Raw genomic sequence first — 57,671 nt, 5'->3', positions numbered from 1 at the left:
GCCAGTACACGCCCGAACAGGTCTATACGAGCAAGCGCGGCTTTCTGGAATCCATCGTCGTCAGCAGCCTGACCAATGTCGAGGATCGCTACGTGATCGTTGACGACGTGCTCGTCAGGAGCGTCGAACTGCCGCCGGCGGTCCGGCTGGCCGTGGAGCGCAAGCTCACCCTGTCGGAAGAGGAAAAGGCCTACAAGTACCGCATCGGCATCGAGCACAAGGAGGCGGAGCGCAAGAAGATCGAGGCCGAGGGCATCCGGAAGTACCAGGACATCATCAAGCAGAGCCTGACGGAGGATCTGCTGCGCTGGCAGGGTGTCCAGGCGACGAAGGATCTGGCCACGTCGCCCAATTCGAAGACCGTCGTCATCGGGTCCGGCAAGGACGGATTGCCGCTGATCCTTGGAAGCGACAGATAGCGCGATGGCCGGGGAAGAACCGATTATTCCGGAAGACGAAGCGAAACGGCGCCCATGGCGGAAAGGCTTGATTGCCGGACTGCTCCTGCTCGCCTGCGGTCTGGTGGTGTTCACCGTCTCCGAGGTGAGCGGCAGAAGCACGATCGTCTCGGGTCTGGCCGGAAGCATTTCGGCCCTTTTCGGACCGGAGAAGGACGACAGCCTGAGACTTGTTGCCGTCTATTCGAAGGATGTCACCGAAAGCACCTTCATCAACGGGGCCCGGATGGCAATTTCCGAGGTCAATGCACATGGCGGGGTACTGGGCCGGGAGGTGAAACTGGAACTCGTGCCGGAATCGGGCTTTACCGAAGAAACGGCTCTGGAAACGACCGTGGCCAAGACCCTCAAGCTTTCGGGAAAGGTGGCTGACACGAAAAACCTGCTTGGGGTCATCGGCCACGAGTGGTCTGATACCGCGGTGACGGCAAGTTCCATCTACGGACGCAACGATATTGTCTATGTGGCGACCCATGCGACGGCCCAATCCCTGACCAACCACGGTTTCCAAACCGTCTTCGCCTTGCAGCCGGATAATTCCTCCAATGCGCAGATGATGGCCAATTATGCCCTGAGGCAGGGCATGAAGCGGTTCATCGTCCTGTCGGACAAGTCGGACTACGGCAAGGAATGCGCGAGTTTCTTTTCCGCCGCCGTCACCAGCAACGGTGCCGATCTGGTGTATCGCGGCTATCTGTCGAGCGGTACCAAGTCGATGGACCAGCTGCTGATGTTCATTCTCGACAACAGTCTCTTCAAGCGAACGGACTTCGACGCATTTTTCGTTGTTTCCTCGTCCATTCCCGAGACGGTCGAATTTATCAAGCGGGCACGCTATCTCGGGCTGGACGGCCCGATCCTGGGAATGGAGTACATGTTTTCCGCCTCCATCGAAAAGGATGTGGGCAAGAAGGACATGAGGGGCGTGACCGGAGTGTCGCTTTATGATCGCGACGCCCTTTCCGAACGCGCCCTCAAGTTCGTCGGGGACTTTCGGGAAACCTATCAGCACGTGCCGGATCTCGATGCGGCGCTTGGATATGATGCGGTGACGCTCATGCGCGATGCGACCGAGCGTGCCGGGACACTGGATCCGCAAAAACGGTCCGATACGATGAAGGTTGCCCGCTACAAGAACCCCTTTGTCGGGGTGACCGGGCCGATCGCCTTCGACCGCAACGGCCTCATCACCGACACCGAGATCTTTATCGTCCGCCATGACGGCGAGGAATTCCGCACGGTCGGCACCTATGAGATCCCGGCAAGTTGGGATAATGTTGGCAGTGACGATCAGCCGAACGCGACTGACGACATGAATTCGCCCCCCGACCCAAGCCCTCCGGTACAGGAGAAGACTGGCCAATGACCCTATTCGTGAACCCTTGGATATTCCTGATCTGGGTGGTTGCAAGCTGGATAATCGGAATGCTCGGCCGGGATACCCGGTTCGGCTTTGCGGGAAACTTTCTGGTCGCGTTTCTGTTCAGCCCGCTGGTCGGGATCATCGTGCTGCTCGCAGCCGACCGCTGGCGCCGCCCGCCGCGCCGGAGGACCCGCCCCTGAGGTGCCAACGCTGACGGCGTTGGCCGAGTTCCGGAAATAAAAATACCGCCTGCGCATGTGCGAGGCGGTATTTGTTTTTGATTGAATGGCCGCCGGCTTTTTCAGCAGGCGGCGTTCAGGGCAGCGGCCGTGATCAGGACGTCACTTCTTCCGCGACGGTTTCGGCTTCCGACTTGGCCTTGTCCTTGACCTTGCGGGCCAGTTCCTTGCCCTTTTCGAACTGTTCCTTGTAGAACGCCCGCATCTTGCCGGCGTTGAAGTCCATCAGCGTGCCGCCGTCTTCGTAATGCGCGACGATCGACCGGCCGACCGCAAACGTGGAGGCGCCAGCCACCACCGGAAGCGAGACCATTCCGACCATCCAGCCGATGCCCGGGATCATCTTCGTCGCGCTTGCGGCAACCACATAGCCTGCGCCGAAGCCGAGCACGCCGCCGGCGAGCGCATAAATCACCTTGCGGCCGAGGCGTTCGGAGAACGGCTTGCCGTAAAGCTGCGACAGCTTCTGGATCATCCGCAGCTGGATTGCCACGACCGCGGCAATGTCGAAGAACGCGACCGGCACGATGCTGGCTGCGACCGACGCGATCACGTAGTCCTTGATGAGATTGTCAGCCGTGAGATCACGGGTGACATCGAATTCCGCATCTTCCTCGACGCCTGCAGCTTCCGTTTCCGGTTCCGTCGGCTCATCCGCCTTGCTTGCGGTAGTCCTGGTTGCCATCGAAAATCTCCTGGGTTTCCTGAGGACCCCACGATGGGTGTCCGGTCGGATTGAGGGTGGCCTAAATTCCTCAACGGCACATAGCTCAGGAAGGACGGTACTATTTCAAATGGTAAATGAAAAGGGTTAGCGGCGGCGAAACATCATTTTTTACTGGAATGCCAAGTATTTCCGCCTCGGACAAAGAACTGGGCCCGGCCGTTGAAGCGTTCCGTATTTCAATGAAAAGGCAGGTCTTCCGCGGACTATTCCGTGCCGAAACCCTCAGGCCGGAACGGCTTCCGCGCCATCGATGCCGGCTTGCAGGCGTGTCAGGTAAACATCGCCGATCACGCGGATGAAGATCACGGCTGAGGCGGACGTGATCGCCATGTTCAGAATTTGCGAGCCCGGCGCCATCCTGAGCACCGCCGTCGTCGTGATGCTTGCCAGGCCCGGCGCCGCCAGACCGGTCAGCATCGCCAGCGCCAGCCGTTTGCCCTGGTCCTCAGACAGGGAGCGGCCATAGAGGCGGGTCAGTTTGCGCAGCATGCGTTCGGCGATCACAGCGATGGCAGCCAGATCGACAAAGGGCATGGGCACCAGTCCGGCAAGGGCTGCGAAATTGGCATGCCGTTCGATGATCAGCCGCCCCGTGGCTTCGCGGAAGGAGGATTTGCTCGGGATTGAACTTTGAACCATGAGAGGGGATCCGGCCGGTTCCTGTTTCGGTGGCGTCGAGGCGGCCGGCTCGGGCTTCTTCTCCGGTTTCGCGGCCGTATCGGACGCAGGCGCGGACCCGGAAGGGGCTTCCGATGGCGCCGGATCGACCCGCCGGGCGCTGGGCCGCCGTTTCGGCTGTTCGGCCTCCAGAGCCTGGCTCGCCGCCTTGCGAAGATCGTCAAGGGTTCTGTTGGATGTTCTCGGCAGTCGCTTGCTCATGCGGTGAGCGCCTTTTTGGTGGCAAGCAGGGCTTCGGCTTCCGTGGCGATTGCGGAAATATCCTGCGAAGCGGGGCTATCGGGCATGGTCATGCTCGGCGTTGCCCCGAACAATCCGGCCTCCGCATAGGCAACACGGTTCGGCATGTCATTGGCAAGCAGGGGAAAGCCGCCTTCTTCAAGTTCCGCACGCACGTGGCGGGAAATCACGCTGCCGCGAATGGTCTGGGTCAGCACGCAGCGGAAGGTCGGCGCCCAGCCCTTCACGCCGCTCATCAGCGTCTTGACCGTGTCCATCATGCGGTCGACATCGAGAGGGGAAGCCTTGACCGGGATTAGCACCAGGTCGGCAACCGCTAGGGCTGCCACCGTGATGTCACTGTCGAACCCCGGCGTGTCGACCACGGTCACACCGTGTGCGCCGCTTTGCTGCTTGATGGTGTTCCAGACATTCGGATCCGCCTGCTCGAGGAGTTCCACGCCGCCGAGCGCCTGATCGCGGTCGGCAAGCCTCATGACGGACTTTTGCGGGTCGGCGTCGATCAGCAACGGCTTGTAGCCCTTGAGGTGCCAATGGACCGCAAGGCAGCAGGCCAAGGTGGTCTTGCCGCTGCCGCCCTTCAGGGATGCAATCGTGACAACAGATCCGCTCATTTGCCGCAACCCCCGCTGATTCCAGGCTCCGAGGGTGAAATGTTAACAAAATTGATACGGAAAGCCACGGGTTTGCATCACGGGGCGGACTTACGCACCTTTATCCGCCCGGATGCTGCGGGTTTTCGAGCCTAGCGGGGCTTGGTCAGATAGGCCTCGATCCGCTGTGCGGCGTTGGCCCGGATGTTCTCGAAGAACAGCGAATAGTCATAACTGTGATAGACCCCGGCCGGGAAAAACGGGCTCTCGACCAGGCTCGGATCCTTCGGCGTGACCACCAGTCCGCCGTCGGCAATTTGAGCCGATGTGAAATGGGGCAGGGTCTTTGAGGTGTCGTCCTTGTTGAAGAAGGTCGAGCCGCGATTGAGGCTGGCCGGTGCCAGGGCGTCGTCCCGCGTCCAGGTCAGCGGATTGACGACGATGGCTCCGGGCAGGATCATCGGAGCGTCTTTCTGGTGCCCGGCGGCGACGGAATTGTAGCTGATGAAACAGCCGGTCTGATGCGCCTCGGCACAGATGGTGATCTTCGGATTGGTCTTCAGGTCTTCGTCCGTGATCGACCAGCCGATTGCATAGGCGGCGATCATGCGGTCCTCGTGGCCGATCTTGCCCCAGTGGTCCAGGGCCAGCTGGGTCAGCACATAAGAGCCCTGGCTGTGGGCGGCGACGATGAACGGGCGTCCCTTGTTGTAGTGGTCCAGATAATATTTCAGCGCCCTTCGGACATCTTCCTCGCCATAGGCGACGATCGCGTCCCGCTGTTCGTCGGGCAGGTTGAAGCCGGAAAGGTTCATCTGCCGGTAGAACGGCGCATAAAGATTGGCGAGCCCCGAAAAGGCGTGGGCTTCGGTCTCCACGGTTTCCTCCGCACCAGCGATGAGGTCCTTGCGGGTGATGTCCATCAGCCAGGCGGAATTATCGTAGAGGACGGTCGGATAGATCCAGATGATGTCGACGGCATATTTGTCGGGATCGTCCGGCCTTGCCAGCCAGCTGGAGTCTTTGTCGTAATCCGGCGCCGGCGGCACATCGGCCGTGGTGAATGGCGGCAACTCCGCGGTGCCGGCAATCGCAGCGGTGTTATCTGAAACCGGCAAGGCGGCAAACGCCAGTCCGGTTATCAGAAGGAGTGCCGGACGCGAAAGTTCAAGCAGACGCAGACGGTTCCAGACGACAAGACTCATGGCTTTTCCCCAAAAGACGCGATCCCACACATCGAGGTCCGCTACTGCGGTCGCATGTTGCTCGATACGTTTCCTGCTTTAATCGCATTATCGAAAGATACGATTAATGAGGGCGGTGGCCGTTTCGGGCCTGATACTGGCGATTGGCGTCAGGTGGCCCGATCGTCGATCAGGGGATTCGGCTTGGCAAGCTTCGTAAGTGCTGGGATGTCTTTCAGGTGGATGGTGCCGCCGTCGACTTCCACGCCATAGGGCTTCAGGGTTTTGAAGGCCCGCGACAGGTTTTCCGGGGTCATGGCCAGCATGGACGCGAGCCTGCGCTTGTCATGCGGCAGTTCGAGCTGGCCCTTGGCGCCCTGGTCGTCGTGATACCTGAGAAGCCGGTTGGCGAGCCGTTCCACGGCGGATCTGAGTTTCAGGCCCTTGTGCTCCTTCACGACGCCGCGGTAGCAACTGGCGAGTTCCACGATGATGGCGCGGGCGAAGGCGGCATCATTTTCGAAGGCGGATCGCACGTTCTCTGCAGGGATGAGCAGGATCTTGGACTTGTCGCAGGTGCGCGCGGACATGAGGTAAACCGCGTCCTTCAGCACCGCCGCCAGGATGAAGGTGCCGACCGGGCGGACGATTCCCATCGTTGCCGAACGGCCGTTGGATTGCGCATAAAGCTCGACACAGCCTTCGATCACCACATAGAGGAAGTCCGCGGGGTCACCCTCTGTGATCAAGTCGAGCTGGTTCGGAAAGGTCTGGAGATAGGCCGCCTGCATCATGGAGGCGAAATTGGCGTCGGACATGGTGCTGAACAGTCGAAGGTCCCTGACCTCCGGCAAATCGCTTGGTCGCATCCGCTTCTCCCTTCCCTCCAAGGCTTGATAAATATCAAGGTTGCGCTTGTCGGTTTTAGCAATCCGGTTTCGGTTTCGCAAACGGCCTTTTGACCTGACGTTTCTCGCATCTTGATGGCCCACGGAGAAACACTTGTTTGTGCATCGAAGGCCTTTCCATTTGATCGAAGTCAATCATGTCCGCGGTTGTGAGCGCATGCTCCCCTCACCTGAAACAGGCTCGGCACGGGGTTGCCGCCTTATCGAAGGGGTAGATAAATGCATTCGCTGGAAGGAGTCACGCGCTCGGACCAAAACAGGGCGCTCGGACTTAGCACCTTTGCCTTCACGGTGTGCTTCGCTGTCTGGACAATCTTTTCAATCATAGGCGTGAAGATCAAAGGCGAGCTCGGCCTGAGCGATACCCAGTTCGGCCTGCTTGTCGCCACGCCGGTTCTGACCGGTTCGGTCAGCCGCATCTTCCTGGGTGTCTGGACCGAGCAGTTCGGCGGCCGGATCATGTTTCCGCTGCAGATGCTCGTAACGGCGGTGTGCGTCTGGCTGCTGACGTCGGTCCGTACCTATGAAATCTTCCTCGTCGCGGCCCTGGGACTGGGCCTGGCCGGCGGGTCCTTCATCATCGGCATCGCCTATGTGTCCCAGTGGTTCGAAAAGGAACGGCAGGGAACGGCACTCGGCATTTTCGGCGCCGGGAACGTCGGTGCGGCCGTGACCAACTTCGCTGCCCCCTTCCTGGTGGTGGCGATGGGCTGGCAGGGGACGGCCCGTGTTTACGCCATCGTCCTGGCGCTGACCGCCATCCTGTTCTACCTGCTGAGCAAGGACGACCCGGCACAGGCCGCGCGCAAAAAGACCGGGTCGCGGGCCGTTTCGGCAGCCGAACAGCTCGCCCCGCTGAAGAATATCCAGGTCTGGCGCTTCGCCACCTACTATTTCTTCGTCTTCGGCGGCTTCGTCGCGCTGGCTTCCTTCCTGCCGCGCTACTACGTCGGCGCCTACGGGCTGGAACTGACGACAGCCGGTGTCTTCGCCGGGCTCTATTCCCTGCCGGGATCGGTGTTCCGCGCGCTGGGCGGCTGGATGTCGGACAAGTGGGGCGCGCGCTTCGTCATGTACTTGACGTTCATCGTCTCGCTCGCCTGCCTGTTCGTCATGAGCTACCCGCAGACCCACTACACGGTTAAGGGCATTACCGACACGATCACCTTCGACTTCGGTGTCAGCGTGACCCTGTTCGTCGCCCTGACGGTGATCCTCGGCTTCGTCATGAGCCTCGGCAAGGCGGCCGTCTACAAGCACATCCCGGTCTATTACCCGCATCACGTCGGCGCTGTCGGCGGCCTGGTGGGCATGATCGGTGGCCTGGGCGGTTTCTTCCTGCCGATCGCCTTCGGCATCCTGCTGGATGCGACGGGCGTGTGGACCGCTCCTTACATGCTGATGTTCGTGCTGGTCGGTGTCTCGACCATCTGGATGCACGTCGCCATCCGCCGGATGGAACGCCAGCGCCATCCGGCCCTGGCAGAGGAAAAATACCTCTCCGACGTGCCGGAACAGCCGGTCGGCAAACCGCAAAAGACTGTTGGTCAGGCCAACGCGGCCGAGCGCCCCAGCCTGGCCCGATGACCTGACCCGGCAGGCCGCTTCGCGCGGCCTGCCACCCAAAGTTCCAACTCAAGGAATACGAAAATGGCAATCGCAACAGCGCAGCCCGGCCAGAAAGGGCATGTATTGATCGACTGGCGCCCGGAAGATCCCCAGTTCTGGGAAAGCCGTGGCAAGGCGGTCGCAACCCGCAACCTATGGATTTCCATCCCCTGCCTGCTTCTGGCCTTCTCGGTCTGGATGGTCTGGTCGGTCGTGGTGGCCAAGATGCCGGCAATCGGCTTCAATTTCTCCGTCGGCGAACGGTTCTGGCTGGCGGCCCTGCCCGGCTTGTCCGGCGCAACTTTGCGCATTTTCTACAGCTTCATGATCCCGATCTTCGGCGGCCGGAAATGGACCGCCATCTCGACCGCGTCTCTGCTCCTGCCGGCGATCGGCATCGGCTTTGCGGTCCAGAATCCCGACACGTCTTACATGACCTTCCTGATCCTGGCGCTCCTGTGCGGCTTCGGCGGCGGCAACTTCGCCTCCTCCATGGCGAATATCGCCTACTTCTACCCGAAGAAGACCAAGGGCAATGCGCTGGCCCTCAATGCCGGTCTCGGCAATGCCGGCGTGTCGGTCATGCAGTTCGTGGTTCCTCTGGTGATTACCGCCGGTGTCTTCGGATCCTTTGGCGGCGAACCTCAGACCCTGAGCGACGGAGGGCAGCTGTGGCTGCAGAACGCGGGCTTCATCTGGGTGCCGTTCATCGCGCTTTCGACGATCGCCGCCTGGTTCGGCATGAATGACATCGCCGATGCCCGCGCGAGCTTCAAGGACCAGTCGATCATCTTTTCCCGCAAGCACAACTGGATCATGTGCATCCTCTACACGGGCACCTTCGGCTCGTTCATCGGCTATTCCGCCGGCTTCCCGCTCCTGATGAAGACCCAGTTCCCGGACGTGGACGTGCTGCAATACGCCTTCCTCGGTCCGCTTGTCGGCGCGCTGAGCCGGGCGGCGACAGGCTGGATCTCCGACAAGTTCGGCGGTGGCCGGGTGACCTTCTGGACGTTCCTGGGCATGATCATCGCCGTCGGCGGCGTGCTCTTCTTCCTCGGCATCAAGGAACAGCCGGGCGCATTCTGGGGCTTCTTCTCGTGCTTCATGGCCCTGTTCTTCCTGACCGGTGTCGGCAATGCCTCCACCTTCCAGATGATCCCCTCGATCATGCGCCAGGAAGTGCCGCGGCTGATGCCGCATCTCAAGGAAGCAGAACTTCTGAAGCAGTCCGAACTGGAAAGCTCCGCGATCATTGCCTTCACCTCGGCGATTGCCGCCTACGGCGCCTTCTTCATCCCGAAAGCCTACGGCACCTCGATCGCCATGACCGGTGGTCCCGAAGCCGCCCTGTGGGTCTTCGGCATCTTCTACGCGGTCTGCGTGGTGATCACCTGGGCCTTCTACAGCCGGAAGAACGCCGAAGTTCCCTGCTGAACCGGACCTTCGAACGGGAGAGGTATTGAAATGTCACACTTGCTCGACCGCCTGAACTTCCTGTCGGAGAAGAAGGAAACCTTCTCCGGCGGGCACGGGGTCACCACCAACGAGAGCAGAGCCTGGGAAGACGCCTACCGCAAGCGCTGGCAGCACGACAAGATCGTGCGGTCCACCCACGGGGCGAACTGCACGGGCTCCTGCTCCTGGAAGATCTACGTCAAGGGCGGGATCGTCACCTGGGAAACCCAGCAGACGGACTATCCGCGCACGCGGCCGGACCTTCCCAACCATGAGCCGCGCGGCTGTTCGCGCGGCGCCAGCTACTCCTGGTACATGTATTCGGCAAACCGGGTGAAATTCCCGCTGATCCGCTCGCGCCTGTTGAAGCTGTGGCGCAAGGAACGGGCGGTGAAAACGCCGATCGGCGCCTGGACTGCGATCCAGGAGGATCCGGCCAAGCGGTCCGACTATATCAAGGTGCGCGGCCACGGCGGCTTCGTCCGGGCAACCTGGGACGAGGTCAACGAGATCATCGCAGCTGCCAACGCCTATACGGCGAAGAAGTGGGGCCCGGACCGGGTGATCGGCTTCTCGCCGATCCCGGCCATGTCCATGGTCTCCTATGCAGCGGGCTCCCGTTACCTGTCGCTGCTCGGCGGCACCTGCATGTCCTTCTACGACTGGTACTGCGACCTGCCGCCGGCCTCGCCCATGACATGGGGCGAGCAGACCGACGTGCCGGAATCCGCCGACTGGTACAACTCCGGCTTCCTCATGCTCTGGGGCTCCAACGTGCCGCAGACCCGCACGCCCGACGCGCATTTCTATACGGAGGTCCGCTACAAGGGCACCAAGTCCGTGGTCGTGTCGCCGGATTATTCGGAAGCGGCCAAGTTCTCCGATCTCTGGCTGCACCCGAAACAGGGCACAGATGCGGCGCTCGCCATGGCCATGGGCCACGTGATCCTGCGCGAATTCCACCTCGACCGGCAGGCCGATTATTTCGAGGATTACTGCAAGCGCTACACGGACATGCCCATGCTGGTCCGGCTGGTCGCCAAGGACGGCCACCTGGTTCCCGAGCGTCTGGTCAGGGCGTCGGAATTCGCCCGCTCGCTCGGTGAGAAGAACAACCCGGACTGGAAGACGGTCGCCGTCGATTCCGCCACCGGCGAGGTGGTCGCGCCCGCGGGCTCGATCGGTTTCCGCTGGGGCGAACAGGGCAAGTGGAACCTGGAAGCCAAGGACGGCAAGGGCAAGGACGTTGATCTGAAGATGAGCCTCGTCCTCGACGACGATCACGACGAGGTCGTGCCCGTCGCCTTCCCCTATTTCGGCAATCGCGAGCATGACTACTTCGAAGGCACGGACCATGACAGCGTGATCGTCCGCTCCGTTCCGGCGAAGAAGGTCAAGATGAAGGACGGCGAGGCTTTCGTGGCCACCGTCTTCGACCTGTTCGTGGCCAACTATGGTCTGGAACGCGGGTTCAAGGACCCGAATGCGGCCGAATCCTACGACGAAAATCTGCCCTACACCCCTGCCTGGGCGGAAAAGATCACCGGCGTGCCGCGCGATCACATCATCACGGTCGCCCGCGAGTTCGCCTCCAACGCGGAAAAGACCAACGGCCGTTCCATGGTCATCCTCGGTGCCGGCCTGAACCACTGGTACCACATGGACATGAACTACCGGGGGATCATGAATCTCCTGATCATGTGCGGCTGCATCGGTCAGTCCGGCGGCGGCTGGAGCCACTATGTGGGCCAGGAGAAACTGCGTCCGCAGACCGGCTGGCTGCCGCTGGCCTTCAGCCTCGACTGGGGCCGTCCGCCGCGCCACATGAATTCCACCTCCTTCTTCTACGCCCACACCGACCAGTGGCGTTACGAGACCCTGAAGGTGGACGAGATCCTGTCCCCGACCGCCCCGGAAGGCTCCTGGGACGGCGCACTGATCGACTACAACATCCGCGCCGAACGGATGGGCTGGCTGCCCTCGGCGCCCCAGCTCAGGACCAACCCGCTGGAGGTTGCGAAGGCGGCGGAAAAGGCCGGCGTGGAGGCAAAGGACTATGTTGCCGAAGCACTCAAGGCCGGCACGCTTGAGATGTCCTGCGAGGATCCGGACGACGAGCACAACTGGCCGCGCAACATGTTCGTCTGGCGCTCCAACCTGCTCGGCTCCTCGGGCAAGGGGCATGAGTATTTCCTCAAGCACCTGCTCGGCACGTCCCACGGGGTGCTCGGCAAGGACCTCGGCGCGGAAGGCGTTGAGCAGTCCAGGGAAGTGAAGTGGCACGACACCGCGCCGGAAGGAAAGCTCGACCTGCTGGTCACCCTCGACTTCCGCATGTCGACCACCTGCGTCTATTCCGACATCGTTCTGCCGACGGCCACCTGGTACGAGAAGAACGACCTCAACACCTCCGACATGCATCCCTTCATCCATCCGCTGACGAGTGCGGCCGACCCGGCCTGGGAAGCCCGCAGCGACTGGGAGATCTTCAAGGGCATCGCCCGGAAATTCTCCGAAGTCGCCCCGGAAATCCTCGGTGTCGAAAAGGATGTGGTCATGGTGCCGATCCTTCACGACACGGCGGGCGAGCTCGCCCAGCCTTTCGACGTGAAGGAATGGAAGAAGGGCGAGACCGATCCGCTTCCCGGCAAGACCATGCCGACGGTCGCGGTCGTGGAACGCGACTATCCGAACCTCTACAAGCGCTTCACTTCGCTCGGGCCGCTCATGGACAAGCTCGGCAACGGCGGCAAGGGGATTTCCTGGAAGACCGAGCACGAGGTCGAACTCCTCGGCAAGCTCAACGGAACTGTTGCTGAAGAAGGCCCGACCAAAGGCCGGCCGAAGATCGACAGCGACATAGACGCGACCGAAGTCATCCTGTCACTGGCCCCTGAGACCAATGGCGAGGTCGCGGTCAAGGCCTGGCAGGCCTTGTCCGATGTCACGGGGCGCGATCACACCCATCTCGCGATACCCAAGGAAGACGAGAAGATCCGCTTCCGTGACATCGTCGCCCAGCCGCGCAAGATCATCTCGTCGCCGACCTGGTCGGGACTGGAATCGGAGCAGGTCTGCTACAACGCCTGCTACACCAACGTCCACGAACTGATCCCGTGGCGCACGCTGACCGGCCGTCAGCAGCTCTATCAGGATCATCTGTGGATGCGGGCGTTCGGCGAAGCCTTCTGTGTCTACCGGCCGCCGATCGACACCAAGTCGGTCAACCCGGCGATCGAGGCCAGGACCGACGGCAAGAAGCACGTGGTGCTGAACTTCATCACGCCGCACCAGAAGTGGGGCATCCACTCCACCTACACCGACAACCTCTTGATGCTGACGCTGAACAGGGGCGGGCCGGTGGTCTGGATCTCCGAAGTCGACGCTGCGCGCGCCGGTCTGGTCGATAACGACTGGGTCGAGGTCTACAACGTCAACGGTGCCCTGACCGCACGTGCGGTCGTCTCCCAGCGCATGAAGGAAGGCACGATCTTCATGTATCACGCGCAGGAGAAGATCGTGAACACGCCGGGCTCGCAGATCACCGGCCAGCGCGGCGGTATCCATAACTCCGTGACCCGGGCGATCACCAAGCCGACCCACATGATCGGCGGCTACGCCCAGCAATCCTACGGCTTCAACTACTACGGCACGGTCGGCTCCAACCGCGATGAATTCGTGGTCGTGCGCAAGCTCGAAAAGGTCGACTGGCTGGAAGACCCGTATCAGGAACCGGTCGCTCACACCAAGGAGGCGGCAGAATGAAGATCCGTGCACAAATCGGCATGGTGCTGAACCTCGACAAATGCATCGGGTGCCACACCTGCTCCGTAACCTGTAAGAACGTCTGGACCAACCGGGAAGGCGTCGAATACGCCTGGTTCAACAACGTCGAGACCAAGCCCGGCATCGGTTATCCCAAGGAGTGGGAGAACCAGAAGAAGTGGAACGGCGGCTGGGTGCGCAAGAAGAACGGCAAGATCCAGCCCAAGGCCGGCGCCAAGTGGCGCATCCTGGCCAACATCTTCGCCAACCCGGACCTGCCGGAAATCGACGACTACTACGAGCCGTTCGATTTCGATTACAGCCATCTGCAGACGGCCAAGGAAAGCCAGGCCATGCCGACGGCCCGTCCGCGCTCCGTCATCTCCGGCGAGCGGATGGAAAAGATCGAGTGGGGACCGAACTGGGAGGAAATCCTGGGCGGCGAATTCTCCAAGCGGTCGAAGGACGTCAACTTCGAAGGGGTCGAGAAGGAAATCTACGGCCAGTTCGAAAACACCTTCATGATGTACCTGCCGAGGCTGTGCGAGCACTGCCTCAACCCGACCTGCGTCGCCTCCTGTCCTTCTGGCGCCATCTACAAGCGCGAGGACGACGGCATCGTCCTGATCGATCAGGAAAAATGCCGTGGCTGGCGCATGTGCGTCTCCGGCTGTCCCTACAAGAAGATCTATTACAACTGGTCTTCGGGAAAGTCCGAGAAATGCGTGTTCTGTTATCCGCGCATCGAGGCCGGCCAGCCGACCGTGTGTTCGGAAACCTGCGTCGGCCGCATCCGCTATCTCGGGGTGATCCTCTACGACGCCGATCGGATCTCCGAAGCGGCGTCCTCCTATGACGAGAAGGATCTCTACGAGGAACAGCTCAAGATCTTCCTCGATCCGAACGATCCGAAGGTGATCGAACAGGCGCGCAAGGACGGCGTTCCGGAAGCCTGGCTGGACGCGGCGAAGAAGTCGCCGGTCTACAAGATGGCCATGGAATGGAAGGTCGCCTTCCCGCTGCATCCGGAATACCGGACGCTGCCGATGGTCTGGTACATCCCGCCGCTGTCGCCGCTTCAGTCAGCAGCCGAAGCCGGCAAGATCGGCATGGAAGGCGGAATGCCGGATGTCCGCTCCCTGCGCATCCCGGTTCGCTACCTCGCCAACCTGCTGACGGCAGGCAACGAACAGCCGGTCGTGCACGCCCTGGAACGCATGCTGGCCATGCGCGCCTATATGCGGGCGAAGACGGTGGACGGGGTCATCGACGAGGTGGTTGCCGAAAAGGTCGGCATGACCGGGCAGATGATCGAGGACATGTACCACGTGATGGCGATCGCCAATTACGAGGACCGCTTCGTCATCCCGACGTCGCACCGGGAAGTCAGCGAGGACGCCTATGACGTGCGCGGCTCCTGCGGCTTCTCCTTCGGCAACGGCTGTTCCGGCGGCTCGTCGTCGGACCAGAACCTGTTCGGCGCCAAGCGGACCAAGACCGTCCATACCCCGACGGATATCTTCAAGGAGCGCGTGTGATGCAAAAGACGCTGAAAATCCTCTCCCTGCTTCTGAGCTATCCGACCCGGGAGCTGCAGGATGCGGCGCAGGACCTGCGCCAGGTCCTGCGCGACGAGCCCTGCCTGAGCGAGCGCCAGGAGCGGTTGCTGCGGGCCCTGATCGAGGACATCGCGGGTCTCGATCTCTATGACGCTCAGGAACGCTACGTGTTCCTGTTCGACCGGACCCGGTCCCTGTCCCTGCATCTGTTCGAGCATGTCCACGGCGAGAGCCGGGACCGGGGACAGGCCATGGTCGACCTGATGGCGACCTACGAGGCAAATGGTTTTGCGATCGATGCCCGGGAACTGCCGGACTATCTGCCGCTGTTCCTGGAATATCTCTCGCTCCGGCCGGAGGCCGAAGCCCGCGAGTTCCTCGGCCAGACGTCCCACATCCTGTCGGTCCTGAAGACCCGCCTGAAGAAGCGCGGATCGATCTACCGCAATGCCTTCACCGTTCTGGAGGCCCTGGCGGAGGGAAAGCCTGACCGGTCGCTGGTCAGGGACCTGCTCGGCCTTGGCGAGGACGATCCGAACGATCTGAAGGCGCTGGACGAGATCTGGGAAGAGGAAGCAGTGACCTTCGGCGGCAATGCCGGAGAAAACGCCTGCGGTCCCGACCGGCTGCAACGGCAGATCCGCGCGGCGGCCCGCAAGCCTTCCGATCCCCCGGCCCAGACATCCCTTTAGGAGGAAACACCATGTCCGGTTACCTCAACACGTTCCTGTTCGGGATCTATCCCTATATCGCGCTGGTGGTGCTCGCGCTGGGCACAGTCATCCGCTACGACCGCGAGCCCTACACCTGGCGCTCCGGTTCCAGCCAGCTCCTGCGCCGCAAGCAGCTTGTCTGGGGCTCGGTCCTGTTCCATGTGGGCGTGCTGGTGATCTTCTTCGGTCACCTCATTGGCCTGCTGACGCCGATCGCCGTCTTCGACGCGCTGGGCATCAGCCACGAGGCGAAACAGATACTCGCCATCGTCGCCGGCGGTGTCGCCGGCATCATGGCGATCGTCGGCGCTACCCTTCTGGTTCATCGCAGGCTCTACGATCCGAGGGTGCGCGCGGCGTCGAGCACGTCCGACACGCTGATCATCATCCTGCTGTGGATCCAGCTCGCGCTCGGCCTGTTCACGATCCCTGTGTCGCTGCAGCATCTGGACGGCCACGAGATGGTCAGGTTCATGAGCTGGGCGCAAGGGATCTTCACCTTCAGGGCCGGTGCGTCCGCCTTCGTCCTCGATGCGCCGATCGTATTCAAGCTGCATCTGGTGCTAGGGCTGACCATCCTGCTCCTGTTCCCGTTCACCCGCCTGGTGCACATGCTGAGCGCGCCGGTCCGCTACCTGTGGCGTCCGGGGTACCAGGTGGTCCGCGCCCGTGAACCGCGCCCGTCCACCGTGCGCATGCCCGCGGAGTAGGATGATGGCGACGATCTATCAGAACCCGACGCTGAAGACCCACCCGGAGACACCGGGTGGGCAGCAGCGAAGCTACGACGGCTACGTTGAGCCCGACACCAGGATCCCACCGAAGGCCCGTCCGGTCTTCGAGGAGGTCAGTGTCAACGGCGTGACCATTGCGGAGGCGGATATTCTCGCCGAAGCGCAGAACCATCCCGCCGCAAATCCCGGCGAAGCAGTCCGGGCCGCCGCCCGCGCGCTCGTCATCCGCGAACTCCTGCTTCAGGAGGCGCGGCGCCAGGGGATCGGCGACGTCGATCTCGAAGAAGAGGACGGCCGCCTGGAAACCGCGGACGATGCGCGCATCCGCGTGCTGATGGAGCGCGAAGTTCGGGCGCCGTCCGCGTCCGAGGACGAATGCCGGAGGTTCTACAAGCACAATCGCGAGAAGTTCCGATCAGCCCCGCTTTATGAGGTCCGGCACATTCTGCTGGCCGCCCATGAAGACGATGCAAACGCCCGCGAAGCGGCACGGAAGACCGCACAGGGACTGTGTGAAGCCTTGAACCAGGATCCGTCCGGCTTTGCCAATGCGGCCGCGGAATATTCGGCCTGCATGTCGAGCGGGGAGGGCGGGCGTCTCGGTCAGGTGAGCCGCGGTGAAACCGTCGCGGAATTCGAAGCAGCCCTTGAGGAGATGGCGGAGGGGGAAATCTCCAAGGCGCCGGTCGCCACCCGTTTCGGATTTCATGTCATCGCCCTTGATCGGGCAATCCCGGGCAAGGACCTGCCGTTCGATCATGTTCATGAGCGCATCGCGGCCTGGCTGGAGGCGGCAAGCTGGTCAAAAGCCGTATCCCAGTACATCGGCATCCTCGCCTCGCAAGCGAAGATTTCGGGTGTGTCGTTCGAACAGACGGAAGGTCCCCTGGTGCAATAGGAGGGGAGGAGATGGAGCGGTCACAGGAAGAAAGACGACTGGCATTGGAGGCTCTGAACCACCCTCCGCCACCGGCTCTGTTTGCCGAACCACTCAACTATTTCTTCGCGGAGCATTTCCGCCAGCGGACCTTGTGCAGCCTGCTCGACGACCTGGCAGAACACGCCCCGCCCGATCCCGAAATCGTAGAGGTGGTCATGAACTTCCTGCGTGGCGATTTCGGATTGCATGTCCGCGACGAGGAAGAGGATCTGTTTCCGCTCCTGCGCCGGCGGGCCAAACCGGAAGACCGGATCGGGGACGTTCTGGGTGAGCTCAGTCACGACCATGCGCTCGATGCCTTCGACGCCGAAACCATTCTGGAAGCCTTCGGGAGCCACGAACCGTTCCCGGCCTGCGACGTGGAAACCCGCAATCTTCTGCTGCGGTTTTCCAAAAACGAGCGGCGGCATCTGACCTGCGAAAACGCCATCATCCTGCCGCTGGCCCGGGCGCGGCTGTTGCCTGAAGACCTGCTCAATCTCGGACGCCGCATGGCGGCCCGGCACGGCGAACCCTATCCGGAACCGGAAAATGCTCACTGACCTTCTTAAACACAATCGCCGCTGGGCAACCGGGAAACGCCTGGAGGACCCGGACTATTTCAAGCGACTGTCAGCCCTGCAACGGCCGGAATACCTCTGGATCGGGTGTTCCGACAGCCGGGTTCCGGCCAATGTGATCACCGGGCTGGAACCGGGCGAGGTCTTCGTCCACCGCAATGTTGCCAATCTCGTTCACCGCGCAGATCTCAACCTCCTGTCGGTTCTGGAATTCGCGGTGGAAACGCTGGGCGTGCGCCACATCATCGTCTGCGGCCACTACGGCTGCGGCGGTGTCCGGGCGGCAACCGACGGCCATCGTCACGGGATCATCGATCACTGGCTGCAGCCGATCCGCGACGTGGCCGATGACAGATGCTGCGAACTTGAAGGCATTACCGATCCCGACAGCCGTCTCGACCGCCTGTGCGAACTGAATATCGAAGCCCAGGTTGCCAGCCTGTCGCGGACGCCGATCATCCAGTCCGCCTGGAAGCGCGGCAAGCAGCTTTCCATCCACGGATGGGTCTATGGCCTGAACGACGGCCTGATCAGGGATCTGGAATGCGGGCGAACCGATTGCGGCTGCGCCCACGAAGGCGAGGGGGCGGGGGATTGCGAACAATCCCGCCGCCGCGACGAAGACGACCGGTCCGCCTGACCGGCGTCCCCCCAGTAGGGCGGGGCAACCGGCCGGCCGTCTCGAAAATTACAGCTTCATCTGGCTTTTGAACGGGAAGAACTGCAGCCCGGAACCCGGCTCCACCGAGCCGCAGGTGCTGTCGACCGCGCCGAGCCCGTCGGCCTCGATCAGCGGCATCAGCCGGGCAGAGCCGGCCCGCCCGATCTTTTCAATCACTGGCAACCCTTCGTCGGAGACGCCCACGACCGTTGCCGGAAAGAACTCACGCCGGCCGGGGCGCCGTTCCCACGAGAAACCGGCCCTGGCATTGCGGGCGGACGGAAAGGCGGTCGGCCGTCCTTCCAGGCTGTCCATGAGCGGCCTGCCGACCAGCAGGAAGTCGACGAAACAGGCAAGCGGATTTCCCGGAAGGCCCAGGAAAACGGCCTTATCCAATCGGCCGAGGGTAATCGGCTTGCCCGGCTTGATCGCCATGCACCAGCTCTCGATGTGCCCGCCGGCATCGAGGATAGCCGGCTTGATATGATCTTCTTCTCCGACGGAAACACCGCCCGACGTGATGATCAGGTCGTGATGCCGGGCTGCCTCTGCCAGGCAGTCTGAAATGACATCCCGTTTGTCCGGCTTGATGCCCAGGTCGGTGATGTCGATCCGCTCCTCGGCAAGGAGCGCCTGCAGCATCGGTCGGTTTGTGTCGAAGATGCTGCCCGGTCCCATGCCGACGCCGGGATCGCGCAATTCGTTTCCGGTCGAAAGCAACGCGACGCGGAGTTTCCGGCGCACCTCCAGCCCCTGGTAGCCGCTGGCTGCCAGGATCGCCACATGCCGCGGATCGATCCGCGCACCCGCCCTGACCAGCGTGTCCATGGAGGAAACGTCCTCGCCCCGGCAGCGGATGTTGTCGCCGGCAGGAACGGAAAACCCGGCGGTGACCTGATCGCCGGAGACCGTCACATGTTCCTGCATCACGACCGCTTCGGTGCCCGGCGGAACCGGCGCCCCGGTCATGATCCGCAGCGCCTGTCCCGACGACAGCCGCTTTGCGGCGGTCTCGCCCGCGGTCGTCCTGCCGACGATCCGGAAGGGTCCGGTGCCGGTTCCACCGAGTGCGTAGCCGTCGACGGCGGAATGGTCGCGAAGCGGCAGCTCGAGATAAGAGATCACGTCAAAGGCGGCCGTCCGCCCGACCGCCTGCGTCACCGGCACCACCTCGGTGCCCTCGATGGTGGCGCACAATCCGATCGCGCGTTCGATCGTCTGCTCGATGGTCGCCAGCGGTTTTTTCGTATCGGCTGCAGCGGAGCAGCAATCTCTTTGGACGGTCTCTGACATGGTCGAAACTTCCTCGAAACGGGGTCATCGGCCGCAGCCGTTTTCGTGTGTTCCGATCGATAGCCGGGAAACGCCGCCGCGTATTTGATAACGGTCAAGAACCGGCTGATTTTCGGCAAAAAAAACGACCCGGAAAACCGGGCCGCTGCCAGAGTTACGCTGCATTGGTGAGGGGACGCTCAGGCCGTATCCATTTCTTCCGCCTTTGCGCCGCCTGCGACCGAGTATTTGATCGGCACCTTGCGGGTCTTCATGAATTCCTCCAGCGTCTCGCCGCGCATGCTGGCATAGACTTCCGGATTGGAGACACCGACGACGGCGGCCATCTTTTCCAGGACGAAGAAGCTAACGCCCTTGCGGATCATCTCGATCCATTTGCGTTCCGAAATCAGGCTGCGTTCTTCCGCCGTCAGCTTGTATTCGTCCGCCAGGGCGTCGAAGTCCTTCAGGAACCGCTCACGGTGCTCCGGAATAACCAGCCGGTGCAGGAAGTCGTTGATCCGGAAGCATTTCAGGCTTCGCTCGAGCGTGAACGGATAGGTGCCTTCCAGGGTTTCCGCGCCGGCGAGTTCGTAACCCATATGCGCGCGGTAGGCTTCCAGCTCCGCCTTGTCCGGGGTGTCGCCCAGATCTTCGAAGACCACCGTCGCGATATTGGTGACGGAGGGTGCGTAGGTCATGGAATGGACCTTCGTTACCTTGTCAGACAAGGCGCCGCGCATCACGAGCCACATGATGACCTCGGCCCCTTCCATGCCGCCGAGCACCGCATAGTCGGCCAGGCGCTTTTCGATCAGCTTTTCCGGCGCGGTTTCAATCAGGTCGAGGAACTCCTGGTCCCAGGCCTCGTTGACGAAGCCGGCGCGTTCGCCGTGAACCTGGTGCGACAGGCCGCCGGTCGCGACGATCGCCACCCGCAGGCTGTCGTCCGGGAAGCTCTGGATCGCCTTGCGCAGGGACTTGCCGAGCTTGTAGCAGCGCCGGGCATTGGGGATCGGAAGCTGCAGGACACCGACCTGAAGCGGAACGATGCTGCCGCCCCACGGGCCGGTCTCGTCGCCCATCATGGACAGCGGCGACAAGCAGCCGTGATCCAGCGGCTTGCCCTGGAAGAAGGACATGTCGAATTCGTCGGCCACGAGCGCGGCCGCCACATGCCGCGCCAGGGCCGCATGGCCTTTCGCCGGCGGCATGTCGCGCGGTCCGCCGCCTTCATCGGCCGGAGAATAGGTGTCGTCCACCCCGAGCGCGAAGGCAGAATAGTGGTCGAAGAAGAAGGAAGTGATGTGATCGTTGTAGATCATGAACAGGACATCGATATCCTTGCGCTTCACCCAGTCGCGCACTTCCGCGAAGCCTTCGAAGATCGGCGCCCAGGCCGGGTCGTTCTCCTTGTGGGTGTCCTTGGCGAAGCCGATGGTCGGGGAATGGGAGGCGCCGATGCCTCCGACGATTTTTGCCATTTCCTCAAATCCTCTTTTGCCTTGGGAGAAACGCCGTCCGGCCGGGCTCACGCCGCGCTGCATGGCTGCGCCGGAGCCGGCGTACCTCCTCCTCCTGATCGGCAGAGACGATACGGAACTTTGAAATTTGGACAATCCATGCAATAGAGACGCAACGTTTCTAAATTTGGACAATGGCGGGCCGGCATGAAGTGGACGATCGATGATGTGCCGATCTTTGTCGCGGTGATCGACCAGAATGGCTTCACCGCTGCCGCCCGGGCACTCGACATGCCGAAGTCCACGGTCAGCAAGGCCGTCAGCCGGCTTGAGGAAGCGCTTGGCCTGCGCCTTCTGGAGCGGAACTCGCGCAGCCTGCGGATCACGGCCGAAGGCGAGACCTTTTACCGGCAGGCGCTGCTGATCATGGAGCAGGTCCGGGAAACGGATGCGGCCATGGCCGGCCTTAACGCGGTTCCCTCGGGCAAGCTCACCGTGGCCCTGCCGCCGGCCTTCTGCCAGGAAATCGTCTCGCCGAGTCTCGCGGCCTTCCACCGGGACCAGCCGCAAGTGGAACTCGACCTGGTCATCACCAGCCACGGAGCCGATCTTCTGCGCGATCAGGTCGATATCGCGGTGGTGGTCGGTCCTCAGGAGGATTCGGACCTGATTTCGAGGACGCTGTTTGCGGGCCGGCTGATCTGGGTCACAAGCCCGGATTATCTGAAGACGCACACGCTGGGCGACAGCCCGGACGATCTGCGCGGGCATATCCGGATCTGCGAAACCCGTTACGGGTTGCGCCGGGTGCCTTTTCGCCTGAATGGCCAGGTCGATCATTTCGATTTCGCACGCGGCATCACCCATGTGAACGACCCGCTGTCCGTGCGCAAGGCGGTCGTCTGTGGCGCGGGGGTCTCGCTCCTGCCGGAGCTCTATTGCCGCCAGCAATTGCGCGAAGGCAGCCTTGTCGAGGTCTCTAAAAATATCTCTCTCGACCTCTCCGCCTCGAAACTTTCCGTCGTCTATCCGAGCCGCCGGCTGATGTCCCCCAAGACGCGGGTTTTCCTCGAGTTTCTGGACCGTGTCTGCAAGGCCTGAACGTCCGGCCGGATATTTTTTTCGGCGGTTTTGTCTTTCGGTTTGATTGAGCGCATGGTCTTATCCCGCCGGTGCGACAAGGATGGCGGCATGCAGAACCAGAATGCAGAAAAGGCCGAGACGCAGCCGGAGGAAACCGGCAGGCCCGCGAAGACAACCCTTTCGGCCCGCAGCCTGTCAAAGGTCTATGGATCCGGAGCGCTTGCGATCCGGGCTCTGGATAATGTCGACTTCGACCTTTACGAAGGCGAACTGGTCGTTCTTCTCGGCGCTTCCGGCAGCGGCAAATCCACCCTGTTGAACATCATCGGCGGACTTGACCGGCCCACCTCCGGCAAGGTGTTTTTCGACGGCACCGAGATCACCGCCTTCGATGACAGCGCCCTGACCCGGTACCGGCGCGATCACGTCGGCTTCGTCTTCCAGTTCTACAATCTCGTGCCCAGCCTGACGGCGGAGGAGAACGTCGCACTGGTCACGGAAATCGCCGCCGATCCCATGTCGCCTGCGGACGCCCTGAGACTGGTCGGACTGGGCGGACGGCTGACCCATTTTCCGGCCCAGCTCTCCGGTGGCGAGCAGCAGCGCGTCGCCATCGCCCGCGCCATCGCCAAGCGGCCGCGGGTCCTTCTTTGCGACGAACCGACCGGCGCGCTCGACAGCCAGACCGGCGTCATCGTTCTGGAGGCCGTGGAACGGATCAACCGGGAACTGGGCACGACCACGGCGCTCATTACCCACAATGTCGGCATCGCGGCGATGGCCGACAGGGTGATCCGTCTTGCCGACGGCGCCATTCAGGACGTCAGCGTCAATACGGACAAGATCGCCGCTTCCGAGATCCGCTGGTAGAGGACAACAGGCACTGCCATGCACCCGCTGGACCGGAAACTTCTGCGCGATCTCTGGCACCTGAAGGGGCAGGTGCTGGCGATTGCCGTTGTGATCGCCACCGGCGTCGGCGTGATGGTGCAGTCGCTGGGCGCGATCCAGTCCCTGCAGGCAACCGCCGATGCCTATTACGAGCGCTACCGCTTTGCCGATGTCTTCTGCCATCTGAAACGCGCGCCCAAGTCACTGGTCCCCAGGCTCGCCGACATTCCAGGCGTGCAGACCGTCGAGCCGCGGATCGTCGAATATGCAACGCTGGACATTGCCGGCTTCGAGGAACCGGCGACCGCTCTCCTGTCCTCCCTGCCGGAGAGGGGCAAACCGCTGCTCAATCAGCTTGCCCTGCAGAGCGGCCGGCTGGTGGATCTTGCCAAGCCGGAGGAAGTGGTCGTCAATGAAAAGTTCGCGGCGGCGCAGGACCTGACTTTAGGCGACACCGTCCAGGCAGTGATCAACACCCAGAAACGCACCCTGCGGATCGTCGGCATCGCCCTGTCGCCGGAACATACCTATGCCATCGGCCCGGGCGCGCTGATGCCCGACGACAAGCGCTATGCGATTTTCTGGATGGGCGAGCGCGCGCTTGCCGGCGCCTTCGATCTGGACGGCGCCTTCAACGATGTCACCCTGACGCTTCTGCCTCATACGCCTCCTGAAGGCGTCATTCAGCGGCTGGACCGGATTCTGGCGCCTTACGGCGGCAGCGGCGCCTATGCCCGCAAGGACCAGATTTCCAACTGGTTCCTGATGAGCGAAATCGACCAGCTTGCCACCATGGCCCGGCTGCTGCCGTCGATCTTCCTGATCGTGGCGGCCTTCCTCACCAACATGGTGGTCGACCGGCTGATCGCGACCGAACGCGGGGTGATCGGTCTCCTGAAGGCCTTTGGCTATTCCGATCTGGAAGTCGGCTGGCATTACATGAAACTGGTCATGGTGATTGCCCTGATCGGCGTTGTGCTCGGATCGTTCCTGGGCGCGGGGCTCGGCCAGTGGACCACCTCAATCTATGCGCAGATGTACAGCTTTCCCTTCCTGCTGTTCCGCCCGCTGCCCGACAGTTTCCTGATTGCCGGCGGGCTGAGCCTGCTCGCGGCCATGGTCGGCACGGCGAGCGCCGTCCGCCGCGCGGTGCGCCTCGCACCTGCCGAAGCCATGCGTCCGCCGGCGCCGCCGTCCTTTTCCCGTTCCTATCTGGCCCAGACCGGGCTGGCCCGGCTGCTGGACCAGCCGACACGGATGATCTTCCGCCAGGTGTTCCGCTGGCCCCTGCGCTCGGGCCTGACCGTGATCGGCATCGGCATGTCCGTTGCCGTTCTGATCATGGCGCTGCAATGGATCGATTCCATCAACCGCCTGATCGACGTCTATTTCGTCGCCGCGCAACGGCAGGACGTGACGGTCAGCCTGACCGAAGTCCGTCCGCCGTCGGTCATGAGGGACTTTGAAAACCTGCCCGGTGTTCTGGCCGTGGAAGGCCAGCGCAATCTGGATGTGCGCGCCCATCTGGGGCCGCGGAACAAAAGGATGCAGATTTCCGGCCTGCCGGCCAGACAGGGCCTTTATCTCGTCTACGACGACGCGGGCGGAGCCATCGATCTGCCGCCGGACGGTCTGGTAATCTCGACCAAGCTGGCCGAGATCCTGGGGGCAAAGACCGGCGACCGCATCGAACTGGAAGTGCTGGAAGGCCAGAGGCCCATCGTCGAGGTGCCGGTGGTGCGCGTCTTCAACACCTTTATCGGCTATCCGGCCTACATGCGCCTGGAGGCGATCAACCGGATGATGCACGAGACCAATGTGGTCAACACGGTGCATCTGCGCATCGACCCGAACCAGCAGGCAGCACTTTTCGCCAGGCTCAAGGACATGCCGCATGTCTCCTCGGTTACCCTGCGCCAGGCGGCAATCGACATCTTCAACGAAACCATGGCCAAGACCGTCCTGGTTTTCGTAGGCATGTTTGCCGGTTTTGCTTCCGCACTTGCGATCGGTGTCGTCTACAATTCCGCGCGTATCGCCCTGTCCGAACGCGGCCGGGAACTTGCCACCTTGCGGGTGATCGGCTTCACCCGGTTCGAGATTTCCTACATCCTGCTCGGGCAAAGCCTGCTTCTGACGGTGATGGCGCTGCCGGTCGGCTGCCTGATCGGCAACTGGCTGGCGCTCGGCATGGCGAAGTCCTTCGATACCGAACTTTACCGGATACCGGCGGTTATCGAGCCGTCTTCCTTCGGCTATGCCATGCTGGTAACCCTTGCAGCCGCCGCCATATCGGCCCTCATGGTGCGCCGCCGGCTCGACCGGCTGGACCTGATCGCTGTTTTGAAGACGCGGGAGTGACGGAAAAAGAACCATGAGCATCACCTTTCGCCGCATGATCATCTGGGGGCTTCTGCTGGTGGCGGTCGCGCTTGGGGTCGCCTATGCATTGTGGCCGCGCCCGGTGCCGGTGGATCTCCATGTCCTGAAACGCGGCCCCCTGACGGTCAGCATCGACGAGGAGGGCGAGACCCGGATCGAGGATATCTACGAGGTCAGCACCCCCGTCACCGGACGGCTTCTTCGGGTGGACAAGGAAGCCGGCGACGAGGTGAAGGCGAAAGTCGACGTCATCGCCCAGTTGCAGCCGATCGATCCGGAATTCCTGGACCAGCGCACGGAAGCGGAAATGCGCGCCTCCGTCCAGGCGGCAAAGGCCGCGCGCGACCTGGCCGAGGCGAATATTGCCAGGGCGCGGGCCGAACTTGAATTCGCGAAGACAGATCTTGACCGGGTTCGGGAGCTGGAAGGCCGCGAAACCGCGTCCAAACGCCAGCTGGACCAGGCGATACTTGCCTTCGACACCAAGAAGGCGGAACTGGCGACGGCCGAAGCCACCCTGGAAATGAGAACCCATGAGCTGGAACGCGCCAAGAGCCAGTTGATCTCACCGACCGAACTGGTCAATCAGCGGGACGCTTGTGCCTGTATCCCGATCTACGCACCGGTCGACGGCAAGATCCTGCGGGTCCTGAAGAAAAGCGAAGGCGTGCTGCAGGCCGGAACGACCATTGCGGAAGTCGGCGATCCGCGGGACCTTGAAATCGTCGTCGATCTGCTGTCCGCGGATGCGGTCAAGGTCTCGCCGGGGCTGCAGGTGGTCATCGACGACTGGGGCGGCGACAATCCGTTGAACGGTGTGGTCCGCCGGGTCGAGCCCTTCGGTTTCACCAAGGTCTCCGCGCTCGGCATCGAGGAACAGCGCGTCAACGTGGTGATCGACCTGACCGACCCGCCGGAGGCCTATGCCAAGCTCGCCCACGGCTTCCGCGTCGAGGTGTCGATCATCCTGTGGCAGGGCAGCGATATCCTCACGCTTCCCCTGACAGCCCTGTTCCGCGAGGGCGACGACTGGGCGGTCTTTGCGGTCGAGGACGGGCGCGCCATGATCCGCAAGGTCAAGGTCGGTCACGCCAACGGCCTCTCGGTCGAGATAGCCGAGGGCCTGAAAGCGGGCGATACGGTGGTGCTTCATCCGGGCAACAATGTCGAAGACGGCGTCGCCGTCACCGCGCGCTGAAGCTGCAGTTATGTCACCTTTGATGGGTGGGGTCCTGAAGCCTGCACAGGGCTTGGGCACAGGCTGGCCAACTTGCCACAGTTGCGGATGAATTGCCGATTTTGCGTGAAAAGCGAAAATTTCGGGCGTAGTGTCCCAACAGCACGGGCTGCCCGGCCCGTTGGTGTAACCAATCCACAATACCGTTTGATACTCCCTGAGGATGACGATGACCCATCTCCCCAATTCCATTGAAGCGCGCGATATCGCCTATCAGCTTCACGCCTACACGGACGCGCGCAAGCACGAGGACATCGGTCCGATGGTGATCGAGAAGGGAGACGGCATCTACGTCGAGGACAACAGCGGCAAACGCTATATCGAGGCCATGGCCGGCCTGTGGAGCGTCGCGCTCGGCTTCGGTGAAAAGCGTCTGGTGGAGGCCGCGACCCGCCAGATGGAGAAGCTGCCCTTCTACCACACCTTCACCCACAAGACCCATGGTCCTTCGGTGGAACTCGCCGAAATGCTCGTCAACATGGCGCCGGTGCCCATGTCCAAGGTCTATTTCACCAACTCCGGTTCGGAAGCCAATGACACCGCGATCAAGCTGATCTGGTACCGCTCCAACGCGCTCGGTCAGCCGGAGCGGAAGAAGATCATCTCCCGTGTCCGCGGCTACCACGGGGTGACGGTTGCCTCCGCCAGCCTCACCGGCCTGCCGAACAACCACCGTTCCTTCGATCTGCCGATCGCCAACATCCTGCACACCACCAGCCCGCACTACCGGACCATGAAAAAGGACGGCGAGGACGAGGCGGCCTTTGCCAGGCGCTGCGCCCAGGACCTGGAAGACCTGATCCTGGCCGAGGGCCCGGAAACGATCGCAGCCTTCTTCGGTGAGCCGGTGATGGGTGCCGGCGGCGTCGTCATCCCGCCGGACGGCTACTGGGAAGCGGTTCAGCCGATCCTGAAGAAATACGACATCCTGTTCGTCGCCGACGAGGTCATCTGCGGCTTCGGCCGCACCGGCGAAATGTTCGGCACCAAGACCTACAATCTTCAGCCCGACATGATGACCTTGTCGAAGCAGCTGTCCTCGTCCTATCTGCCGATCTCCGCGCTGATGGTGAACGAGAAGGTCTACGGTCCGGTGGCCGACGAAAGCCACAAGATCGGCGTCTGGGGCCACGGCTACACCGCCAGCGGCCACCCTGTCGCAGCCGCGGTCGCGCTTGAAAACCTGAAGATCATGGAAGAGCGGGATATCCTGTCCCACATCAAGTCGGTGAGCCCGAAGTTCCTCTCCCGCCTGAATGCCTTCAACGATCATCCGCTGGTGGTCGAAACCCGCGGGATCGGCCTGATCGGCGCCATCGAACTCGCCCATGACGAACTGTCCAAGACACCGGGCGCGCTCGGCGCCAAAGCTAACGCTGAGTTCCATGCGAACGGCCTGATCTCCCGGAACATGATCGATGCGCTGGCGTTCTGCCCGCCGCTGATCATCTCCGAAAAGCAGATCGACGAGATGTTCGATATCGCCGAGGCCTCGCTGGACAACATCGCCAAGGCGCTCTGACCATGTGGTCCGTGGTCGGCACCATCAGCGGCACGTCAGCCGATGGCATCGACCTTGCCGAAATCGAAACGGACGGCCGCACGGTCGCCCGTTTCGGGCCCGCATCGACGGCCGACTATGCCTACGAGACCCGCGCGGCGATCCTGGAGGCGATCTCGCGCGGCCCGGAGGACCGGTCGGACTGGCCGGAAATTGCTGACCTCGTCACCCGGGACCATGCGGACGCGATCCGCGCCTTCATCGCCGAACACGGTCTTGATGTGGACCTCGTGGTCTTTCACGGACAGACCGTCTGGCATGACCCGAAACAGGGCGAAACGGTCCAGCTCGGCGACCCGCAGGCGCTCGCCGACGGTCTCGGCATCCCGGTCGTCGGCGACCTGCGCTTGGCCGACATGGCCGCGGGCGGGGAGGGCGCACCGCTGGTGCCTGTCTACCATCAGGCCCTGTCGCTGGATCTTCCCCAGCCGCTTTGTTTCCTCAACATCGGCGGCGTCTCCAACCTGACCTATGTCGACGGCAGCACGCTGATCGCCTTCGATATCGGTCCGGGCAATGCGCTGCTCGATGACTGGATCCGGCAGCACCAGGCCGGCGATCAAGATCGCAACGGCGAGATTTCGGCAAAGGGCCGGGTGGATCAAAGCTGGCTGGAAAAGGTGCTTAAGCATCCCTTCTTCGACCGGCCGGGTCCGAAGTCTCTCGACCGGAATGCCTTTGCGCTGCTCGATCTGGACCCGGAAACGTCCCTGCAGGACGGCGCGGCGACACTTGCCGCCTTTACCGCGGCCGTGGTCGCCAGGTCCGTCTCCCTGCTGCCGTCTGACCCGAAGCTCTGGGTCGTCTGCGGCGGTGGCCGGCTGAACCCGACCCTGATGCGCGAGCTCGGTGAGCGGCTCACCGGCGAGGTGGTGCCGGCCGACCGCTACGACATCGACGGCGATGCGTTGGAGGCTCAGGCCATGGCTTTTCTCGGCGCGCGCCTGAAAGCAGGGCTTCCGACCAGCTATCCCGAAACCACCGGCGCGCGCGAACCTGTTGTCGGCGGCAGGCTTTTTGCGCCAAAGTCTCAAATGGCCTGAAAAGGGAATCGGGTTGGAGGAGCGGAAAAACGTGGTAACACCCGTCGTCATGAACGGATCTGAAATCTATCGCAGGCTGATCGGCCTGATCGAGGACCGCGTGCTCAAGCCCGGCGACCGGCTGCGGGAGGCCGAGCTGGCGGAAGAATTCGGCGTCAGCCGCACGCCGATCCGCGAAGGCCTGAAGCGTCTGGAAGCGCAGGGGCTCGCCGTCCACGAACCGAACCGGGGCATGGTCATCCCGACCCTCGATCACGGCCAGATCAACGAGGTCTATTACATGCGCGAGGTGCTGGAGGGCACGGCCGCGGGCCTTGCGGCCAAACATGCCTCAAGGCCCGAGGTGGAAATCCTGCAGGATCTGGTCAAGGCCGACCGCAAGCGCATCGAGGATCAGGACAGCCTGGTCCGCTCCAACCGCGAATTCCACCGCCGCCTGTGCCTTGCCTCGCACAACCGTTACCTGGTCGATCTGATCGACCACCTGCGCCTGTCGCTGATCCTGATGGCAGGCACCACGCTGGACACGCCGGAACGCCGCGAAACCGCGGTCGAGGAACACGCGGCCATCGTCGATGCCATAGCCGCCGGCGACAGCGAGGCCGCCACAGCCGCTGCCAAGCGCCACATCGCCCACGCCCACAAGACGCGCCTGAAGCAAAACTAGAGACAGCAGAACTAGATAGCCGTCTCTAGCCGCGCGGTCCGCCGCCGGCGCGCTGTTCCGGTGTCAGGACCGGCAGCGGGGCCGTTCGCGCTGCCTCTTCTGCCGTTGCCGTGTAGTGCAGGCCGTAGCTTCCGAGAATGATCTCTTCGCTCGCGCCGTTGCTTTGGAAGCTTTCGGGCGAAAGATGCGCGGCCACGGCCTGTTCCAGGGCAGCATCATCACAGGCCGTCACAAGCACCATCCACGGCATTGCCTTGTCGGGACCGCGAAGCGCCTGCTCCCTGGTCATCGGCGGCGGCGGGACCGGCCGGAACAGATGGGCACTGACAATGCCGCGCCTGGAGGTGACGGCGGGCAGGACATCTTGTGCGATCCAGGTTGAGAGCCGCTCTTCCTCGCCCTCAATGGGCAGGAAGCGCAGTGCCATGGCCGCCTGTCCGAAGCCGAAGCCGGAACCGGCCGTGATGTGGCAGAAGCCGCGGATCATGCCGCGGAACCGGAGCATCATCTCGCTGGTCCAGGGCGTCGGATCGTTCAGCCGGTCCAGATAACCCTTGGAGGTTGCGACATCGACATCGCTGACTTCATAGGTGACCAGATACCGAGGCTCCGCGTCTCTTGCCACCCAGCGGGTGGCGCGGCGGAAGCCGGGCACGGAAAGCCGCTCGTGGAAATGCTCGTAGCTGTGCCAGTCGTCGTGATCGGCTGTGTTGCCGTCGATATCGTAAAACAGAACCATCGCGGCATCGCTGTAAAGCGCCATTGCCGAGCCTCCCTCAAGCACGAAAAACAACGGGACATTATTTGCCGGGACCTGCAGTCGCAACAGCGCCGATGCCGCAGTCAGGGGGCAATGCGGAGGCTAAGACATGGAAGCGTAAGGCGATTTCGAAAGGGCGCGGCGCTCAGCACTCGACGATATTCACCGCGAGTCCGCCCGTGGAGGTTTCCTTGTACTGGTCGCGCATGTCGAGACCGGTCTGGCGCATGGTCTCGATGCAGCCGTCCAGCGGCACGAAATGGCTGCCGTCGCCGCGCAGCGCCAAAGAGGCCGCGGTGACCGCCTTGACGGCGCCAAGGGCGTTGCGCTCGATGCAGGGCACCTGGACGAGGCCTGCGATCGGGTCGCAGGTCATGCCGAGGTGATGTTCTAGCGCGATCTCGGCGGCGTTTTCAACCTGCTCGTTGCTGCCGCCAAGTGCTGCGCACAGACCGGCCGCGGCCATGGCCGAGGCAGACCCGACCTCGCCCTGGCAGCCGACCTCGGCACCGGAGATCGAGGCATTGGCCTTGATGATGCCGCCAATGGCGGCCGCCGTCAGCAGGAAGATGCGGATACCTTCCTGGTTGGCGTGCGGGCAATGGTCGAGATAGTAGCGGGTGACGGCGGGGATGACACCGGCCGCCCCGTTGGTCGGCGCGGTGACGACCCGCCCGCCGGAGGCGTTTTCCTCGTTGACCGCCATGGCATAGACGCCGAGCCAGTCCATGACCGTGTGCTCATAGGGCTGGTTGGTGCGCCCCTCGCGGATGAGCTTTTGATAGATCTCGCCCGCCCGGCGCTTCACCTTGAGCCCGCCCGGCAGGATACCGTGTCCGGAGATGCCCCGGTTGATGCAGGCGTCCATGGCGGACCAGATACGGTCCAGCCCGGCATTCACTTCCTCCGGGGACGATTCGGCGCATTCGTTGGCAAGCTTCATCTCCGCGATGCTGCAGCCGGACCGGCAGCCCATCTCCAGCATCTGTTTCGCCGAGGCGAAAGGGTAGGGGACGTCCTGGTTCTTCAGTTCGTCCCGCGCATTGCGGGTGTTGCGCATTTCCGCCTCGGTGACGACGAAGCCGCCGCCGATGGAATAATAGACGAATTCGTCGATCATCTCGCCATCGGCGCCGAGCAGGCGGAAGGTCATGCCGTTGGAATGCGCTTCCAGAGGCGGCCCGTAATCGAAAACGACATCGGTTTCCGGGTCGAAATCAAGCGGCGGCAGGCCGTCGGGCGTAAGCCGTTTCTCCTGGCCGAGCTTCTCCAGCATCGGCGCGACTTGGTCCGGATCGAGCGTGTCCGGTGTTGCGCCCATCAGGCCCAGACACACCGCGTGATCGGTGGCGTGGCCCTTGCCGGTAAAGGCCAGCGACCCGTGCAGCGTGACCGTGATCCGCTTTGCGCGGGCCTCCACCTCCGGCAGGTCGGCAACGCGGTCCAGAAAGCGGCGGACCGCGACCATGGGACCGACCGTGTGGGAACTGGACGGGCCGATGCCGATTTTGAAGATGTCGAAGACACTGATGAACATGCGCGACCATTTCGCAGGAACCGATCATGCAATCATGGCCCGCTTTTGGCCCCGCGTCACCCGCGCGGAGCGGACTTTTCTTGTCCGCAGGCGACATTGACCGGGGAGGGGCGTTCATCCGGTCCCGCTATTTGGTGAGAATGAGCTTGCCGAGCTTGGTGATGGTCAGCCGGTAGGTATCGGAATTATGCAGGATCTTCAGTTCCCGCCTGCCTTTGAAAAGGGTTCTGGTGTCCAGCATGTCCGACCCCGGTTGGCCGGGGGCGTCGGACGCCCTGCGGGGGGAAGGAAGCGAGAGCCTTTCACGGCGCGGTTTCGAGGTCTGCATCGAAAATACCCGATATTTCAAAAGATTAGAAACGTTATAAAGTTGAGTTTTTAACTCAGCTTTATACTTGACACAGATACTCAAGTTTAAGTATGAAGGCAATGCCTGATTTGCGGCGAAGCGGAATTCGCGTCCTCTGCAAGCCGCTCAGGCCGGCTGAACAAGCCGAAATGTCCGGCAAGCCAACCGCCCTCTCCTCTCCCTCAGCGGTAAGCCAGCCAGGACATTTCTTCAAAGGCGGGAAGGGCGGTTCATTTGGCCGCATTCAGACGCAAAATATCCCCCGCCGCATCGCCTGCGGCAGGTCACCTCAAAACAATCCGGAAAATGGAAAAGCGTTAGTTGGTGGCAGCCATGGGCTGGCCGGTTTCGATCTTCAACAGATCGCGCATGCTCATGCGGTCTTCGGCCAGATCTGCGATCGTCTTGGTATCGAGCACGTCCATGAAGGCTTCGAGCGCTTCATGAAGCAGGCCGTTGAAACCGCAGGACAGGATCAGCGGGCAATCCTTGCGGCCGCTGTCGAAACACTCGGCCAAGAGGAAGCTTTCTTCCGCCGCGCGCACGACTTCGCCGACAGTGATTTCCGATGCCGGCCGGGCCAGCATGACACCGCCGTTGCGCCCGCGGATGGTCTTGATCAGGTTCGCGTCGACGAGAACCTTCATGATCTTGAAAAGATGCGTCTCCGACATGTCGAAGCTGGCCGCAATATCGGCAACCTTGCTCGGCTTGTCGTTGTTGACCGCGCAATACATGAGAGCACGGACGGCGTAGTTGGTTTGTTGAGTCAGGCGCATGGCAATAGATATGGTCGCTCGGACGGGGATCGTCAACGGTTATATTTGAGTGTCAGACCCACCTTTTAGCCCAAAATTCCAGTTTTTTGAATATTTAAGTTTCAAAAAACGGCCTGAGCAAAATCCGCACCCTAAGGCTGGTCGGGCAGATTGTCCTTCATGAAAATGTCGATGCCGATGGTTTCCTGGTCGTCGAGAACGGGCGTGCCGTCGCACAGCGCTTTCAGGATGCGGGTCGCGCTGCGCACTTCGTGCCCCGCATTCTGGGCGATGAGCGCATCCATGGTTCCGTTGAGGAGCGCAGCCCGGGTGTAGGGCGTCAGCTCGTGGCCGATAAAGGTGATGTCCCGGGCGCGGGCGCTTTTTTCCAGGGCCGCGATCACGCCGCGATTGCCGGCGCCGATGTTGTAGAACCCGGGGAGATCGGGATGCTCCGATAGGAGCTTGCCGACGATATCCTCGTTCTTGCCGTTGTCGTCACGCCCTTCGCGGACCTTCAACAAGTCCAGATGCGGGAACTCGTCCGAGAGCACTTTCGCGAAGCCCGTATGCCGCTCCGCGTGGTCGCGCAAGCCGAGGGAGCCGGCGATCACGGCGATCTTCCCCGGCGCCTTCGGCAGGAACCGGCCCATAAGCCGGCCGGCCGCGCGCCCGGCGGCCATGTTGTCGATGCCGATGAACCGCCGGCGCATGGAGGCAGGGTGGTCGGACACCAGCGTGACCACGTGCACGCCGCGGTCCTGCAGCCGGTCGATGGCAGCCCGCACCTCGGGAAAGGCGGGAGCGACCACGGCGACCCCGTCGCAGACCGACTTGTCCAGGATCGCCAGCGTTCCCGCAACCCGATGCGCGTCGAAGGCGTCGATCGGTTCGATGTGAATGTCGACGCGCTCGCGCAGAAGCGTTTCGGCATGCTTGCGCGCTTCCTGGTTGAGGTCCTCCATGAAGGCGTTCGGGCCGTTGGGGATCAGGAACTGGAACCGGTAATTGCGCTTCTTGGCGAGATTGGCGGCGAAGATGTCCCGCGTATAGTTCAATTCGTCGGCGGCGGCCTGCACCTTCTCGATGGTGATCTTGCGTACGCCCGAACGGCCGTTCATTACACGGTCAACGGTGGCAAGGCTGACACCGGCCTTTTCCGCCACATCGTGGATCGTTACCCGTTTCATGAATGCTCCCCGATACATCCCGCTTTTTGCCGAGTATAACGGCATCTGAGGTACGGTCATCCATTTATTGTGCAAAGCAGCATTTTTTACTAAACGGCCTGTCCCGCGGCATGTCCCGACGACCACGCCCACTGGAAATTGAACCCGCCGAGATGACCGGTGACGTCGACCACTTCGCCGATGAAATGAAGGCCGGGAACCTTTGCCGCTTCGAAGGTCCTGGACGAGAGGTCCTTCGTATCGACACCGCCGAGCGTGACTTCCGCCGTGCGGTAGCCTTCCGTGCCGGCCGGTACCAGTTGCCAGCGGTTGATAAGGTCACCGGCGCGGCGGAGCACCTTGTCGGAACAATCCGCCAGCCGGCCTGTGAGCTTGAACTCCGCGGCCAGTTCGTCCGCCAGGCGTTTGGGCAGGAAAGCGGCAAGGGCGGTTTTCAGATCCTGCTTCGGCGTTTCCGTCCGCGCCGCGCGCAGGGTTTCAAAGGCATCCTGTTCCGGCGCCAGGTTCACCGTGATCGGCTTGCCCTCCTGCCAGTAGGAGGAAATCTGCAGGATCGACGGGCCCGACAGCCCCCGGTGGGTAAAAAGCAGGCCTTCGCGGAAAAGGGTCTTCTGGAAGGAGACGACGGCGTCCACGGAAACGCCTGCAAGCTTCGCGCACAGCGCCTTGTTGGCGTCGGAAAAGGTGAGCGGCACGAGTGCGGGGCGCGGCGGAACCACATTCAGGCCGAAGCGCTTTGCCACGTCATAGCCGAAACCGGTCGCGCCCATCTTCGGGATCGACGGTCCGCCGGTGGCGATCACCAACGACCTCGCACGGATGGTTTCATGGTTGGTTTCGACGGAAAACCTGTCATCGGGCTTCGAGAGGCCGGTTACGGAGGTTTCCAGCTTCAATGCGGCCCCAGCCTTGTCGAGTTCCGAAAGCAGCAGGTCGATGATGTCCCTGGCGCTGTCGTTGCAAAAGAGCTGGCCAAGGGTTTTCTCGTGCCAGCCGATGCGGTGCCGGTCGACGAGCGCCAGGAAATCGTGCTGGGTGTAGCGCTTCAGGGCCGAGATGCAGAACCGCGGATTTTGCGACAGGAAGTTCTGCGGCCTGCAGTGAAGATTGGTGAAATTACAACGGCCGCCGCCGGAAATCCGGATCTTTTCGGCCGGCTTCTTCGCATGGTCGATGACGAGCGTCCGCCGCCCGCGCTTGGCCGCCTCGATGGCGCACATGAGCCCGGCCGCGCCGGCGCCGATTATCAGGACATCCAGATCTCGCATAGTGTCGGCTTATAGCTGTCTGCCGCAGGGAAGGCTGCAAAAAATGTCGCGCGGGGCAGGAGGAAAAACTTGGCGTAATGTGACATGAAATTTGTCGCAACGCGCCGAATTGTTTGACATGCGAACTGGGCCGGGGCTAGCGTTTGGAGATCGTTTTCGTTCGATCCGGCGCCGGGGGAGCCCATGGCCAAGTCACCTGGAAAGATTTACGCGCAGTTGCTCGTAAGTACCCGGGCTCAGCTCGAAGCTCTGGGTTTCGACTGGGGCGACGTGGCAAGCGAAATCGGATTCGATCCCAAGGTGACCGATGATCCGGAAGGTGTCGCGTCATCGGAAGTGTACCTTGAAATTCACGAGTATCTCGCCAGGGTCACCGGAAACGACGCCATCGGCGTGACCTTGGGATCTCAGGTGCCTGTCGGAACGGTCAAGGTTTTCGACTATGTGGCGCTCACCGCGCCGACCATTGCCCAGTCCCTGGAGAATTGGCGACGTTTCGAACGGATCCTTTCCAATATCACGCAGAGTTCGCTCAGCGACGAGAACGGGAAACGCTACCTGTCCCTGCAGATCAGCAATCTGTATGGCCCCCGCACTCAGTTGACCGCGAAGGCGATGTCCTTTGCGGCAAGCCGGATCAGGCACATGCTGGGCGGGATGGAAGTGGAACTGAGTTTCGACTTTACCCAGGTCAGGCCCCGTGAAATCGAGACCTATCGCAGGATCCTGGGCAGAAACATCCGGTTCGGCTGCGAGGAAGACCGTATCGGTATTCCGCTTGAGGTGATGAACGTCGCGCCTTTGGGGGCAGAGGAAAATCTGTATCAACTGGTCGAGAAAACGGCGCTTGCCAGGCTCTCCGGCAAGCACATCGAAGAAAATCACCTGGACAATATCTCCCGCGCGATAAACGAAGCCCTGAAAGAGGGCGATCCGTCTCTCGAGACTGTCGCCCGGAAAATGGCGATGTCGAAACGGGCGCTGCAACGGAAAATGGAGGAAAACGGCCAGACCTTCCGGCAGGCCGTCGACCGGGTACGAAAGGTCCTTGCCGAACAGTATCTGAAGGAAGGCAAGCTGCAACTGAGCGAGATCGCCTATTTGCTTGGCTACTCCGAATTGAGCACCTTTTCCCGGGCCGCGAAGACCTGGTTCGGGGTGTCGCCCAAGGCCTACAGACGCGGCGAAACAGCCCCCGCGGCCAGCAGCCCCCGACCGGCGCTCCGCGCCGGTGGAGCTTAGGGTCAGGACCTAAAACGCAGCCTCGACCCCGCCCATTTCAACGTAGACGCTCTTGATCTGGCTGTGATGCTCGATGGCCGCGTGGCCGTTCTCGCGGCCCATGCCCGATTTCTTGTAGCCGCCGAACGGCATTTCGACCGGGGTCAGATTGTAGGTGTTGATCCAGCAGGTGCCGGCCTGCAGCGCGTCGATCACCCGGTGGGCCCGTTGGATGTCCCTGGTGAAAACGCCGGCGGCCAGGCCGAACTCGGTGTCATTGGCGCGCGCGATCACGTCGGCCTCGTCGGAAAAGTCTAGAACGCACATGACCGGCCCGAAGATCTCTTCGCGGGCAATGCGCATGCCGTCGGTCACGTCGGCAAAGACGGTCGGCTCGACGAAGAGGCCATCGGAGAAGGCGGGAATATCCGCCCGTTTGCCGCCGCAGACAAGCCGTGCGCCTTCCTCCTGGCCGATCATCATGTAGCCCAGCACCTTGTCGAGCTGCGGTTTCGACACCAGCGGCCCGATACTGGTCGCCTCGTCGAGCGGATCGCCGAGAACGGCATTGGCCGTCCGTTCCGCCAGCCGGGACAGGAACCTGTCCCGGATTGCGCTGTGCACGAAGACACGGGTGCCGTTGGAGCAGATCTGGCCGCTGGAATAGAAGTTGGCGTTGATTGCCGCCGAGACCGCGTTGTCGATGTCGGCATCGTCGAAAACGATCAGCGGCGACTTGCCGCCCAGCTCCAGCGTCGTCTTTTTCAGGTGCTCGCCGGCAAGGGCTGCGACCTTGGCGCCGGTCGGAACCGAGCCGGTCAGGGACACCTTTGCGACTGCCGGATGCGAGACGAGCTGCGCGCCGACATCGCCGTAGCCCTGTACCACGTTGAACACCCCGTCCGGCAGGCCCGCCTCGGTCAGGATTTCGGCGAGTTTCAATGCGGTGAGCGGTGTGACCTCGGAAGGCTTGAAGATCATGGCGTTGCCGCAGACAAGGGCGGGTGCGGCCTTCCAGCAGGCGATCTGGATCGGATAATTCCACGCGCCGATGCCGACACAGATCCCGAGCGGTTCCCGCTTGGTGTAGGCAAAGGACCCGCCCAGATCGATATGCTCGCCGGCGAGCGTTGCCGCCAGCCCGCCGAAATACTCAAGGCAGTCGGCGCCCGAGGCCGCATCGGCAATCAGCGTTTCCTGCAGGGGCTTGCCGGTGTCGAGCGTTTCCAGGATCGAAAGATCCCGGTTGCGCTCGCGTATCAGCCCGGCGGCCCGGCGCAGGACGCGCCCGCGTTCCGCCGGTGCCGTGGCCGCCCAGATCTTTTGCCCTTCGACGGCGGCGCTGACTGCCGCCTCGACGGTTTTTTCGTCGGCGCCATAAAGCGAGGCGATTGCTTCTCCGGTTGCCGGATAGATCGACGGGAAGGGATGCCCCTCCGGGCTCTCGACATACCGGCCGCCGATATAGTGGGAGGCTTTGGGCTGTGCGCGCATCTGCGTCTTCTTGCGTTCGCTCGTTGTTTTCGCCGAAACGCGGTCGCTACCGCTGGTGCGTTTCCCATTCCGGATGGATCCACGGTTCCGCATTGGAGGCGGGCAGGGGATCCTTGCCGAGAATGTGGTCGGCCGCTTTTTCGCCCACCATGATCGACGGGGCGTTCAGATTGCCGTTGGTGATCTGCGGAAAGATCGAGCTGTCGGCAACCCGAAGCCCGTCCACACCGATCACCCGGCACTCCGGGTCGACGACGGCCATGGGGTCGCTCGCCTGTCCCATCCGGCACGTTCCGCACGGATGATAGGCGCTTTCGACGTGCTCGCGGATAAAATCGTCCAGGTCTTCATCGCTTTGAACGGCGGCTCCCGGCTGGATTTCCTTGCCCCGGTAGGGGGCGAAGGCCTCTTGGGCGAAGATTTCCCGGGTCAGGCGGATACAGGTTCTGAAATCCTGCCAGTCGCTCACCTCGGACATGTAATTGAACAGGATCGACGGCTTGGCCAGAGGATCGGCGGAGGTCAGTCTGACCCGGCCGCGCGACCTGGAGCGCATCGGTCCCACATGCGCCTGGTATCCGTGGCCTTCCGCGGCCGCCTTGCCGTCATAACGCACGGCGAAGGGCAGGAAGTGGAACTGGATGTCCGGATAGTCGACGCCCGCCTTGGAGCGGATGAAGGCGCAGGATTCGAACTGGTTGGAGGCGCCGAGCCCCTTTCCGGTGAACAGCCACTGGGCGCCGATCAGGGCCTTGGAAACCAGGTTCCAGTGCTTGTAGAGCGTGATCGGCTGGATGCAGGCCTGCTGGATATAAAGCTCCAGATGGTCCTGCAGGTTTTCTCCGACGCCGGGGCGGTCGGCGATCACGTCGATCCCGTGCTCGCCAAGCTGTGTTGCCGGGCCGATGCCGGACTGCAGCAGGAGCTTGGGCGAATTGATGGCGGAGGCCGAGATGATCACTTCGCGCCGGCAGGCGACGGACCGGATTGTCTTGCCCGCCTGGTATTCGACACCTGCTGCCCGCTTGCCGTCAAACAGGATCCTGCGGGCGAAGGCGCCGGTGATCAGCGTGACGTTCTGCCGTTTCAGCGCCGGTTTCAGATAGGCGTTGGCGGCGGACCAGCGCCGGCCCTTGCGGACCGTCATCTCCATGTCGCCGAAGCCTTCCTGTTTCTGCCCGTTGTAATCGGGTGTCGTCTCGTAGCCGGCTTCCGCGCCGGCCTGGACGAAGGCGTCGAACAGCGGGTTCCATTTGGTGCCCCGGGTCACATGCAGGGGGCCGTGGGTGCCGCGCCAGTCGGAGCTGACCCCGTGCGCGTGTTCCAGGCGCTTGTAATAGGGCAGTACGTTTTTAAAGCCCCATCCGGCGGCGCCCAGTTCTTCCCAGGTGTCGAAGTCGCGGGCGTGGCCGCGCACATAGACCATGCCGTTGATCGACGACGACCCGCCGATCACCTTGCCGCGCGGCGTCGCGAGCCGCCGTCCGCCCAGATGGGGTTCGGGATCGCTGTCATAGCCCCAGTCGTACTGGGACATGTTCATCGGATAAGACAGGGCCGCCGGCATCTGGATGAAGGGTCCGGCGTCGCTGCCGCCGTATTCCAGCACCAGGACGGAGACGGACGGATCTTCCGACAGCCGGTAGGCGAGCGCGCAGCCGGCCGAACCGGCGCCGACAATGACGAAGTCGAAAGTGTCGCTCATCGCGCGGTTCCACTTGCCCCTGAAGTGTCTGACCGGTGGACGAAAATCTGGGCTTCGACGTAGTCTTCCACCATGCGGATCGCGGACATCGGGTCCGGTGCGCCATCCTTCAGTGCCCGCCGGATCCAGACGCCGTCGATCATCGAGGCGGTTCCCTCGGCGACCCGTTTGGAGTCCTTTGCGGGCATGAAGGCCTTGAGGTTGAAGGTCAGGTTCGAGGCCAGCCGGGCGGCATAGATCCGCAGCAGGCGCCGGCTCGTCTCCGTCGTCTGCGCCTGAACGTAAAATGCGAGCCAGGCGGCAATGACCGCTTCACGGAACTGCTCTGGCGCGAAATTGCCCTCGATGATCGCCGAAATCCGCTCGCGAGGGGTTTCCGCCCTGGCAAGGCGGGAGCGGATCTGCTCTCCCAGGTCATTCAGGAGATGGCGCATGGTTGCGGCCAGCAACTGGTCCTTGGAACCGAAATAGTGATGGGCAAGGCCGCCGGAGACTCCGGCGCGGCGGGCGATCTGGGCGATGGTGACATCGCAGAATCCATTCTCGTGGATGGCATCCACGGTTGCCGCAATCAGGCTGCGCCGGCGCTCTTCTTCCATACCGATCTTGGGCATCTGCGATCTCCCGTATGATCCGTGCTTAATTTTAATTGAACAGCCAATCAATGAAAACTTGTAAAAAATAATGGATGATGTTTCATTTGTCGCAATTCGAAGGGGTAAGCGCGGACAAACGCGCAAATTCGAAATGAGACCATTGTTTCCGGTGGGCATCTTGCTGTCCAATAGCGGAAACAGGGCATGCAAAAAGGGGATCAAACCATGAAGAAATTTTCCGCGTTTCTTGGAGGTCTTGCGCTGTCGGCCATGGTCGCAGGCACCGCATTCGCTGCAGAACCTGACAGCTGCAAGACCGTTCGCTTCTCCGATGTCGGCTGGACGGACATCACCGCGACCACGGCGGCGACCACGACCGTTCTAAAGGCGCTCGGCTACGATACGGATATCAAGATCCTGTCCGTACCGGTGACCTATGTTTCCCTGAAGAACAAGGACATTGACGTCTTCCTCGGAAACTGGATGCCGACCATGGAAGGCGATATTGCGCCCTATCGCGAAGACGGGTCTGTCGAGACCGTCGGCGTCAACCTGGAAGGCGCCAAGTACACGCTCGCCGTGCCGAAATACACCTATGACAAGGGCCTGAAGTCCTTCGCCGATATCGCCAAGTTCAAGGACAGCCTGGACGGCAAGATCTACGGCATCGAGCCGGGCAACGACGGCAACCGCCTGATCATCGGCATGATCGACGAGGACGCCTTCGGCCTGAAAGGATTCGAGGTGGTGGAATCCTCCGAGCAGGGCATGCTTGCCCAGGTGGCCCGGGCCACCAAGCGCGATGAAGACATCGTCTTCCTCGGCTGGGAACCGCACCCGATGAACGCCAATTTCGATATGGCATATCTCGATGGCGGCGATGACTATTTCGGTCCGAACTACGGCGGTGCAACCGTCTACACCAACGTGCGCGCCGGTTACACCGAGGAATGCCCGAACGTCGGCAAGCTTTTGAAGAACCAGAAATTCACGCTCGCCATGGAAAACGAGATCATGGGCGCGATCCTGGATGACAGCGAGGAACCGGCCGATGCGGCCAAGGCCTGGCTCAAGGATCATCCGGCGACGTTCGAAGCCTGGCTCGATGGTGTGACCACCCGTGACGGCGGCGATGCGATGGCTGCGGTGAAAAGCGCTCTCGGCCTCTGATCCGAACGATTGACGCCGGAGGCTTTTCGTCTCCGGCGTTCTCACATTTCGATTTGATCTGACTTGAGACGGGCGGGGACATCTCATTGGAATGGCTGACTGATAACAAGATCCCGATCGGCAAGGGGGCCAAGGCGGTCGTCGACTGGCTGACCGACAACGCCGCCTGGTTCTTCGATGGCATCTCCTATGCGCTCGCAGCGATGATTGACGGGATCCTGTGGGTGTTGCAGGCGCCGCACCCGCTTTTCGTTGTCGTTGCCGTGACCAGCCTGGCCTGGTTCGTACGGCGCAACATTTCCTTCCCGCTGTTCGTTCTGGCTTCGCTGCTGCTGATCATCAATCAGGGCTACTGGGAAGAGACCACCGAAACGCTGGCGCTTGTGATCGGTGCGTCGGTGGTCTGCATGGTGGTCGGGGTGCCGATCGGCGTGGCTGCAGCGCACCGCCCGAAACTCTATGCCGCGCTCCGGCCGATCCTCGACCTGATGCAGACGATCCCGACCTTCGTCTATCTGATCCCGGCCCTGATCCTGTTCGGGCTGGGCATGGTTCCAGGCCTGATCGCAACCGTGATCTTCGCCATTCCAGCGCCGATCCGGTTAACCCAGCTCGGTGTCTCGTCCACACCCGTCCAACTCCTGGAAGCAGGCCAGGCCTTCGGCGCGACCAGGTCCCAGCTTCTGTGGAAGGTGGAACTGACCTATGCCCTGCCGCAGATCATGGCCGGCCTCACCCAGACGATCATGCTGTCGCTTTCCATGGTGGTGATCGCAGCCCTGGTCGGGGCGGACGGTCTCGGCGTACCGACGCTCCGGGCTCTGAATACGGTCAACATCGCCAAGGGGTTCGAGGTTGGCGTCGCCATCGTCCTCGTCGCCATCGTGCTCGACCGGTTCTTCCGCACGAAGTCCGGTGAGGGAGGGCGCTGATGACGGAGCCGGTCGTTTCCTTCAACAATGTCGATATCGTCTTCGGCAGCAAGCCGCAAACCGCTTTGCCGCTGATCGATGCAGGCATGAACCGGGCGGAAATCCAGGACAAGACCGGCCAGGTCCTCGGTGTGGCCGGTGCGACGTTCGATATCAACGAGGGCGAGGTGATCGTCCTGATGGGCCTGTCCGGATCGGGCAAGTCAACGTTGCTTCGGGCCGTCAACGGCCTCAATCCGGTGATCCGGGGCGAGGTGCTCGTCCGCAATGGCGACAAGACCGTCAATCCGGCGACCTGTTCGCAAGAGGAATTGCGCCAGCTGCGCCGGCACCGCATTGCCATGGTGTTCCAGCAATTCGCTCTCCTGCCCTGGCGGACAGTCGCCGAAAACGTCGGCTTTGGTCTCGAACTGTCAGGCATGAAACCCGCCGAGCGGCGCGAAAAGGTGTCTCATCAGCTTAAACTTGTCGGCCTTGAGGGCTGGGGCGGAATGCAGGTGCACGAACTTTCCGGCGGCATGCAGCAGCGGGTGGGTCTGGCCCGGGCCTTTGCCACCGAAGCGCCGGTCCTCTTGATGGACGAACCGTTTTCCGCGCTCGATCCGCTGATCCGCGACCGTCTGCAGGACGAGCTTCTGGACTTTCAGGCGAGCCTCAACCGCACGATCATTTTTGTCAGCCACGACCTGGACGAAGCCGCCAAGATCGGTTCCCGGATCGCGATCATGGACGGCGGGCGGGTCATCCAGCTCGGCACCCCGCAGGAAATCGTCAGGAAACCGGCCAACGACTATGTCGCCGATTTCGTCGGCCACATGAACCCGCTCAATGTGCTGCGGGCCAAGGACATCATGTCCGCCTGCGACCGGACACCGGTGCCGGAAGGTGCGGTCACCTGTCTTGCCGCGACACCGTTGCGCGATGTCATCAAGCTGAAACGCCAGTCGGAGACCGAGATCCTGGTCGCCGAAGAGGGCCGGGTGCTGGGCCGGATCGGTGAGGGCGAGCTGCTCGACAGCATGATCTGAGTATCGCGATCAGTTGCCCGCGGACAAGCCGCAACGCGTATGGGCCTCACTGCCCGGCCTGGCTCGGCTCCTCGACCGGTTCCTGATCGGCCGGCATATCAGCTTCTTCGTCCGGCAGCTTGACCAGTTCCACCGCGTAAACGGAGATCGGCTGGGACTTGCCCTTCACGTTGATCGGTGCGAGCGGCGCGAAGCCGAATTCGTCCATGTGCTTGATGTCCTCGTAGACCGCATCGGAAATCATGGTCTCCTTCGGCGCGGCTGCCGAGCACAGGCGTGCGGCCAGGTTCACGCGGTCGCCCAGAACCGTGTAGTCCATCCGCTCCGGGCTGCCCATGGCGCCGACGACCACATCGCCCACATCGATGCCGATCCCGATATCGAGTACCCAGTCCGGATTTTCCCTGGAGGAAGCCTCCATGATGTCCTGGATTTCGGCCGCGCAGCGCACCGCGTCCGCACTCATCTCGGGGCCGTGGAACACGGCCATGATCTGGTCGCCGACGAACTTGTCGATATCGCCGTTATTTCGCGCGACTGCCTCGCCCTGGTAAGCGAAATAATGGTTCAGCACCTCGACGACCACTTCCGGCTCGCGGCTTTCGGAAAAGGCCGTGTAGCCTCGGATATCGGCGAACAGGATCGCAGCCCGCTTGCGGGAACCGCCGAGCCGCACGCTGCCGTCGGTGGAATCCTGGATGGCGTCGATGGTGCCGTGGGATACGAATTTCGCCAATTGGAAGCGCTCGTTGATCTGCACGATCATCTCGTTGATGCGGCCGGCAAGTTCGCCGATTTCATCCCGGCTTTTCACGCCCGTGACCCGCGCCTGGAAATTGCCCTTCCCGACTTCGATGGCCGCCTGGCCGATTTTCAGGATCGGCCGCGAAATGCCGAGCGAGAACAGGATCGCGCCAAGGCCGGCGACCAGCAGTCCCGCGCCCACCCAGATGATCAGGTTCCGGGTCATGACATCGATGGTGTAATAGGCTGCTGCCTCGCTTTTTTCCGCAATCACCGCCCAGTCGAATGGGTCGGGGAAGGAAAAGGCGCCCAGCATGACCTCGCCGTCGGGCCGGGCATAGGGTTTGACGCTGATCACCCGCGTCTGCAGGGCAAGCAGGTTGGTCGCCTCGTCGACGATGTCGAAATCGGACAAGTCATCCTCGCCGGACGCGAAGATACGCTGACCGTGCTTGTTGACGATGGTGATCGTGCCGATCTTCGTGAAGGCGTGGGCGTCGATGAAGTCCCGGATCCGGCTGATGTCGATACGGGCCGACAGGGTGGCAGGCCTGCCGTTCAGCGGATTTTTCAGCGGCAGGATGATGGAGGCGAGCCATATGTCGGTGCCGTCCAGATGCTGGACCTGGCGGGAGAGATTTTCGTTTCCCTGCCTGTAGTCCTCGATCGTTGCCGGATTGAGCCTTAAAACCGCCTTGGGATCGAGCCCGGCCTCATCGAGCGTCTTTGAGAAGCCTTCCCGGGTGACCAGCAGGGGCCGTGTACTGCCTTCCACGGTGATCTGCAGCGCGACGATGTCCGGCAGCTCCGCGATGCCGAGGGTCAGGACCGCGATCTTGGCATCGACACTCAATTTTTCATTGTCGACCGCATTGGCGATCAGCGACAGCGGCGCGGCCCACGCATTGCTGTAGACGCTGTTGATTTCGGTCGTTACCTGCCGGGCGGTTTCCGTCAGCTGGTCGTTGGCGGAGCTTTTCAGTTCGTCACGGGCGATCCGGATCAGGGTCTGGCCCGCGATCAGCAACGGTAAAACCGCAATCGCAACAGCGAATAGAAGAAGCTTCTTGCGAAGTGTCAGCCGCATTCCAAGGGGTCCCCACCACAGGTGCGGGGCCCAAATGAAGCTCAGGGTAAGTACCCCTAGTAAGCTTCTCTTTCCCGCACCTTCACCCTGATCGTATCAGAAGCGGTGCCGCAGGAAAGGCCGGATCCGTCGGAAACCGTCAGCTTGACCTCATAGTCGCCCGGGGCGGAGAAACTGTGAGCCACCCGTTCTCCCGACTGCTGGCCGTCCGGACCGAAGTCCCAGGTATGGGACAGGTCCGTTCCGTCGGCATCGTAGGACCGCCAGGCGCTGAAGATTTCCGCATCGTTCGCACCGCCGGTGAACACTTCCCGGTCGGGGCCGGCATCGGCCGTCGGCGGCGTGTTGACGATGACAGTCATCTTGTCCTCGCGCGCATTGCATGAAGAACCGGAGTCGTCGATCACCTTCAGCGTGACGTCATAGGTGCCGGGTCTGGCGTAGGTGTGTTCCGGGGTCATGCCGACCGCGGTCTCGCCGTCGCCGAAGTCCCACTCGGCCCGGGAGATCTTGCCGTCCGGATCGCTCGAGGCGCTGGCGTCGAAGGCGACCGGCGCCCCCGGGCAGGCATTGAGATTGCGTCCCGCAACCGCGATCGGCGGCTGGTTGACCAGGATGACCTTGGAGGCCTGCCGCTGGCTGGACGTCCGGCCCTTGCCGTCGTCGACCAGTACGGAGACGTTGTACCGTCCCGGCGAGACGAAGCGTCTGGTGACCTTTTCCGCATCGGCGGTGGTGCCGTCCCCGAAGGACCAGCTGAAGGCGCTGATCGGTGCTTCCGGACTGGTGGAGCGGGCGGCCGAAAGGGTAACCTGCTCGCCGACGCAAACCGCGTCCGGTGCGTCCAGAACCGCCGTGGCGCCGTCCTGAACGATCACGGTGACCGTATCGCTTGCGCTGGAATTGGAAAGTCCCGCCGTGTCGGTCACGGTCAGCTTGACGTCATAAACGCCGGGCTTGCTGTAACGGTGACGGATGGCGACCCCTTCAGCCTTCGCGCCGTCGCCCAGATCCCAGGCGTAACTTGCAATCGCCCCTTCCGGGTCGCTGGAGCCGGAGCCGTCAAGTACGAATTCCTCGTTGACACCGACGACGATGTCCTTGCCGGCATCGGCAACCGGCGGTGCGTTGACCGTGATCAGGTGATAGCCGGTGATCATGTGGCATTCGTCCGACTTGGCCGTGCTGTCGACCGTCAGGGCCACGCGGTAGGTGCCCGGTTTGGCAAAGACATGCTTCTGCAGGGCGCCGTCGGCCAGCGTGCCGTCGCCGAAGTCCCAGGACCAGCCGGTGACCACACCGCCGTCCAGATAGGAACGCGACCCGTCGAAACTGACCGCCTCGCCGACCGGAAACGCCGATACGGCTTCGATCAGCGGCACCGGGGCTGCAATGACTTCGACATTCACCTCATCCGTGGCGCGGATGTCGCACTGGCCGACCCGGTCGCCCTCGATGGTCAGCTGGGCCCGATAGGTGCCGGCCCGCCGGTAGGTATGTTTCGGCTTGTCGCCGCCGCTCGATCCGCCGTCACCGAAGTCCCACAGGAACCGGTTGACGACGCCGTCCGCATCCCAGGACCTGGAGCCGTCGAAGGTCGCTTCCGTATTGGCGCAGATCTTGATGTCCGGGCCCGCATCCGCGACCGGGGCCTGGTCGACGGTCACGGCGATCTGGTCGCGTGCGCTGGCATTGCCGAGGCCGGAATCGTCGGTCACCGTCAGTGTGACCGGATAGACGCCGCCGCGCCGGTAGGTCTTGGTCGGGTTGACGATATCGGAACCGGAACCGTCGCCGAAGTCCCAGGCGTATTTCAGGACACCGCCGTCCGGATCGGACGATTTGCTGCCGTCAAGGACCAGGATGTCGCCGGTGCAAAGCCTCTGGTTCTCGCCGGCAACGGCAACGGGTGGATTGTTGATCGTGACAGTGAGCGCATCCCGGTCGGTCCCGTTGGCAAGACCGGTGCCGTCGCTGACGGTCAGGACCACGGGGAAGCTGCCTCCGGTCGCAAACGTGTGGGCGACCTGGGCGCCGGTCGCCGTGGTGCCGTCGCCGAAGTCCCACGTGTAGCTCAGGCCGTCGCCGTCCGGGTCGGACGACGCGCCGCCGTCGAAGATCACGAGGCTCTTGGCGGTAAAGACGTCCTGTCCGGCATCCGCCGTCGGCTGATGGTTGACGCGGATGGTGACCTCGTCTTCCGCCAGGCTGTTGTCGGCGCCGCTGTCGTCGGAGACCGTCAACATGGCGGTGTAGGTGCCCGGTTCGTCGAACTTCATCTCATGCGTTTTTGCATAGACGGGCTCGTCCATGCCGGCAATGTCCCAGCGGTAGTCGGTGACCGTGCCGTCGCTGTCGCTCGACCGGCCTGCGTCCAGGGTGAACAGCTCGCCCGGCGCCACGCGAATATCGTCGCCGGCATCGGCGACGGGCGGGGCGTTGATGATGACTTCCGCCTCGTCATAGTCCACCGCCTGGGCTTGGCCGGTGTTGTCGGTCACCTTGAGGCGGACGAAATACCGCCCGGGCTTCTCGAACGCGTGGGTCGCAATCTCGCCGGTCTCAAGCGTGCCGTCCTTGAAGTCCCATTCGTAAGCCGAAATGTCTCCGTCCGGATCGATGGAGCGGTTGCCCTGGAACGTCAGTTCCTCGCCGGGCGCGCCGATCAGGTCCGGCCCCGCGTCGGCGATCGGCGGCGTGTTCACCACCACCTGCATGGTGTCCGAGGCGGTGTTGCGGATGGTGCCGGACGCATCGGTGACCGTCAGGCGGACATCGTAGGTACCTGGCGTCTTGTAGACATGGGTCGGGGTTTCGCCGGTTCCGGTCGTGCCGTCGCCGAAGTCCCAGTGATAGTCGGAAATGCTGTCATCGGCATCCGACGAGCCTGAGCCGTCGAAATGGACCGCGCTCGCCGTCACCACCTGATTGTCGCCTGCAACCGCCACCGGAGGCGCATTGACCCGGACCGACAGGGTATCCGACCGTCCCCGGGTCTTGGTGCCGGAATCGTCGGTCACCGACAGGCGGACCTGGTAGGTGCCCGGCTTGGCGAAGGCATAGGTGATTGTCTCGCCGTTCGCGCTGGTGCCGTCGCCCAGATCCCAGTGATAGGAAATCAGCTTCCCGTCCGGGTCTCTTGAGCGGCTGCCGTCGAAGGTGATCACTTCGCCGATGGCCACGTTCCGGTCGTCGCCCGCGATCGGAACCGGCGGCGCATTGACGATCACCTGGGCCGTATCGGTGGCCTTGCTGTTGCTGACGCCCGCGTCGTCCTGAACGGTCAGCGCGACGTCGTATGTGCCGGGGGTTTTAAAGGCATGCCCGACACTGGCGCCGTCGAGCTTGGTTCCGTCGCCCATGTCCCAGTGGTAAGAGGTGATCTTGCCGTCGGTGTCGTAGCTCTTGCCGGCATCGAAGCTCAGCCGTGTGCCGACGTCGGTGCGCCGGTCGGGTCCGGCTTCGGCGACCGGTTGGGCATTGACCCGGATCGGAATTTCGATGGTGCCGTTGTCGCACGGATGGCCGGAATCGTCGGTGACTGTGAGCGAGACGAGATAGTCGCCGGGATGCTCAAAGACGCGGGTCACCTTCGGCCCCTGCGCCGTGAAGCCGTCGTTGAAGTGCCAGTTGAAATGGCTGATATCCGCCGCTTCGCTCGACGAGGTGCCGGCGTTGAACAGGACGCTTTCGCCGGTTCCCACAATCGCCGGCGCCTCGATCCGGGCAACGGGCGGATGCTTGACGGAGACCTCCAGCGTCTTGGCGCTGCCGTTGCCGATCTGGCCGGAATCGTCGCGGACTTCCAGCCGTTCCTTGAAGTGGCCGGTCTTGTCGTAATCCTTCACCACGGCCGGCCCGGTCATCACCGTATCGTCGGAGAAGATCCATTTGAACGACAGGCGGTTGCCGTCCGGATCGCGGGTCTGGGACGCATCGAAGGCAACCGCACGGCAGCCGTCGAGGAAGGTGGCCGTAGCCTTGATTTCGGGCCGGCGGTTGGGGATCCAGTTGAACGGCGGCAGGTCGAGCGGCAGGAACCTGTCCGCCTTCACCGTGATGTAGAAGGTCGCGTCATTGGGAATTTCCGACCCGCCCTGCAGTGTGATCGCCGCCGGCTGGCCCTGCTCGTCGGGCAGCAGCCTGACGGTCTCGCTGCGCCACTGGTCCTGGCCGGACGGTTTCAGCGGAACCGAGCGAAAGGCGGTGGTCAGGTTCAGCTTGCCGTAGGCCGCATCGAAATTGTCGATGGAAAGCTCGGTTTCCTGATCCGGCACCTGGAACCGCAATTCGGTCAGGGTTGTCTTGTTGGGGACGCGGATCGTCGGCGCATAGGAGAAGAGCTTGACGCCCTCGGGCGGGACCGCGCGGCGGTCGCGCAGGCTGATGGCGACCCCGTAGAGATTGCCGTCATTGCCGCTTTTGCCTTCCACGTTGAGCCGGAAGATACGCTTGTCACCGCGTTTCTCGCCTTCCTCCGGCGAAAACAGGGCCATGGTGATCCATTGGCCGTCGGTGCGGGCATCGTCGGTATAGGTTTTTTCCGCCAGCAGGGTACCGCCCGTGATCTCCGCCGGAGTGTCCTTGTCCGCGGCCGCCGTGTCCCCGGCAAAGGCGCCATCGCCGCCATAAAGCGCGAAACGGGTTTCCGAATTGGCCGGTCCGTAGAGAAGATCGTGATCGCCGCCGCTTTCGGGGTCGAACAGGCGCAGATAGACCCGTTCCTTCAAGGAAGCGGGAAGCTCGATATAGATGATCTGCCGGTGGGTGGGATCGCCCTCGCGGGTCGGCGCGTCGGCGCCGTAGGTGACCAGCAGCGGCACGTCGATCGGCTTCGCCTGCTGCGCCGAAGCCGGCGCAACGCTTGCCAGCGGCGCAAGCAGAAGGGCGGTGGCGAGAGCCTTTTTCTTCCTGCGGATATTCCTAAAGCGGCGCGCTTCGACTGAAAACATTCCCGCGACCATCCCCGTCATTTCAACCGGACCCGGATCTTGTTGCCGGCATCGTCCTGCAGTTCGATACCGGCAAGACGAACCCCCGAAATATCAGCCGAGGCGACCGCCACTGCGCCCCTGTAACTTTTGCTGAGCTTGTTGTAACGCAAGAAGCCGTCCACTTCAGTTCCATTCGACAACAAGGTAAACGGCGCGGCCTTCGCAAGACCGCTCGCGTCGTCCGCCTTGACTTCCACATTCACCCGGCCGCCGCTGCCCGGTTTGATCGAATGGCTCACATAGGTCGGAGGGCTCTGGTCGAGCGTCACGGTCCAGGTTTCGACCGTCACGTTGCCGGCGAGATCGCCGGCCGACATCTCGATGGTATTTTCCCCTTCCTTCAGGGTGATGACTTCGTCGAACCGATTGTCCTTGAGCGGAATATCCCGCCCGTTGAGCTGCACCGTCCGGCTGTCGGTCACCGTGCCGCGAAGCGCAAGAAACTCCGTCGAGGTGAGGCGGGGCAGCGGCGTGTCGAGGTCGATTGCAGGCGGATTGCGGTCGATGCTGACCTTGAAACTGTCCTGGCTGGAAAAGCCCGACGGGCTGATCACGCTGATCTTGTAGTCGCCTTCATCGGCGCTAAGCGGAAGCGTGAAGGCGAAAACGCCGTCGCCGTTGGTCGATGCGCTGGCGCGGACCGAACCGTCGGCGTCGAGAACCTGCAATTTGGCGTCATGCTCCGTCTCTCCGGACAGGGAAATCTCGTTGCCGTTTGTGACGAAGTGCCTGGCCGACAGCCGGGGGATCGCGGCATTGAAGGTGATTTTTGCCGTGGTGTCGGGCATGTAGACCACTTCCCGCGACACTTTGGTTTCATTACCGGCAGCATCCCGGGACAGGACCGTCAGCACATTCGAGCCCGGCTGCAGCGTGACGGTAAGGCGATAGGCGCCCTGTGTGTCGACCGCGGCAGGGGCGCCGTTGACGGAAACCTCCGCACCCGGCTCGCTTTCGCCTTTAACCTCGACCGACGCCTCGCGGTGAATATCGCTGCTGAGCGGTGCGTCCAGGCGCAGATAGGGCGGGGCGGTATCGATCCGCATGTCGAACCGGTGCGAAAGGCTGCGCGGCCCCGGCAGGCCGAACTGGTCGAGGGCGGATATCCGCCAGTAATAGATGCCGGTATCCAGGTTCTCCAGCGTGAACGACGTGTCGGGCAGGGCGGACACGGAATCCACCATGCGATTGAAGTTCGGGTCGCGGGCGACCTCCAGCCAGTAGCCGGCGGCATCCCGGACGGGGCTCCACGACAGGTCGGCTGTCCGGTTATAGACTTCTCCGTCATCGGCGGGCGCCAGCAGGTCCGGTGTGCCCAGGAGCTCGACCTTCTGGCGCGGCGCTTCGCCCGAGCGGATGACCACGCCTTCGTTGCGGCCGAGATCGACCCGGTCGCCCCGGGCGGCGATTTCGACCCGCTTGTCGTCATAGTTGGTGAACTTGGCGCCGCTGACATCCTGGCGGACCCAGAAGTCGCCGGAATCGATCTGCGCATTCACGTCCGGCACATCGACCTGCAGCGTCTTCCTGTCGGAATCGCCACCGAGCAGGGCATAGAAATCGCCTTCCACCAGGCTGACCTTGGCGTCTTCCCGTTTCTTCAGCGGATCGACACGCATGCGCTGGATGACGGCATGGGAATTGGCGTTGAGGCGCAACCTGCCGGAATCCCGGAAAGTGATCTGTGCGGTTGAACGGGATAGTGTGCGGACCTTCTCTTCCTCGATCAGGACCGCATTCATCTTCCGTTCCTCCCAGCCGAGGTCTTCCGGGCGCTGGCCCTCCACCCAGCCCTGCCTGTCGCTGAGCCGTGCCTCGGCTGCCTGGTCGCGGTTTTTCTCGGCCAGCGCATAGGCCTTGGACGCAAGGCCTTCGGCGGCGACGGCAAGCTCCAGCGTCTTGCTCCAGTCGCCGGCCTTCTGCTTGCTCAAGGCGTCATCATGCAGGCGGATGGCCTTGTCGATCTCGTCGAAGGCAAAAACCTGCGCACCGGCGGCATTCGCATCCTGGATCCGGGCGTTGGAGGTGTCGAGAGCAGACCGCGCTGCGGCAACTTCGGTCGTGGGAACGGTCAGGCCCTGTCCGGGCGTCAGGTCGGTGATCCGTTCAATGCCGCTGGCCTTCAGGATGGACGGCCACAAATCCGCGTCACCCAGGTAGGTCTTCGCGATCTGGCGCAGATCGGTGCCCGGATCATAGGGCACGGTGATGGCGGCAAGGGCGGGGCGCGCAGGCAATGCAGCGGTCAGAAAGACGAGCGCAATTGTCTTCGCGATCCCTGTCAGGAAACGCGAACGCGTGTATTCCTCTCCGATAAACCCATTACCCCATCCCATGTAAAATCCTGGATCTAGGTAATTTTACGCTGTCAATCATAGCAGAACTCTTCCCCTGCGGCACCCGCGGGAGCGTAATATTTAGAATTGGTTAATCACGTTCGAGCCGGATATTTGGTGGCTCGTAAAAATTACGAATGGCGATACTTTTTCCATGAATTCGGGCAGCCATGTGGCCGGGCACCGTGGAAACCGGGTTGATAGGTCAAATTGGTTTGAGAAAACGTGAATGGCGCGTGTCGTCCGCTCCGGCCTTGTGACAAGTCGTTCAAGGTTGGTTAAAACCAACGGACCCGTTTCGAATGAGCCATCCCGAAGAGATTGAGGCGTAAATCCCGATATGCAGGACGCTGCGAACCCGTTCCGTCACCATCCGAACCTCGCAACCAAGATCATTCCGGCCAACGAATCCCGTTTCCGCACCCTGGACCTGAGCCACATGGACCGCGAAATGCGGTCGATGGGTCTGCCGGAAAACTGGCGCAGGAGCGATGAGGACCGGGAAGCATCGAGGCTGGAAACGCTCGAAGGCCGATGGCACGAGGACATGTGGGTCTTCGCCTACGGGTCTTTGATGTGGGATCCGGCGTTCCATTTCACTGAAGTGCGACGGGCCCGCCTGGAGGGGTATCACCGTCGCTTCTGCCTTCTGTCCGAAGTCGGCCGCGGCACTCCTGAACAACCCGGCCTGATGGCGGGGCTCGATACCGGCGGCACCTGCAACGGGCTGGTGTTCCGCCTGGCGGCGGAAACCCTGGAAGAAGAAAGCAAATTCCTTTGGCGCCGGGAAATGATCCTGCGCTCCTACAAGCCGGAGTTCCTGAAACTGGAAACCGCGCACGGTCCGGTCGAGGCCATGGCGTTCCTGGTCAACCGGGACAATCCCCTCCTGCTCCCGCCCATGAGCCTGGAGGAAACCGCGAAACGGATCGCCGCCGCCGAAGGCTATCTCGGTCCGAACATCGATTACCTGGAAAATCTCGCCGCCTATTTCGAACTGCTCGATCTGGAAGACGACGAGCTTTTTCAGTTGAGGGATCTGGCGAGAACCTACCGGAACGGATAAGGAAACCGCCCGCTCCCGGTAGAGAGGCGGGCGGTTCGCGCCTAGCGCTTCACCCGGGCGAGGGCGGAGATTATGTCACGGCCGCTCTTGTCGCTGGCGTTTGCGACCTCAAGCAGGGTCTGGTCGGGCGACGTGACGATCAGGCCCTGGCTCTTGAGCGCGTCCATCATGTCCTCCGGCGTCTTGTTGTAGAGCGCGGCAACAGCGGTGACCGATGCGTTCTGGACAGCGCCGGCAACGGCGACCATCGGATTTCCGCCCGTGCCTCCGTCAGATGACGGGATGGCAAATGGGACCGAGGCGATCACAGACAGGGCGAGCGCGATCGCCATCGGCCAGCGTTTGAAGTAATTCAGGAACGGCCGCCAGTTCTTCCAGATATGGGCGAGAAACGGCACGATCAGAACCAGGCTCAGCCACTCGTGCATGCCACGGAATGTGGCGCCGCCGAGGTGGAAGAACAGGGCAATACCGGAAATCAGGGAAACCAGAAAAAGGCCGGTGATCAACGGGGTCGCATAGCGGGAAACAATGGCGGGCATTGGTGCGGTGCTCCGGAAATATTCGACTTGGGACGCCGCGAACATAGTGCATGCTCCACCGCGTGTCCGTTGAGATAAGTCAATAATTACAATCCGTTACACTTTGGGAAGAGTTTGACACAGGTCCGGAAATTCTTCGCAGGTTCCGGCGATGCTGAAATACAGACAAGTTTTATGATTTGGTTTCGGTTTTCCTAACCATCCCGAGGGAAAGCGCCCTGTTCCGGCCAGTGTCCGGTATGTTTAAGGCAATCGAAACAGATATGAACGCATTCTCTATCTTCACGTAGCGGTAGCCCCGCCCGGATTGGCAGGTCTTTGGATGCACCTCGACACGTTCACATTCATGGTTTCAAACACGCTGATCACGGCGTTCGCCTGCTTGTGCCTGTTCGGAGCGTGGGTTCAGTTCAACCGGTTGCCGGCGCTTTTATGGTGGGCCTGTGCCCATGGCGCGAATGCGATCGGCCTCACCATGCTGGTCATGGGTTTTGCATTGAGAAATCCGGTGCTCCCCGCGATTGCAGGGATACCGCTGACCTTGGCACCGGCCATGATCTGGGCGGGTGTGGAACGGTTTCATGGACGGCATGTTCCCTTGCCGGCTCTTGTTGCGGGTCTTGCCGTGTTGCTGGCCGTCGCCGTTGCGCCTTTCGACATTGATCACAGGAAGTGGTCGGTTGTAGTCCAGTTTGGCGCCTGGACGGTCTATCTGCTGCTTGCGGCCGCGAGCCTGTGGTCGAACCGTGAAGAGAAGCTCCAGGGGCAGCGCGCACTGATGGTTATCCTGTCCCTTCATGCGGTGATATTTCTGGGCGGTTGTCAGGAACTGCTGACGGGTACATTCGAGGGCACCGGGCCGCCTGATCTTTTGAGCTGGTTCGGCATGATCCACTTCGAGAGCATCTTCTATGCCGGTGGCACGGCCGTCGTTGTGATCCTGATGACCCGGGATCGCAGGGAGCAGAAGATCCTGGAAGCTGCGAAGACCGACAGCCTGACCGGCGCGGTCAACCGGCAGGCGTTCTTCGAAGGCGCCGAGCGGCTTCTTGAACGGTGCCGCAAGGACGGCTCACCCTATTCCATGGTGATGTTCGATCTCGATCACTTCAAGAATATCAACGATACGCAGGGGCATCAGGCGGGTGACCGGATCCTGGTGTACTTTGCGAACACCGTGCAGAAGACCCTGCGCCCGAATGACCTGTTCGGCCGCTATGGCGGAGAGGAATTCCTGGTGGTGCTGCCGGAGGCCTCGGTCGAAACGGCCTATGTTATCGCGGAACGCGTACGCAAGGCTTTCGCCGACGACCACAGGTTCTTTGACGGCTCACCACTCAATGCCACCGTCAGCGCCGGGGTGGCTTCGATCACGACTTCCTGCGATCTGAACGAGATCGTCGCATTGGTCGATCAGGCCATGTACGCGGCCAAGCACAACGGCCGGAACCGCGTCGAATGCGCGACAAACCACGACACTGCCGGTCCGTGCCACAACATTGTGAAAATAGCCTGAGGCCGCGTCGCCGCGGCCTCGGTTAGCGATTATTTCAGACTTCGCCGGACAGGGCCTTGTCGAAAATTTCCAGGGCACCTTCCTTGGTAAGCTCCACCGGATTGCCGCCGGCGGTCGGATCGACCACGGCCATTTCCGCGATCAGTTCCCGCTTTTCGCCGTCCACATTGATGCCGGCCAGCGTGTGCGGCACGCCGAGGTCTTCACGCAGCTTCAGGATCGCGTCGAGCACACCCTGATAGCCGCCCTTGAAGCCGAGGAACCCTGCCAGCCGCTCGAATTTCTGTTCGATCGCCGGCTTGTTGTATTGCAGCACATAAGGCGTGAACACCGCGTTGGTCATGCCGTGGTGGGTGTCGTAGATCGCACCGACCGGATGGGACAGCGAGTGGATCGCGCCGAGGCCCTTCTGGAAGGCGACCGCGCCCATGGCGGCCGCACTCATCATGTGGCCGCGGGCTTCCAGGTCCGATCCGTCTGCGGCAACCTTCGGCAGGTTTTCGAAGACGAGCCGCATGCCTTCCAGCGCGATGCCTTCGGACATGGGATGATAGAACGGCGAGGAATAGGCCTCCAGGCAGTGGGCGAGGGCGTCCATGCCCGTGCCCACGGTGATCATGCGCGGCATGCCGACGGTCAGCTCCGGATCGCAGATCACGGTCGCCGGCAGCATCTTCGGGTGGAAGATGATCTTCTTGGTGTGGGTTTCCTCGTTGGAGATCACGCCGGCGCGGCCGACCTCGGAGCCCGTTCCGGCCGTGGTCGGTACGGCGACGATCGGCGCGATGCCGGCTTCGTCGGCCCGTTTCCAGTAGTCGCCGATATCCTCGAAGTCCCAGACCGGGCGGGTCTGGCCGGACATGAAGGCAATCACCTTGCCGGCATCGAGGCCCGAGCCGCCGCCGAAGGCGATCACGCCGTCATGGCCGCCGGCCTTGAAGGCGGCCACACCGGCCTCAATGTTGCTGCCGAGCGGGTTCGGCTTCACATCGGAAAAGACGGCGGCCTCAAGGCCCGCCTCTTTCAGGCTGGCGATGGCGTCGGCGACCATCGGCAGGCCGGCAAGACCCGGATCGGTGACCAGCAGCGGATTGCGCATGCCGGCGGCCATCACCGCTTTGGGAAGTTCCTTGATGCGGCCCGCGCCGAAACGTACGGACGTCGGATAGGACCAGTTGGCGGAAGGAAGTGAACTCATGGCGGTCTCTTTGGTTCAAGAGGGAAAACAATCAGGAAACCGATCGGTTCCGCATACGCCCTTCTCCCCCCCTTGAGCATCTGTGTTTTGTGTCAAGGATGGTTTGGACACCAGATCCGGTTTTCTGAGAGGAGTGTATTTGCGAGAACGATGAGTTTTCGCATGACGGCGACAATCGCGACCTTCGGCTTTT

The 57,671-nt window shown here is 62.3% G+C and carries 44 protein-coding genes and 2 pseudogenes (1 of these 46 running past the window's edge); 24 read left to right on the top strand and 22 right to left on the bottom strand.

Features of this window, described 5'->3' with window-relative positions:
* The 3 genes in view from HK439_RS00230 to HK439_RS00220 are tightly spaced (at most 4 nt apart) and all read left to right on the top strand, a layout consistent with a single transcriptional unit that may run on beyond the window.
* Positions 1-419, top strand: the end of a protein-coding gene (locus tag HK439_RS00230; RefSeq protein WP_190289355.1) for a prohibitin family protein. 448 nt of this gene lie to the left of the window's left edge; only the last 419 of its 867 coding nucleotides appear in the window; the start codon falls outside the window, past its left edge; the stop codon is at positions 417-419.
* 4 nt (positions 420-423) lie between these two features.
* Entirely contained in the window at positions 424-1,824 is a 1,401-nt protein-coding gene (locus HK439_RS00225; RefSeq protein ID WP_190289354.1) for an ABC transporter substrate-binding protein, read from the top strand.
* Positions 1,821-2,021 (top strand): hypothetical protein, encoded by a 201-nt coding sequence (locus tag HK439_RS00220; RefSeq protein WP_190289353.1) that lies wholly within the window; start codon positions 1,821-1,823, stop codon positions 2,019-2,021. The genes HK439_RS00225 and HK439_RS00220 overlap by 4 nt, the downstream gene beginning before the upstream one ends.
* Before the next feature lie 133 nt (positions 2,022-2,154).
* Here HK439_RS00220 and HK439_RS00215 read toward each other — a convergent pair whose 3' ends face one another.
* The 5 genes from HK439_RS00215 to HK439_RS00195 all read right to left on the bottom strand — a co-directional run bounded on the left by HK439_RS00215 (position 2,155) and on the right by HK439_RS00195 (position 6,351).
* Positions 2,155-2,745, bottom strand: coding sequence for a YcjF family protein (locus tag HK439_RS00215; RefSeq protein WP_190289352.1), 591 nt, complete (start codon positions 2,743-2,745; stop codon positions 2,155-2,157).
* A 264-nt stretch (positions 2,746-3,009) separates the two neighbouring features.
* On the bottom strand, positions 3,010-3,666 hold the full coding sequence (locus HK439_RS00210; protein ID WP_190289351.1) for a YcjF family protein: 657 nt from the start codon (positions 3,664-3,666) through the stop codon (positions 3,010-3,012).
* Positions 3,663-4,319 carry a ParA family protein gene (locus HK439_RS00205; protein WP_190289350.1) on the bottom strand — a complete coding sequence of 219 codons (657 nt, stop codon included), beginning with the start codon at positions 4,317-4,319 and terminating at the stop codon, positions 3,663-3,665. The genes HK439_RS00210 and HK439_RS00205 overlap by 4 nt, the downstream gene beginning before the upstream one ends.
* 131 nt (positions 4,320-4,450) lie before the next feature.
* Entirely contained in the window at positions 4,451-5,503 is a 1,053-nt protein-coding gene (locus HK439_RS00200) for a DUF3089 domain-containing protein (protein ID WP_190289349.1), read from the bottom strand.
* Positions 5,504-5,652: 149 nt separating this feature from the next.
* On the bottom strand, positions 5,653-6,351 hold the full coding sequence (locus HK439_RS00195; RefSeq protein ID WP_190289348.1) for a cyclic nucleotide-binding domain-containing protein: 699 nt from the start codon (positions 6,349-6,351) through the stop codon (positions 5,653-5,655).
* 258 nt (positions 6,352-6,609) lie between these two features.
* Here HK439_RS00195 and HK439_RS27320 point away from each other — a divergent pair.
* From HK439_RS27320 to can, 8 genes and pseudogenes are all read left to right on the top strand, one after another.
* A pseudogene (locus HK439_RS27320) lies at positions 6,610-9,435 on the top strand (nitrate/nitrite transporter).
* Between the two features lie 30 nt (positions 9,436-9,465).
* The gene (locus HK439_RS00180) at positions 9,466-13,221 is read left to right on the top strand and encodes a nitrate reductase subunit alpha (RefSeq protein WP_190289345.1); all 3,756 of its coding nucleotides are present in this window, start codon (positions 9,466-9,468) and stop codon (positions 13,219-13,221) included.
* Positions 13,218-14,759 (top strand): nitrate reductase subunit beta, encoded by a 1,542-nt coding sequence (narH, locus tag HK439_RS00175; RefSeq protein ID WP_190289344.1) that lies wholly within the window; start codon positions 13,218-13,220, stop codon positions 14,757-14,759. The genes HK439_RS00180 and narH overlap by 4 nt, the downstream gene beginning before the upstream one ends.
* Positions 14,759-15,472 (top strand): nitrate reductase molybdenum cofactor assembly chaperone, encoded by a 714-nt coding sequence (gene narJ / locus HK439_RS00170; RefSeq protein ID WP_190289343.1) that lies wholly within the window; start codon positions 14,759-14,761, stop codon positions 15,470-15,472. The genes narH and narJ overlap by 1 nt, the downstream gene beginning before the upstream one ends.
* Positions 15,473-15,483: 11 nt before the next feature.
* Positions 15,484-16,203 (top strand): respiratory nitrate reductase subunit gamma, encoded by a 720-nt coding sequence (narI, locus tag HK439_RS00165; protein ID WP_190289342.1) that lies wholly within the window; start codon positions 15,484-15,486, stop codon positions 16,201-16,203.
* Between the two features lie 4 nt (positions 16,204-16,207).
* A complete protein-coding gene (locus HK439_RS00160; RefSeq protein WP_190289341.1) occupies positions 16,208-17,125 on the top strand; it encodes a peptidylprolyl isomerase in 918 nt (305 codons plus the stop codon).
* 11 nt (positions 17,126-17,136) lie between these two features.
* Positions 17,137-17,709 carry a hemerythrin domain-containing protein gene (locus HK439_RS00155; RefSeq protein ID WP_190289340.1) on the top strand — a complete coding sequence of 191 codons (573 nt, stop codon included), beginning with the start codon at positions 17,137-17,139 and terminating at the stop codon, positions 17,707-17,709.
* A complete protein-coding gene (gene can / locus HK439_RS00150; protein WP_190289339.1) occupies positions 17,699-18,367 on the top strand; it encodes a carbonate dehydratase in 669 nt (222 codons plus the stop codon). Before HK439_RS00155 ends, can begins: the two co-directional genes overlap by 11 nt.
* A gap of 48 nt (positions 18,368-18,415) precedes the next feature.
* Here can and glp read toward each other — a convergent pair whose 3' ends face one another.
* Together glp and HK439_RS00140 are read right to left on the bottom strand one after the other, a co-directional pair.
* On the bottom strand, positions 18,416-19,681 hold the full coding sequence (gene glp, locus HK439_RS00145) for a gephyrin-like molybdotransferase Glp (protein ID WP_190289338.1): 1,266 nt from the start codon (positions 19,679-19,681) through the stop codon (positions 18,416-18,418).
* Between the two features lie 179 nt (positions 19,682-19,860).
* The gene (locus tag HK439_RS00140) at positions 19,861-21,144 is read right to left on the bottom strand and encodes a gallate dioxygenase (protein WP_190289337.1); all 1,284 of its coding nucleotides are present in this window, start codon (positions 21,142-21,144) and stop codon (positions 19,861-19,863) included.
* Between the two features lie 186 nt (positions 21,145-21,330).
* On the opposite strand from HK439_RS00140, the gene HK439_RS00135 reads away from it, so the two are divergent.
* The 7 genes from HK439_RS00135 (at position 21,331) to HK439_RS00105 (ending at position 29,987) form a co-directional block, all read left to right on the top strand.
* Positions 21,331-22,224 carry a LysR family transcriptional regulator gene (locus HK439_RS00135; RefSeq protein WP_190289336.1) on the top strand — a complete coding sequence of 298 codons (894 nt, stop codon included), beginning with the start codon at positions 21,331-21,333 and terminating at the stop codon, positions 22,222-22,224.
* A gap of 90 nt (positions 22,225-22,314) precedes the next feature.
* Positions 22,315-23,076, top strand: a complete 762-nt coding sequence (locus HK439_RS00130) for an ABC transporter ATP-binding protein (protein WP_190289335.1) — start codon at positions 22,315-22,317, stop codon at positions 23,074-23,076.
* Between the two features lie 18 nt (positions 23,077-23,094).
* Positions 23,095-25,458 (top strand): ABC transporter permease, encoded by a 2,364-nt coding sequence (locus tag HK439_RS00125; RefSeq protein ID WP_190289334.1) that lies wholly within the window; start codon positions 23,095-23,097, stop codon positions 25,456-25,458.
* A gap of 13 nt (positions 25,459-25,471) precedes the next feature.
* Complete coding sequence (locus tag HK439_RS00120) at positions 25,472-26,677, top strand: efflux RND transporter periplasmic adaptor subunit (protein WP_190289333.1); 1,206 nt, start codon at positions 25,472-25,474, stop codon at positions 26,675-26,677.
* Between the two features lie 208 nt (positions 26,678-26,885).
* Positions 26,886-28,238: an aspartate aminotransferase family protein gene (locus HK439_RS00115; RefSeq protein WP_190289332.1), complete on the top strand. Its 1,353-nt coding sequence runs from the start codon at positions 26,886-26,888 to the stop codon at positions 28,236-28,238.
* A 2-nt stretch (positions 28,239-28,240) separates the two neighbouring features.
* The gene (locus HK439_RS00110; RefSeq protein ID WP_190289331.1) at positions 28,241-29,320 is read left to right on the top strand and encodes an anhydro-N-acetylmuramic acid kinase; all 1,080 of its coding nucleotides are present in this window, start codon (positions 28,241-28,243) and stop codon (positions 29,318-29,320) included.
* A 49-nt stretch (positions 29,321-29,369) separates the two neighbouring features.
* Positions 29,370-29,987: a GntR family transcriptional regulator gene (locus HK439_RS00105; RefSeq protein WP_190289526.1), complete on the top strand. Its 618-nt coding sequence runs from the start codon at positions 29,370-29,372 to the stop codon at positions 29,985-29,987.
* Positions 29,988-30,012: 25 nt separating this feature from the next.
* On the opposite strand, the gene HK439_RS00100 is transcribed toward HK439_RS00105, so the two are convergent.
* The 6 genes from HK439_RS00100 to HK439_RS00075 form a co-directional block, all read right to left on the bottom strand.
* Entirely contained in the window at positions 30,013-30,750 is a 738-nt protein-coding gene (locus tag HK439_RS00100; RefSeq protein ID WP_190289330.1) for a hypothetical protein, read from the bottom strand.
* A gap of 142 nt (positions 30,751-30,892) precedes the next feature.
* On the bottom strand, positions 30,893-32,284 hold the full coding sequence (locus HK439_RS00095; protein ID WP_190289329.1) for an L-serine ammonia-lyase: 1,392 nt from the start codon (positions 32,282-32,284) through the stop codon (positions 30,893-30,895).
* Positions 32,285-32,411: 127 nt separating this feature from the next.
* Complete coding sequence (gene hemP / locus HK439_RS27195; protein ID WP_209011469.1) at positions 32,412-32,525, bottom strand: hemin uptake protein HemP; 114 nt, start codon at positions 32,523-32,525, stop codon at positions 32,412-32,414.
* A 425-nt stretch (positions 32,526-32,950) separates the two neighbouring features.
* On the bottom strand, positions 32,951-33,412 hold the full coding sequence (gene rirA / locus HK439_RS00085; RefSeq protein WP_190289327.1) for an iron-responsive transcriptional regulator RirA: 462 nt from the start codon (positions 33,410-33,412) through the stop codon (positions 32,951-32,953).
* A gap of 131 nt (positions 33,413-33,543) precedes the next feature.
* On the bottom strand, positions 33,544-34,581 hold the full coding sequence (locus HK439_RS00080; protein WP_190289326.1) for a LacI family DNA-binding transcriptional regulator: 1,038 nt from the start codon (positions 34,579-34,581) through the stop codon (positions 33,544-33,546).
* Positions 34,582-34,670: 89 nt separating this feature from the next.
* The gene (locus tag HK439_RS00075) at positions 34,671-35,849 is read right to left on the bottom strand and encodes an NAD(P)/FAD-dependent oxidoreductase (RefSeq protein ID WP_190289325.1); all 1,179 of its coding nucleotides are present in this window, start codon (positions 35,847-35,849) and stop codon (positions 34,671-34,673) included.
* Positions 35,850-36,032: 183 nt separating this feature from the next.
* Here HK439_RS00075 and HK439_RS00070 point away from each other — a divergent pair, with 183 nt between their 5' ends.
* The gene (locus HK439_RS00070; RefSeq protein ID WP_190289324.1) at positions 36,033-37,091 is read left to right on the top strand and encodes an AraC family transcriptional regulator; all 1,059 of its coding nucleotides are present in this window, start codon (positions 36,033-36,035) and stop codon (positions 37,089-37,091) included.
* A 9-nt stretch (positions 37,092-37,100) separates the two neighbouring features.
* Here HK439_RS00070 and betB read toward each other — a convergent pair whose 3' ends face one another.
* The 3 genes from betB to betI are packed head-to-tail and all read right to left on the bottom strand — an operon-like array spanning position 37,101 to position 40,883.
* Positions 37,101-38,564 (bottom strand): betaine-aldehyde dehydrogenase, encoded by a 1,464-nt coding sequence (betB, locus tag HK439_RS00065; protein ID WP_190289323.1) that lies wholly within the window; start codon positions 38,562-38,564, stop codon positions 37,101-37,103.
* 46 nt (positions 38,565-38,610) lie between these two features.
* Positions 38,611-40,269 carry a choline dehydrogenase gene (gene betA / locus HK439_RS00060; protein WP_190289322.1) on the bottom strand — a complete coding sequence of 553 codons (1,659 nt, stop codon included), beginning with the start codon at positions 40,267-40,269 and terminating at the stop codon, positions 38,611-38,613.
* Positions 40,266-40,883: a transcriptional regulator BetI gene (betI, locus tag HK439_RS00055; RefSeq protein WP_190289321.1), complete on the bottom strand. Its 618-nt coding sequence runs from the start codon at positions 40,881-40,883 to the stop codon at positions 40,266-40,268. Before betI ends, betA begins: the two co-directional genes overlap by 4 nt.
* A gap of 207 nt (positions 40,884-41,090) precedes the next feature.
* Here betI and HK439_RS00050 point away from each other — a divergent pair, with 207 nt between their 5' ends.
* The 3 genes from HK439_RS00050 (at position 41,091) to choV (ending at position 43,995) form a co-directional block, all read left to right on the top strand.
* The gene (locus HK439_RS00050) at positions 41,091-42,035 is read left to right on the top strand and encodes a choline ABC transporter substrate-binding protein (protein WP_190289320.1); all 945 of its coding nucleotides are present in this window, start codon (positions 41,091-41,093) and stop codon (positions 42,033-42,035) included.
* Positions 42,036-42,121: 86 nt separating this feature from the next.
* Entirely contained in the window at positions 42,122-42,967 is an 846-nt protein-coding gene (gene choW / locus HK439_RS00045) for a choline ABC transporter permease subunit (RefSeq protein ID WP_190289319.1), read from the top strand.
* Positions 42,967-43,995 (top strand): choline ABC transporter ATP-binding protein, encoded by a 1,029-nt coding sequence (gene choV, locus HK439_RS00040; protein WP_190289318.1) that lies wholly within the window; start codon positions 42,967-42,969, stop codon positions 43,993-43,995. The genes choW and choV overlap by 1 nt, the downstream gene beginning before the upstream one ends.
* A 46-nt stretch (positions 43,996-44,041) precedes the next feature.
* Here choV and HK439_RS00035 read toward each other — a convergent pair whose 3' ends face one another.
* Genes HK439_RS00035 through HK439_RS00025 form a run of 3 tightly spaced genes read right to left on the bottom strand, consistent with a single transcriptional unit; the run spans position 44,042 to position 53,156 of the window.
* Positions 44,042-45,826, bottom strand: coding sequence for an adenylate/guanylate cyclase domain-containing protein (locus HK439_RS00035; RefSeq protein WP_190289317.1), 1,785 nt, complete (start codon positions 45,824-45,826; stop codon positions 44,042-44,044).
* Positions 45,827-45,882: 56 nt separating this feature from the next.
* Positions 45,883-50,778: a PKD domain-containing protein gene (locus tag HK439_RS00030; protein ID WP_190289316.1), complete on the bottom strand. Its 4,896-nt coding sequence runs from the start codon at positions 50,776-50,778 to the stop codon at positions 45,883-45,885.
* A 17-nt stretch (positions 50,779-50,795) separates the two neighbouring features.
* Positions 50,796-53,156, bottom strand: a complete 2,361-nt coding sequence (locus tag HK439_RS00025; protein WP_190289315.1) for a FecR domain-containing protein — start codon at positions 53,154-53,156, stop codon at positions 50,796-50,798.
* A gap of 340 nt (positions 53,157-53,496) precedes the next feature.
* Here HK439_RS00025 and HK439_RS00020 point away from each other — a divergent pair, with 340 nt between their 5' ends.
* Entirely contained in the window at positions 53,497-54,222 is a 726-nt protein-coding gene (locus tag HK439_RS00020) for a gamma-glutamylcyclotransferase (RefSeq protein ID WP_190289314.1), read from the top strand.
* Positions 54,223-54,263: 41 nt separating this feature from the next.
* Here the strand turns inward: HK439_RS00020 and HK439_RS00015 are convergent, their stop codons facing one another.
* Entirely contained in the window at positions 54,264-54,764 is a 501-nt protein-coding gene (locus tag HK439_RS00015; RefSeq protein WP_190289313.1) for a DUF4405 domain-containing protein, read from the bottom strand.
* Between the two features lie 322 nt (positions 54,765-55,086).
* Here HK439_RS00015 and HK439_RS00010 point away from each other — a divergent pair, with 322 nt between their 5' ends.
* Positions 55,087-56,280, top strand: coding sequence for a GGDEF domain-containing protein (locus HK439_RS00010; RefSeq protein ID WP_190289312.1), 1,194 nt, complete (start codon positions 55,087-55,089; stop codon positions 56,278-56,280).
* 34 nt (positions 56,281-56,314) lie between these two features.
* Here the strand turns inward: HK439_RS00010 and HK439_RS00005 are convergent, their stop codons facing one another.
* Positions 56,315-57,478: an iron-containing alcohol dehydrogenase gene (locus tag HK439_RS00005; protein ID WP_190289311.1), complete on the bottom strand. Its 1,164-nt coding sequence runs from the start codon at positions 57,476-57,478 to the stop codon at positions 56,315-56,317.
* 92 nt (positions 57,479-57,570) lie between these two features.
* Positions 57,571-57,671: pseudogene (locus tag HK439_RS26740) on the bottom strand (IS110 family transposase); the annotation flags it as partial.

This window comes from Roseibium aggregatum (genome assembly GCF_014692675.1).
Lineage (GTDB): Bacteria > Pseudomonadota > Alphaproteobacteria > Rhizobiales > Stappiaceae > Roseibium > Roseibium aggregatum_C.
This window is presented reverse-complemented; position numbering and strand designations above follow the sequence as displayed.

Excerpts from the sequence above, each read along its gene's own strand:
- HK439_RS00225 (WP_190289354.1), top strand. The coding sequence starts at position 424 with ATGGCCGGGGAAGAACCGATTATTCCGGAAGACGAAGCGAAACGGCGC.
- HK439_RS00220 (WP_190289353.1), top strand. The coding sequence starts at position 1,821 with ATGACCCTATTCGTGAACCCTTGGATATTCCTGATCTGGGTGGTTGCA.
- HK439_RS00215 (WP_190289352.1), bottom strand. The coding sequence starts at position 2,745 with ATGGCAACCAGGACTACCGCAAGCAAGGCGGATGAGCCGACGGAACCG.
- HK439_RS00210 (WP_190289351.1), bottom strand. The coding sequence starts at position 3,666 with ATGAGCAAGCGACTGCCGAGAACATCCAACAGAACCCTTGACGATCTT.
- HK439_RS00205 (WP_190289350.1), bottom strand. The coding sequence starts at position 4,319 with ATGAGCGGATCTGTTGTCACGATTGCATCCCTGAAGGGCGGCAGCGGC.
- HK439_RS00200 (WP_190289349.1), bottom strand. The coding sequence starts at position 5,503 with ATGAGTCTTGTCGTCTGGAACCGTCTGCGTCTGCTTGAACTTTCGCGT.
- HK439_RS00195 (WP_190289348.1), bottom strand. The coding sequence starts at position 6,351 with ATGCGACCAAGCGATTTGCCGGAGGTCAGGGACCTTCGACTGTTCAGC.
- HK439_RS00180 (WP_190289345.1), top strand. The coding sequence starts at position 9,466 with ATGTCACACTTGCTCGACCGCCTGAACTTCCTGTCGGAGAAGAAGGAA.
- narH (WP_190289344.1), top strand. The coding sequence starts at position 13,218 with ATGAAGATCCGTGCACAAATCGGCATGGTGCTGAACCTCGACAAATGC.
- narJ (WP_190289343.1), top strand. The coding sequence starts at position 14,759 with ATGCAAAAGACGCTGAAAATCCTCTCCCTGCTTCTGAGCTATCCGACC.
- narI (WP_190289342.1), top strand. The coding sequence starts at position 15,484 with ATGTCCGGTTACCTCAACACGTTCCTGTTCGGGATCTATCCCTATATC.
- HK439_RS00160 (WP_190289341.1), top strand. The coding sequence starts at position 16,208 with ATGGCGACGATCTATCAGAACCCGACGCTGAAGACCCACCCGGAGACA.
- HK439_RS00155 (WP_190289340.1), top strand. The coding sequence starts at position 17,137 with ATGGAGCGGTCACAGGAAGAAAGACGACTGGCATTGGAGGCTCTGAAC.
- can (WP_190289339.1), top strand. The coding sequence starts at position 17,699 with ATGCTCACTGACCTTCTTAAACACAATCGCCGCTGGGCAACCGGGAAA.
- glp (WP_190289338.1), bottom strand. The coding sequence starts at position 19,681 with ATGTCAGAGACCGTCCAAAGAGATTGCTGCTCCGCTGCAGCCGATACG.
- HK439_RS00140 (WP_190289337.1), bottom strand. The coding sequence starts at position 21,144 with ATGGCAAAAATCGTCGGAGGCATCGGCGCCTCCCATTCCCCGACCATC.
- HK439_RS00135 (WP_190289336.1), top strand. The coding sequence starts at position 21,331 with ATGAAGTGGACGATCGATGATGTGCCGATCTTTGTCGCGGTGATCGAC.
- HK439_RS00130 (WP_190289335.1), top strand. The coding sequence starts at position 22,315 with ATGCAGAACCAGAATGCAGAAAAGGCCGAGACGCAGCCGGAGGAAACC.
- HK439_RS00125 (WP_190289334.1), top strand. The coding sequence starts at position 23,095 with ATGCACCCGCTGGACCGGAAACTTCTGCGCGATCTCTGGCACCTGAAG.
- HK439_RS00120 (WP_190289333.1), top strand. The coding sequence starts at position 25,472 with ATGAGCATCACCTTTCGCCGCATGATCATCTGGGGGCTTCTGCTGGTG.
- HK439_RS00115 (WP_190289332.1), top strand. The coding sequence starts at position 26,886 with ATGACCCATCTCCCCAATTCCATTGAAGCGCGCGATATCGCCTATCAG.
- HK439_RS00110 (WP_190289331.1), top strand. The coding sequence starts at position 28,241 with ATGTGGTCCGTGGTCGGCACCATCAGCGGCACGTCAGCCGATGGCATC.
- HK439_RS00105 (WP_190289526.1), top strand. The coding sequence starts at position 29,370 with ATGAACGGATCTGAAATCTATCGCAGGCTGATCGGCCTGATCGAGGAC.
- HK439_RS00100 (WP_190289330.1), bottom strand. The coding sequence starts at position 30,750 with ATGGCGCTTTACAGCGATGCCGCGATGGTTCTGTTTTACGATATCGAC.
- HK439_RS00095 (WP_190289329.1), bottom strand. The coding sequence starts at position 32,284 with ATGTTCATCAGTGTCTTCGACATCTTCAAAATCGGCATCGGCCCGTCC.
- hemP (WP_209011469.1), bottom strand. The coding sequence starts at position 32,525 with ATGCTGGACACCAGAACCCTTTTCAAAGGCAGGCGGGAACTGAAGATC.
- rirA (WP_190289327.1), bottom strand. The coding sequence starts at position 33,412 with ATGCGCCTGACTCAACAAACCAACTACGCCGTCCGTGCTCTCATGTAT.
- HK439_RS00080 (WP_190289326.1), bottom strand. The coding sequence starts at position 34,581 with ATGAAACGGGTAACGATCCACGATGTGGCGGAAAAGGCCGGTGTCAGC.
- HK439_RS00075 (WP_190289325.1), bottom strand. The coding sequence starts at position 35,849 with ATGCGAGATCTGGATGTCCTGATAATCGGCGCCGGCGCGGCCGGGCTC.
- HK439_RS00070 (WP_190289324.1), top strand. The coding sequence starts at position 36,033 with ATGGCCAAGTCACCTGGAAAGATTTACGCGCAGTTGCTCGTAAGTACC.
- betB (WP_190289323.1), bottom strand. The coding sequence starts at position 38,564 with ATGCGCGCACAGCCCAAAGCCTCCCACTATATCGGCGGCCGGTATGTC.
- betA (WP_190289322.1), bottom strand. The coding sequence starts at position 40,269 with ATGAGCGACACTTTCGACTTCGTCATTGTCGGCGCCGGTTCGGCCGGC.
- betI (WP_190289321.1), bottom strand. The coding sequence starts at position 40,883 with ATGCCCAAGATCGGTATGGAAGAAGAGCGCCGGCGCAGCCTGATTGCG.
- HK439_RS00050 (WP_190289320.1), top strand. The coding sequence starts at position 41,091 with ATGAAGAAATTTTCCGCGTTTCTTGGAGGTCTTGCGCTGTCGGCCATG.
- choV (WP_190289318.1), top strand. The coding sequence starts at position 42,967 with ATGACGGAGCCGGTCGTTTCCTTCAACAATGTCGATATCGTCTTCGGC.
- HK439_RS00035 (WP_190289317.1), bottom strand. The coding sequence starts at position 45,826 with ATGCGGCTGACACTTCGCAAGAAGCTTCTTCTATTCGCTGTTGCGATT.
- HK439_RS00030 (WP_190289316.1), bottom strand. The coding sequence starts at position 50,778 with ATGTTTTCAGTCGAAGCGCGCCGCTTTAGGAATATCCGCAGGAAGAAA.
- HK439_RS00025 (WP_190289315.1), bottom strand. The coding sequence starts at position 53,156 with ATGGGATGGGGTAATGGGTTTATCGGAGAGGAATACACGCGTTCGCGT.
- HK439_RS00020 (WP_190289314.1), top strand. The coding sequence starts at position 53,497 with ATGCAGGACGCTGCGAACCCGTTCCGTCACCATCCGAACCTCGCAACC.
- HK439_RS00015 (WP_190289313.1), bottom strand. The coding sequence starts at position 54,764 with ATGCCCGCCATTGTTTCCCGCTATGCGACCCCGTTGATCACCGGCCTT.
- HK439_RS00010 (WP_190289312.1), top strand. The coding sequence starts at position 55,087 with ATGCACCTCGACACGTTCACATTCATGGTTTCAAACACGCTGATCACG.
- HK439_RS00005 (WP_190289311.1), bottom strand. The coding sequence starts at position 57,478 with ATGAGTTCACTTCCTTCCGCCAACTGGTCCTATCCGACGTCCGTACGT.